Below are 57,671 nucleotides of genomic sequence, written 5' to 3' on the forward strand. Positions count from 1 at the left end.
GAACTTCGCGCTGATGCCGCACCGGTCAGTGCTCGACAACGTGGCGATGCCGATGGAGATCCGGCAAGTTGCCAAAAATGAACGGATGCGCCAGGCCGCCGCCATCCTCGATATTGTTGAACTAGGCGCCTGGGGCTCCAAATTTGCCCATGAGCTTTCGGGCGGGATGCAGCAACGTGTCGGTCTGGCACGGGCTTTGGCGGCCAACCCTGACGTTTTGTTGATGGACGAGCCTTTCTCAGCGCTTGACCCCCTCATTCGGCGACAGTTGCAGGATGAGTTCATCCGTCTGAGCAAAATTCTGAAGAAGACGACGATTTTCATCACCCATGATCTCGACGAGGCCGTGCGCATCGGCGATCGCATCGCGATCATGCGCGATGGCAAGATGGTGCAAATTGGCACGGCGGAAGACATTGTGATGCATCCCGCGGATGACTACGTAGCCGATTTTGTCGCTGGAATTTCCCGCCTGAAAGTCGTGCATGCCCATGCAGTAATGCAACCGGTTGACGTGCATGTTGCTGCAAATGGACCTGTGGCGGCCGATGCTCCGCGCGTGGATGAGGCAGAAACGCTCAGCAATCTGATCAACCTCGCGATAGACAATGACACCCCAATTGTCGTGCGCGCTGAGGGCAAGGACGTGGGTGTCATCACCCGCGCGGATCTGCTGCGCACTGTGATCGAAGGGACGGAAGTATCATGACCGACACAACCGATCTTGGGGTGAACCCGCTTGAAGATACCGAGAGCGAGGCGGCGCTGGCCTATGCCGAGGAGCGCCGCGAAAACATTCGCACCTTCGTGCGCACCAGCCCGGACTACTACATCCGGATGTTCGACAAGATCGGCGCATCAGCCAAGTTTACCGCAACATTCAATGCGATGGCAGGTCTTTTTGGTCCAATTTGGTTTGGGGCGCGTGGGCTGTGGAGTTGGGCACTGCCCTTCCTTATCCTCGAGGCTTTGGGTTTTGTACAAATTGCGCGCGGTTTGTTTGGTGATCTTGCCTCTGAAGCCACGGCGCGAATCCAATCCATCGAAGGCACATTGGAATTGCGCCGCGAGCAACTCGCCGCTGCGATAGCAGAACAATCGGATCGTGTGGACGCTTATCAACGCGCTGTAGACGCCTTGGAAGCAAGTATTGACGGGTTTAGAGATGAAGCCGCAGCTCTTGCAGAACAAGGGACCACTATAGCGCTCACAGGCGTTGCCATCTTGATCATTGTAAAACTGGTGCAGGCCTTTGTTGCCAACTGGGCGCTTGAGGCACGGTTTTCTGACTGGCTTTCAGACCGCAGCATCCGTTCCGGTCTGCCTGTTGCGCAAATCGTGTTCAGCGCAGTTTTCATGTTCCTTATCGTTGCGACGGCTATGGTGCATTACAGTTTCCCAGGTCATTATTCTCTTCTTACGGCCTTTCCGACCGATCCTAATATACGCCTGACCGGTATCACCTGGGTTGAAGACTTCATTGCATTCTGCGTTCGCAACAGCGAAGCGTTCTTTGACGGGTTAACCTTTGGCATCCGCACGCTCCTTGATGCTTTGGAAGTTATCCTTGTCCAAACCCCCTGGATCGTGATCGCCAGCCTGATCATCCTTTTGACCTGGCTCACGGCGGGCGTGCGTACTGCAATTTATTCAGGCGCTTTTCTCGCCTATATGGGCCTGCTGGGTTTTTGGGAGGCGGCGATGACGACACTGGCATTGCTGGGAACAGCCGCGTGCCTGTCGATTGTGATCGGGATCCCATTGGGGATGTTCGCCGCACGACGTCCACGGTTTTATGCCTTTATCCAGCCCATTATGGACTTCATGCAGACGATGCCAGCCTTCGTCTTCATGGTCCCTGTCATTGCGTTCTTCGGGGTCGGCAAACCTGCGGCCGTGGTCGTGACCATGATTTTTGGCGGAACTCCGGTGGTGCGTCTTACCGTTCTTGGCCTGCGCGGCGTGCCTGAAAGTGTGCGCGAAGCGGCGATCAGTTTCGGGGCCAACAAATGGTATCTTCTAACCAAGGTTGATCTGCCCCTGGCCAGCCCCTCGATCCGCGCCGGAATAAACCAGACTATCATGCTCTCACTGGCGATGGTTGTTGTGGCTTCTCTGATCGGCGCGAAGGGTCTGGGTGAGGACGTCTTGGAAGCGTTGCAATATGCCAATGTCGGCCAGGGCATCCTCGCCGGGTTCTCAATTCTCTTCTGCGCCATGATCCTGGATCGTATCGTACAGGGTCAACGCAAGTGACACCGCTGGTCTTTGTTCATGGTTTCATGGGCGGCAGCGATCAGTGGCAAAAGCAAGATACGCTTGGGGTGGGTCGGGACTTAATCCGCGTCGACCTTCCAGGTTTTGGTAAAAACGCGCATCTGCCGCCCGTAAACTCAATTGCGGACTTCGCGAACTGGGTTTTGAGTGAGATCACCGTTGAGCGGTTCGACCTGCTGGGTCACTCGATGGGCGGCATGATCGTACAAGAAATGGTGCGTCGCGCACCAGAGCGCGTCGAACGATTGATATTGTATGGCACGGGTGCCGTCGGTGTGTTGCCCGGTCGCTTCGAGCCAATAGAAACATCCATGCATCGCGCCAAAGACGAAGGTGCGAATGCCACAGCACGCCGAATTGCAGCCACATGGTTTCTGCAGCGGGAAAAGGCAGAGCCTTATCCCGAATGCGCGGCCATTGCCGAAGCCAGTACACTTCCGGCCATCCTGGCAGGGCTTGAGGCGATGCAAAACTGGTCCGGAGTGGACCACCTGCCACAGATTGCCTGCCCCACATTGATTGTCTGGGGTGATAGTGACCGCACCTACGCGTGGCCGCAAATTGAACAGCTGTGGCAGGACATTCCGACATCCAATCTCGCTGTCATTCCAAACGCCGCGCATGCCGTCCACATGGAACGTCCTCGGCTCTTCAACCAATTGATTGAAGGGTTTCTGGCACACGCTTAAGCCTATAAGCCTCGCAGCGAGAGCGGCCATGTCACGTCGACACATGCTTGCGTCAGGCTGGCTCAAGACGAATCGAAAACGCTCCGTAGCTTGATGCAAAACCCGGAACAGGCGCGCTCAAATGCGCTCCGACCGTTGGAAATACCCTTAAAAATTTGATGTTAGACCAAAAAGTTTAGTTTTTGCGTGACATCCCGGGCAACTTTAGCGACGCTTTTGGAACAAACGACGCGCAGAAGCGCGCGATTGATTAGGGAGACCTCATGATGCACATGAAATTTATCGGTGGCATGGTTGCTGCCGCGACGATTGCCTTTGGTGGCGCCGCCATCGCGCAAGACAAATTTATCTCAATCGGCACCGGCGGTGTGACGGGCGTTTACTATCCGACCGGCGGTGCAATCTGCCGTCTGGTGAACCGCGACCGCAAAGAGCACGGCATCCGCTGTGCGGTGGAATCCACAGGCGGTTCTGTCTACAACATCAACACGATCAAGGCCGGTGAGCTGGAATTCGGCGTGGCCCAGTCCGACTGGCAGTATCACGCATTCAACGGAACGTCGAAATTCGAAGACAATCCGTTCCCGGACGTCCGGGCGATGTTCTCAGTCCACCCAGAACCCTTTACGCTTCTGGTGCGTGGGGACAGTGGCATTGAGTCTTTTGAAGGCTTGAAAGGCAAGCGTGTCAATGTCGGCAACCCCGGTTCTGGTCAACGCGCCACGATGGAAGTGGTGATGGAAGCTTTTGGCATGGGCATAGACGACTTTGCCCTGGCAACCGAGTACAAGGGCTCGGAGATGGCCAAACAGATCTGCGACAACAACATCGACGCAATGATCTATACCATTGGTCATCCGGCTGCTGCGATTAAGGAAGCCACGACCACCTGCGATGTGAAACTCGTCTCAGTCACTGGTGATGCTATCGACGCGTTGGTTGCAGATAACCCATACTACCGTGTCGCAACAATTCCGGCGGGCATGTATGCCGGTACGGATACGGACACCACGACATTCGGTGTGGGTGCAACTTTTGTGACATCTGCCGAAGTCCCAGAGGACGTGGCCTATGTGGTCGCCAAGGCTGTGATGGCCAATCTGGAAGATTTCCGTGGCCTGCACCCGGCATTTGCCAATCTCGACGCCAAGCAGATGATCAGCGACGGCCTGTCAGCTCCGCTGCATCCAGGTGCCGAGAAAGCCTACAAAGAGCTGGGCTTGATGGAATAAGAGACATCGCAAAGATGTCCTAAAATCAGCGCCAGCGTATCCTCCGATGCGCTGGCGTTTTTGCTTAAAAAATAAGACCAAGAGGGACCAGAGGGATGACAGACGCAGCGAATAAATCTGCCGAAGATATGGTCGCAGAGGCCGATACCGGCGCCCGCAATGCCGGACCGTTTGCTAAAAAGCTTATCTTTGCGCTCTGTATCACATGGTCCCTGTTTCATCTCTATATTGCATCGAAGGTCCCGGGCGTCTTGGCGCAGGTCACAGGTGTCAGTGAGTTTGCCAATATCGTCGCGCAAGCACGCTACATTCACCTCGCCTTTGCCATCAGCCTTGCCACACTAGCGTTCCCGATTTTCGGTCACAGAGATCGCATACCGATCTATGACTGGATTCTGATGGTTCTCGGCATTGCCTCCTGTCTCTATCTGGTTGTTTTCCGCTTCGAGATTGCTGACCGGCCCGGGCTCTGGACCACGACCGACATCGTGATGTCCGGCATTGGCATGTGCGTGCTGATGGTTGCGGTGTTCCGATCTCTTGGCCTGCCTCTTGTCATCATTGCATCCGCTTTTCTCGCCTTGGCTTTCTTTGGCGGATATTCGGAATGGGTTGGCAGCGTGACCAACTACGGCGGCGCATCTTTTGCCAAGGCGATGGGCCATTACTGGATGCAAACCGAAGGCGTCTTTGGCGTGGCTTTGGGTGTCTCCACGACAATGATTTTCCTCTTCGTGCTTTTTGGCGCCCTGCTTGAAAAGGCAGGGGGCGGCAACTGGTTCATCAAGGTGGCCATTGCCCTGCTGGGCGCACTTCGCGGCGGCCCGGCCAAAGCTGCGGTTTTGTCTTCCATGATGACCGGCATGATCTCTGGCTCCTCTATCGCCAACACAGTTACGACGGGCACGTTCACCATCCCTTTGATGAAACGTATTGGCTTTGCCCCGGAAAAGGCGGGCGCGGTCGAAGTGGCTTCTTCGACAAATGGTCAGCTTACGCCGCCCGTGATGGGGGCTGCTGCCTTCCTGATGGTTGAGTATGTGAACATTCCCTACATAGAAGTCATCAAACACGCCTTCCTTCCGGCCGTGATCTCGTACATTGCGCTGCTGTACATCGTGCATCTGGAAAGCCTGAAGATGAACCTGCAGGGCCTGAAAAAGCCCGGACGTCATATTGGTGTGATCCTGATCCTTGTTCTCTTCCTCACCGGCTTTTTGGCTATGGCGGCTATCACCTTCTTGGTGGTCGGTTTTCGCGCAATGCTGGAACCGATGATGCCGGGCGCGACGGTTTACCCTGCCCTTGTACTTCTCTTGGTGGCCTATCTGGCGCTGGTTTACGTGGCATCGAAATTCCCAGACGTGGTCGTGGATGACCCCAACAGCCAAGTTGTAGAGGCCCCTCGCCTGACGCCAACATTTCTAGGTGGTGCATACTACGCGTTACCGATCTTCGTGCTGGTCTGGAACCTGATGGTGCGAACTGAAGATCTGGATCGTTTGTCTCCTGCCCTCTCGGCGTTTTGGGCGACGATTGTCATGATCATCGTGGCTTTAACCCACCGCCCCTTGAAAGCAATGTTCCGCGGTGGTGCGGACAACTTCTCTACTCAAACACTGACCAGTTGGTGGGATTTTGTGGCAGGCCTCGAAAGTGGCGCACGCAACATGATCGGGATTGGTGTCGCCACGGGTGCCGCAGGTATCATTGTCGGTACGATCTCCTTGACCGGCGCGCACCAGATTATTGGCCAGGTCATTGAGACCATTGCAGGTGGTAACCTGATGATCCTCTTGGTGCTTGTGGCGGTTCTGTCGCTTATCCTTGGGATGGGCCTGCCGACCACGGCGAACTACATCGTGGTCTCGTCGCTTATGGCTCCGGTGATCGTGTCCGTGGGCGCGCAATCTGGTCTGATTGTTCCGCTGATCGCTGTGCACCTCTTTGTGTTCTATTTTGGGATCCTGGCAGATGATACGCCGCCCGTTGGGCTCGCCGCCTATGCGGCGGCGGCCATATCACGCGGGGACCCGATCAAAACCGGCATCGTGGGCTTCAGCTATGACATCCGAACGGCACTCTTGCCCTTTATGTTCATCTTCAACACAGACTTGCTGCTGATTGATGTGGGACCAGCGAAGGCGGTGCTGGTGTTCTTTGTCTCGCTCATCGCCATGCTTGTCTTTGCCGCAGTGACCCAGGGCTACTTCATTGCAAAGTCGCGCAAATGGGAATCCGTGGTCATGATGCTTGTTGTCTTCATGCTCTTCCGGCCAGACTTCTTCTTGGACCAATGGCAGGAGAAATATCGTGAAACCACCGGTCCCGCCGCTCTTGCTGCGCTGGAAGACCTCCCAGTGGGCGGCTCGGCACGCTTGCGCGTGTCCGCCCCTGATTTCGACACAGGCGTGGTCGGCACCATAACACTTGCCTACACTGCCGAAGCGGAAGGCACTGCGCTTGAAAGGCTCGATGCGGTGGGTCTTACGGTGATCGAAGACGGTGACATCCTGACATTGGAAGAACCCTTCCCCGGCACGAAGTATTTCGATCAGTTGGGCAATGACTACGACTTCTACGGTGATGCACCTGCCCAAATCGAGGCCGTCGCGGTCGAAAACGAGCGCATGCCGAAGGAAATCTTCTTCATTCCTGCTCTTTTGTTGCTTCTGGTGATTGTCGCCATTCAACGCCCGCGCGCTACGCAACCCGCATTTTGAGGAGGAAAAGACATGTTCAAGAAGGTTCTTATTCCGGTTGACCTCAACGTGGCCGGAGACGCGCAAAGACTGTTGTCGCGGGCCAAACCCCTGGTGGAGCCTTGGGGCAGCGAACTTCACGTGGTAACTGTGATCCCACATGTGGGGATGGCCATCGTCGGCTCGTATTTCGACGAAAATTTCGAGTCCGAAAGCCGAAAGGAAGCAGCCAAACAATTGGCCTCAGAAGTATCGGCCGCTGGATTCGAAGCGCAGCAAGATGTGCTAACTGGTAAAATCTATGATTGCGTTATTGCCAAAGCCAATGCGATCGATGCCGATTTGATTATCATCGGAGCCCATCAACCCGAGCTGCGCGAATACCTCCTGGGGTCCAACGCAGCACGCGTGGTGCGGCACTCTAAACAATCCGTTTTGGTGGTTCGCGGTGACTAGGCGCGTTGACATAAAATTAGAAAATGGCCGCGTTGCTTGCAGAAAAGCTTAATTGCTCGAATTTTGAACCCATCCTTTGGAATTTCCAAAGGAACACAGAAGTTTTTCTTTGAGGAAATAAGCTAAAGGGTAGCCCGGTGCGGTTTTCGTCTGCTAAGCTCCTTTGCAAGACGGCTCAATGTGTGGCCGCCTTTTAGGGGAAACCAAAAAAGGGCTTACAGCCTGAAAAAATCAACGCAACGCTTGAACGTTGCGGCACATAAAAATCCAACACCAGGGAGAATAGAACATGTCTGATATGAAGAAAAATGATCCGCGTTATGGGTCTTTGTCTCATGGGGACGAGCAACAGCTTTTTGAAATGATCAAACGTGGCGCAAGCCGGCGCGATGTCCTGAAATACTTCATGGCGTCCGGAGCAACGCTTGCTGCCTCAGGTGTACTCTTCGGCAGCGCAACCAAGGCCTTTGCCGAAACACCGAAAATGGGCGGACGTCTGATCATGGCCGGGGACCAGCATGGCCCCAATGATACACTTGATCCGGCTCTTTTCACGTCGGCAGTCGATTACTTCCGGGGTCGGATGTATTACGGCTCGCTCACGCGTTTGACGGACGAGCTTGGTTATGAGCCTGAATTGGCAGAGGAAGTTTTGTCCAACGACGACGCCACTGAGTGGACTTTCAAGCTTCGCAAAGGCGTCGAATTCCACGATGGCAAATCGCTCACAGCGGATGACGTGATTTACACTATGAACCGTCATCTTGGCGAAGAGTCAGTCTCTAAGGCCGCGTCGCTTGTGACGATGGTCGACCGTTGGGAAAAAGTGAACGACCACGAGGTGAAAGCCGTTCTCAACTCACCCAATGCAGACCTGCCCATTGCGCTTGGCACGTTCCATTTCAAAATCCTGCAAGAGGGCACAACTGACTTCTCGACCGCTGTGGGCACTGGCCCCTACAAGGTCAAGGAATTCGCGCCCGGCGTCCGCACCATCGGCACCCGGTTTGAAAACTTCTGGGGCGAAGGTGGCTACCTCGATGAGCTGGAGCACTACGGCATCGGCGACTCTACGTCCCGTCTCAACGCGTTCCTTGCCGGCGACGTCGACGCAATGGTCAACCTGCCACCAAAAGCGATTGATCAGGTGCAGGGCACGGACGGCAAAGATATCTGGTCGCTCCAGGCTGGTGCCTATGTCAACATCACACCGCGTCTGGACATGGAGCAATCGTCCAACCAGCACATGTGGCAAGCGATGCAGCTTCTGCAGGACCGTCAGCGCCTGCTGAAAGGTGTCCTCAAAGGTCAGGGCTCTCTCGGCAACGACCAACCGATCAACGCAGCCTATTTCGACCACTGCCCCGACATCCCGCAACGGGAACTCGACCCAGAGAAAGCCAAGTGGCACTGGGAGCAGTCGGGCATCGGTTCAACGCCAGTTCCGGTCGTGGCGGCCGAAGTGGCACCGGGTGCAGTTGAGCAATGTCTCTTCATGCAGCGCGAAGGTCAGAAAATTGGCGCAAACTTCGACGTCAAGAAGGTGACAACCGACGGATACTGGGGCGCTGTGTGGCTCAAGGAGCCGATCTGCGTGGCCTCCTGGAACATGCGTCCAACCGCCAACATCATGATGACGCTGGCCTTTGAAGGCTCGGCAGCCTGGAACGAAACTCGTTGGAACAACGACAATTTCAACCAGCTTCTGGTGGATGTGCGTGGCGAAACCGATCCGGATGCACGGCGTCAGAAATATTGCGACCTGCAAACCATGATCCACGAGGAAAATGGCATGTCGCTTCCGGTGCACCGCAACTACGTGGATGCCGCCGCCAGCTATGTGAAAGGCCGCTCAAACGTGCCTCTCAACAACTTTGGCGGCGCGGAATCGCCTGTCACTTTGTGGCGCGACGCCTAAGCGCGCCCGTTGGTTTGTGACCCTGCTTTTGATGGCAGGGTCACATCTTTCCCTCACAAAACAAAGGGCATGTAATGCTGTCTTTGATCCTGAAGCGGCTTGGTATTGGTGTGATCACCGTGCTCGCCGTATCCGTGATCATTTTCTTCGGAACGAAAATCCTACCGGGTGATGCGGCGCAGATTCGCCTTGGGCAAGAAGCCACCGAGGCGAACGTGGCCGCAATGCGCGAACGCCTTGGGCTCGACAAATCCTATGTGCAGCAATACCTGAGCTGGCTTGGCAATTTCGTGCGCGGAGATCTTGGGGTGTCGCTGGCCAGTGATACCCCAATCATGAATCTCATTTCAGACCGCTATCAGAACACGCTCTATGTTGCGGTTCTGACAGCCGCCATCGGTGTGCCGATTTCCCTCACGCTGGGCATTCTGGCGGCGATGTTTCCCGGCACGCTCTATGACCGCATCCTGACTTTTGTCTCGGTCTCGCTTGTGGCCGCGCCAGAGTTCTTCACCGCGACCATATTGGTTCTGCTGATGGTCTTTGTCCTGGGCATCGGCAACGCCGTGGTGGTCGGATCCGCAGACGGTAAGAATATCTTCCAACTTATCGCGCATTTTGCTCTGCCCATCACGACGCTCAGTTTCGTCATTGCCTCGCAACTCATCCGCATGAGCCGTGCGGCGGTGCTCAACGTCATGAGTTCACCCTATATCGAGATGGCCATCCTCAAAGGCGTGCCGCGCCGTCGCATCATCCTGCGCCATGCTCTGCTTAACGCCATCGGACCGATTGTGAACGTGGTCGCGCTAAACCTTGCTTATCTTGTCACGGGTGTCGTCGTTGTTGAGGTCTATTTTGGCTATCCCGGTCTTGCCACGCTGATCGTGCAAGCGGTGCAAACCCGTGACTTCGTCCTGATCCAGGGCCTCGGCATGATCTTCTGCATGACCTACGTGCTGCTGATGCTCATCGCAGATATCGCAGCCATTACATCCAATCCCAGATTGAGGCACCCGAAATGAGTATCCCTGACCATCATACGCATTACGTCGCGCCTTTTGACGCCGATATCAGCTTCGATGAACTGCCCGACGCCCCACCTAGCCAGGCTTATTGGCCGTCCATCACCGGCTGGATCGGCATTGTGATCACTTCATTCTGGCTCTTCATCGCAATTCTCGGTCCATGGCTCGCCCCTTATGGAGAAAACGACCTGCCCTTCCCGGATGACTACAGCGAATTCCAAGAACCCAAAGAGGGCGCCTTTCTAGGCACCGATGTAGAAGATCGGGATGTTGCATCGCGCGTGATGTATGGAGCGGGACGCACCATTGGCATTGCTGTGGCGGCAACCTCACTTGCCTATTTCATTGGCGTTGTTCTAGGCATTGGGGCGGCGGTGTCCGGGCCAAGGGTCGATATGGTACTCAGCCGGATAAACGATGCCTTTCTCAGTCTACCCACCATCATGTTAGGCCTTGTCGTGGTGGCCGCGGTTGGGTCTTCGATTACGGTGCTCGTCCTCACGGCAGGATTTATCTATGCCTCCGTGGTCTACCGGTTGGCCCGCGCCATTGGTATGGAGATCATGGTCATGGACTATGTCGAGGCGGCTCGGGTACGCGGTGAGGGACGTTGGTGGATCATCACCCGCGAAATCTGGCCCAATGCGCGCATGCCGCTGATCACCGATTTTGGGTTGCGCCTGATCTACGTGATCCTCTTCATCTCATCCCTCAGCTTCCTGGGGCTTGGCATCCAACCGCCGCAATCAGACTGGGGCAGCATGGTGCGTGAAAACCTCGGAGCGTTGCAGTACGGCACATCTCAACTTTCGGTCATCGCCCCAGCTTTGGCCATTGCCACACTGACCGTGTCGATCAACCTGATCGTCGACGACATCTCTGCCCATGGTGGCGGCAAGCTGTCAAAGAGGATGTAGTGGGCATGGCGAAAGACACCCAGACACCCGAAGTGATCTTTGAGGCCGAAGATCTCTGCATCAGTGCCGTGCGAGAGGATGGCACCGATCTTCCCATCGTCAAGGATGTCAGCTTTCAGGTGCACAAAGGCGAAGTTGTCGCTCTGATCGGCGAAAGCGGGTCGGGAAAGACAACGATTTCACTTTCCGCTCTGGGCTATTGCAAGCCTGGGCTGACATTTGCTTCGGGCGAAGCGCGGCTTTTGGGCCGGAATATCGCAGGGCTCAGCACGGATGAATTGCGCCCTTCGCGCGGGATCAACGTGGCCTATCTTGCGCAAAGTGCAGCCGCCACGTTTAACCCTTCGATCCGTATCAACGAACAAGTCACTGAGGCCCCTGTTCTGCACGGCACGAAGACGCAGGAGGAGGCCAACAAAAAGGCGCTCGACCTTTATCGCGCGCTTGATCTGCCTGATCCCGAAACCATCGGAGCGCGCTATCCGCACCAGGTCTCCGGTGGCCAGCTTCAACGTCTCATGGCCGCAATGGCGCTCTGCGGCGACCCGGACCTTCTGGTGCTGGATGAGCCGACAACGGCGCTTGATGTGACCACGCAGATCGAGGTGCTGAAAGCCTTCAAGAAGGTGATCAAGGATGAAGGCGCTGCAGCCATTTACGTCACACATGATCTCGCCGTGGTGGCGCAAATCGCAGACTACATCGTTGTGCTCTACAACGGCGAAGTGAAGGAGGCCGGGCCGACAGATGTCATCATCAATGACCCGCAGCATCCTTATACCAAACGCCTGATGGCCGCGATAAACCCGCTGCCGGAAGAAAGCGACGCCGTGGAACCGCATGGACATGCCGCCGCCATCGAAGTGCGCAACATGGATGCAGGCTATGGACGGCTCAGCAATGGCGAACCTGCCGCGATGATCCTGCGGGACATCAACGTCACGATCCCCAAGCGCAAGACAATTGGTGTCATTGGCGAGTCTGGCTGTGGTAAGTCCACTCTGGCACGGGTCATGGCTGGGCTTTTGCCACAACACAGCGGTGAAGTTTTACTGGACGGTGTGGCTTTGTCCCCTCGGCTAGAGGATCGCGGCAAAGAAGAACTGCGCAAGGTGCAATTCGTCTATCAAATGGCCGACACGGCGCTCAATCCACGCCAGCGGATCAAAGATATTCTGGGCCGGCCCTTGACCTTTTACCAAGGGCTGCGTGGCAAAGCGCGGACCAAACGCGTGCTGGAGCTTCTCGAAATGGTCGAGTTGCCGCCGCCTTTTGCCGACCGGTATCCGCATGAGCTTTCGGGGGGCAGAAACAACGCGTCAACCTGGCAAGGGCGTTGGCAGCAGAACCCGAGGTGGTCCTTTGTGATGAGGTGACGTCCGCGCTCGACACTATCGTGGCGGCAAATGTGATAAATCTTCTAACGCGGCTGCAAGATGAAACTGGCGTGTCGTTTGTGTTCATCAGCCATGATTTGTCCACGGTCGCATCTTTTTCGGATGAGGTTGTCGTGCTCTATGCAGGGCGTGTTGCCGAGATCGGCAAGGTGAGCGAAATCCTGTCGCCGCCCTTCCATCCATACACAAGGCTGCTCATTTCCTCTGTGCCCGAGCCGCGCATTGGCTGGCTGGAAGAGACCACAGAATCGCAAGCACAGAAAGCCGGGCTGGCCAGCGGCGTCGAACTTCGCCAAACTGGATGTCCTTTTGTGTCGCGCTGTCCCGTGGCCATTTCAGGCATCTGCGATACGCAGGACCCACCAAAGCAACATGGCGCAGACGGCCATAGGATCGAATGCCATAGACCGCTAGATGAGCTGATGTAACTTCGAGAGGCGCAAGAAACGCTCTCAAATGAGACACAGCCACCAACCCCACCCCGGACGCTTTCAATGAAGTTTGTTCCATACGTACAGCGTTTCGCGATAAACCTGACCCACAGAGTGTTGCGAAACGTCGCGCGACACCCGATCGTTACATGCCTTTCGCCTTTCGCGGACGTCTCAGGTTAAAGGCCCGACGCGTTAAGACAGCTCTTTCGGACCATTTCCAGATAGACGCCTTTGATCAATGCGTCCGCATCCAGATTGTGCGGGGCCATCTTTTGGCAGGCCAAGTTGCGACACAGAAGTGCGATGCAGTCCATTCTCTGCCGAAAAAGATCGACATTTTGAAGCATTTCAGGAGTCATGCTGGCTTGTGATCCGTCACAGGAAAAAAGTCACCGATCATCTCATCAAAGCTGGCCGCGACCTTGGCCAGGTCTGCAAGTTCCGTTGCCAGGTTGGACAATACGTCTTTCACACAAATTTCACGGGACTGAGACATGTCACTCGTCTTCAAATGCGGCCAACAACGCGTTCGATACAGGCTTTCAAAGCCTCTGGTGAAAACGGCTTCTTGATGTAATTGTTCATCCCCAGTTTGAGACCACGATCTATAACACCCGGGTCCGCCGTTCCGGTCACAAGAATGAAACCGATCCTTTGTGTGGGTTTGAACCTGCGCAGCCCTTCCAAAAGTTGCAAACCATCTGCACCCGGCATGTTGTAATCAGAAATAACAAGATGCACTGGTTTAGCCGCCAGACGTTTGAAGGCGGACTCTCCGTCGGTGCAATAGTCAATGTTCTTGATGCCCATGGCCTCAAGCGCCATGATGATCAGCCCACGGCTAACTGACATATCGTCCACAACCATCACCGTCAGTTTTTCAGTGATACTCATATCGGACTCCTTTTTGCGACCTTTGGCAGAGCGTCAACCCGCCGATATTGTGTCGTGCCTGTTGGTTCAAAATGCGCATCATCAACCGAATGCACACGTTCAGAATGTCCGATAAACAAATGCCCGTCGGGTGCCAAAATTGCACCAAACCTTGACCACAGACGCGCTTGGGTCTCTGTGTCAAAATAAATCACGACGTTGCGGCAAAAAATGACGTCAAACAAACCCCGCATAGGCCAGTCGCGCAGCAGGTTCAGCTCGCCAAAGGTAACGAGTTCCCGCAGTTTTTCAGTCACATGCCATGCGGTTTCTACGTCATTTGACCTCTGAAAATACTTCTTGAGAAACACGTCGGGCACATGACCTTCCGCAAGATTTGGGTAGGTTCCGGTTTGGGCTGTTTGAATGACTTTGGCATCGATATCCGTTGCCAAAATGCGAAAGTCATGACGTGCCGCATCTGGGAAGGCCTCTAAAACCTGCATCGCAATCGAATAGGGTTCTTCTCCGGTTGAACACCCCGCAGACCAAAGCCGCACTCGACCGCCGTGCCGCGCACGCTCGACGAGCGGCGGCAAAACATCTTTGGCCAGCGCCTGAAAATGGTGATCCTCACGGAAGAAACGCGTGACGTTGGTGGTCAACAGCGAGGTTAGAAAACGTCTTTCCTCATGGTTTTCGCGCGCACTGATAAAACGGGTGTAGGACGAAAAATCCGTCATATCCAAATCGCGCAACCGCCGCGCCAAACGCGACACAACAAGGTTGCGCTTATTGTCGCCCAGAACGATTCCCGTTTCGTCGCGCACCAACTCGGCCAGACGCTTAAACGTAACCTCATCGATTGCAAGCGGCTGCAAGGGAGCAGAATTGGCCATGGGCTGCGTCATCGAACATCTTGTACTGATGAGGGCAGAAGACGGGTCAGGTTCAAACGGCGTATCATACGTCCGTCAATGACCAGCACACCTGATACATAAATGCGAACCACTTCATCGATGATGTCGGGTATCGGATGCATATCGCTTTCTTTTACGGAAAGGATGTCAGAGACAACATCTGCCAGGAGACCGACCGTCTGTGAGCCGATTACCGTAATGATAATCACATGCCTTGCACCGGGTTCGGTCGCGCCGAGACCCAGGCGCTCTGATAAATCCACCACGGGCACCACCGCCCCCCGCAGGTTGATCACGCCTTTCATGTAAGGCTGCGCATGCGGGAGGATCGTCGTTTCAGTCCATCCGCGTATTTCGCGTACGGATGTTAAATCAAAGCAAAAATCCTGATCTGCGACGCGAAATGCAACAACTTCATGCCGCTCTTCGGTTCGGTCTTCTAGGAGGGCGTCTTGCATAAGGTTATCCAATCATTTGCAGCTCAGCATCGCCTGACGCCGGTGCGGCATTGTCTGCGATGATGTTTTCGGGATCGATAATCAGAGCGATGCGCCCGTCCCCCAGGATGGTCGCCGCTGAAATGCCGTCAACCTGTCCATAGTTGGTCTCAAGGCTCTTGATGACCACTTGACGTTGATCCTGAATCTCGTCGACGACCAGCGCACATCTTTGGCCACTGTCGCTTTCCACGAGAAGAATGACACCGCCATCCATATCGCTCATTTCGCTGCGAAACCCGAACAAATGGCCAAGATCAATGATTGGAACCAGCGCCTGGCGGTTACGAAGAATCCTATCCTTCGCGCCGATGGTGTGAATTTCGACAGACCTAGGCTGAAGCGTTTCCTGTATGGCCGATATTGGCACAATCAGTGTTTGATCAGCGACCTTGATCACCATGCCTTCGAGGACCGCAAGGGTCAGAGGCAGGCTGATGGAAAAGCACGTGCCCTGCCCCGGTGTCGACTGGATTGCCACCCGACCACCCAGGCCAATAATCTCATTTCGAGCGACATCCAATCCCACACCGCGACCGGACAATTCGGACACTTCGTCTTTGGACGAAAACCCCGGCAAAAACAGCAGGTTGTCAATTTCGGTCGGGCTGAGCTCAGCTTCATTTCCAATCAAACCGCGTTCAACCGCAAGGCTGCGAACTTTGTTTCGATTGACCCCGGCGCCATCGTCAGAGATTTCGATCACAACACGCCCGGACCGATGCGCCGCTGACAGTGTCACTGTCCCTTCTTCGGGCTTGCCATTTGCGACGCGATCCTCTGGGTGCTCTAGCCCATGGTCGATCGCATTCCGGATCATGTGGGTCAGAGGATCCACCAATCGCTCCACCACAGTTTTGTCAACTTCGGTATAGTCACCTACCGTTTCAAAGCGCACACGCTTGGAGGTCGCTGCAGCAGCTTCGCGCACAATGCGAGACATGCGCTGAAACATCGGCTTCACAGGCTGGGCGCGAATGGCCATCACGCCTTCCTGAATCTCGCTTGCGAGTTGTTTCAGCCCGTCTAGCCCTTCTGAGACGTCGCTTTCGGCTGGCGGATCAAAGTCGATGATGGATTGCGAGAGCATGGCCTCTTTGATGACAAGCTCACCTACCAGGTTGATCAACTTGTCCACCTTGTCGAGGTCCACACGGATCGTGCCCCCCGTCTTTGGTCTTTCTGACTTGGGCTTGGGCGTCTCCTTAGCCGTTTTGGGTATGTTGTCAGCAAGCACAGGTTCCAGGTCTTGAGCTCCTGTCACGTCGCTCAACGATGGCAATTCGACAGCCATTGAGGCAGGCACCTCTTCATCAGCTGCTCCAAAAGCTGTCACATTCAGAATGCACGCATCCTCAACGAACTCGAAGGCTTCGCGTACGGTGCTCTCAGATACGTCAGTCACAAGACGCAAAGTCCAGCTGATGACACAGATGTTTGGGTCAAGCGCATTCAGCGGCGCGATTTGGTCCAGATCTGCCCTCACCTGTAACTGGCCCAACCGTTCAAGCGCTTGAAACAAAAACAACGGCTCGTTTCCAGACGTAAACAGCTCCGGTTTTGTGGTGAAATTGATTTCGAAACCTTGTTCTGCAAGGGCGCCTGTCAGCTCTGGCGCGCCCAGATCAAAATCCATGGCAATTGGTTCGAAATCCGGCATGATGTCTTCTTCGGGCCCCGGGGTCACTCCCGTTGCCGCGTTGAGGCGCGCGTGCAGAGCATCCGCAGCTTGCACGTCAAGCGCACTGCCGTCCCGCGAGGCTGCGACCAAGTCGGAGAGGTGATCCCCACATTGTCGGAAGAGTTCCAGTAAATTCGCATCCGCATCGACAGTGCCTGAACGGACCGTGTCGAGAGATGTCTCAAAATGATGCGCAAACACAACCAGGTCTTCGAGGCCAAAGGCACCTGCACCACCTTTGATGGAGTGCACGGCCCGAAAGATCGCATGCATGGTTTCGCTGTCATGCAAATCATCAGCCATCTGGTCAAAGCCATCTTGCATGGCCTCCAGAAGCTCTTCGCATTCATCAAAGAATGACGCTTTGAAGTCTTCCGTCTTAGAGCCCGTCATGCAGACCCTCCAGACGCCGCCACGCGTTCAATGGCCCAAACTAGTTTTTCTTCATCAAAGGGTTTGACGATCCAGCCTGTTGCCCCCGCGGACCGCGCGCGTGCTTTCAATTCAGGCGCTGTTTCCGTGGTTAGTACCAAAATTGGGATAACCCGGTCGGTTTGTCTGGATCGTGCGGCTTCGATAAAGCCAAAGCCATCCATCACCGGCATATTTACATCGGTGATCACGACATCTGGATGAAAGCTCTCCAGATGGCGCAGGCCATCCTCGCCGTCCTCGGCCAGATCCACCTCGTACCCCGCGTCGCGCAAAGTTGCGCCCAATAGGTTGCGCATGGTTCTGGAGTCGTCGATCGCCAACACGCGCAATGTCATGCTGCCTCTCCGTCGTCCGCCAGCAACCCTAGCGCCGTGATATCTACACCCAGGGTTGCACAACAGGCCAAGAGTTCAGAACTTGCCTTCAGCGCCAATCTGTAGCCATCGGCCTGCCATTGCTTTTGCGCGGACACCAGGGCTTGCACCCCTAAGGCACCGCAAAACGACACGTTTGATCCGTCAATGCAGACATCTCCACCTTTGCGTGATCTGAGGTCTTCCATAAAAACCCCAACGGAGGCACCGTCAAAACGCGCCTGCAATCTTAGGTCCATTGTCATTTTCAAACCTCTGTTCTGACGCAATTTAACTTTCCGAAACGGTCGGAATTCTGTCGTCTTTGGAAGTGTGTTTTGCAGCGCGGTCATCGACATGCCAGCGGCTCTGCTATCTTCTTCCAACTCACGTCATGCGCTTCCATGCAACCTCGCAAATTTCAATCCTTGATGAGGCAGCGCTGGCTTGGGAAGCGGCAGCAGTTCATCAAAAGTGTTGCTTGGTTAGCGGCTAAATGGAAACAAACACTTAATCGCAAATGGCATTCTTACGTCAGTACCAGCAATGCTTTTTGCCGAACATTATCGCTTTCTTAAGACACCGCACGATATGTCAAGATCGCTGCTGAACCGCATTCCCTGTCTATCGCAAAGTCTTTTCCAATGACCCTGGCCACCCCGCGCGCATTCTCTGTTTTACTTGTTGAACACCTTTCTAAGCCAACATTGAATGTGCCGATTTCTGCCCTGTCCCAGCCTGGTCTTGCTTTTTGGGATGTGTGCATGACCTGACAGACGCCTATCGAATGACAGAACAACACCAGCCCGATCTTGTTGTCATAGATGAGAAGTTTCTCGTTCAGAATGACTTCCCGATGTATGCCGCCCTGTTGGACATGCTTGGGGTGCACAGCCTTGTTTTGAGGGATACGACAACCAACGCAGTTTCCAATGGATGTGCTGATAGGCCAACCATCAAGGCCGCTGGCGGGCTCGGACCCTATCTGCGAGCCAAATTTAGTCTCGCCGATACAACTCTAGGTCTTACGGAATCTGACGCAAGGGGAGTGTGCGACGAAACAGTTTGGAGACCCGTTGTTATCGGAGCTTCAACTGGCGGTATAGAAGCTTTGCTTTCGGTTCTTTCAAAATATCCGGCGTCTTGCCCTCCAACACTCATCGTGCAGCATATCAACGGCAACTTCCTGAATGGTCTTGCGCAACGTTTAAACCGCCATTGTGATGCGTCTGTGACGCCAGCAACCCAAAACGCGAAGATTGCGCCTGGTCATATCTATCTTGCTCCAGGCAATTCTGAGCACCTTATGATCACGCCTTCTAGCCAAAGGTGCCGACTGCATGCTGCGCCGCCGGAATGTGGTCACCGACCGTCCGTCGATGCTCTTTTCAAATCGGCACTCGATCTTGCTCCGGAATTGGTCGCAGTTTTGCTGACTGGCATGGGTAAAGATGGGGCCAATGGGATGGCGCTGATCAAGGCGGCCGGCGGATGGACTATCGCACAAGACCGTCAAAGCTGTGCTGTCTACGGCATGCCGCGCGCCGCGCAAGAGTTGGGTGGGGTTTGCGAAACACTCCCGCTCAGGAAAATTGGGGATGCCATCCTGCGCGCAGCAGCCAAGCCCAAGAGAGCCTTGTCCCGTGTCGCTCGTTGAAACGAAAAAACACATAGTTCAGGGACAGTTTTATGTCTCAGAAATCCCAGGCGAAGTGATTTCGACCATTCTCGGATCGTGTGTGGCCGCCTGCTTACATGATCCAAAGACGCGTTTGGGCGGGATGAATCACTTTTTATTGCCGGGCAGCGATCCAAACACCAACCGCAATATCAAATACGGGGCGCATTCCATGGAACAACTGATTAATGCCTTGTTGCGTCGCGGCGCCGCGCGCAATCGTCTCGAAGTTCAATTGTTTGGGGGTGCAAATGTCGTCAAAGGTCTCAGCAGCATCGGCGATCAAAACGCAGCATTCGCACGCGACTTTGTCCAGAATGAAGGCTTTTGCCTGACTTATGCTGATCTTGGAGGCGTCAATGGCAGACGCCTGCAATTTTCACCAACAACCGGCCGGGCAGTCTCGGTGCGTTTTGATTCAGTTCCTATAGACATCGATCATCATATATCCAAATCACGACAACCCAACGCAGTCACAAGCGGCGTTGAGTTATTCTAAAGCAATTTTAGAAAACTTCGCTTTGGCGCTAACATTTGCGTAAGTGTTTTGTGCCATTTCCTTCGATCATCCAAAACTGTGCCCGAAGGATGCGAAATGCTTGGCAAGAAGACCCTGAAATTTCACCTTGTTGTACTGATCATAGGTTCTGTTTTCATGTCCGTCATGGCTGTGGCCGCAGCCCTAACAATCAGCACCAGAAGCGCTCTTTTGCATGAAATTCATACCAGTCAGGATGTAGGCCTCAATGTATTGGCATTTGATTTGCGAACCAACTACGCATCGGCGGGATTTGCGCCTCAAGAAAATGAAACCGGTCTGGTCAATCATGTCGAATGGAACGTGGTTCCAGCTTTCACCAATCACTCGATTGTAGACAATTCAACTGAACAGACATTTGGGGCCCTGTCGGTACTCAAAAGATCAAAGAACACGGACACCTTTTCTCGCGTCTCGACAACCTTGAGGACAACTTCAGGAGAACGCTTTCTAGGATCCCAGTTGCCCCAAGACCTTGGTGAGCTCTTACTGAAAGGTGAAACGCTCAGAACAGAGGTCTCACTCGCCGATACACGCTATCTGGCTAAGTATCTGCCCATTCACGACGCCAACGGTCTTGTTGTGGGGGCGCTCGAAGTGAATTTTCCCAAATCAGCACTTACGAAAATGCTGTGGGATCGGGTTGTACTTAGCGCCCTTGTCTCACTCACGGTGATTGGCGTCTCTGTTGTGCTGACACTTCTGATCGTGCCGCGTATTTTGCGGCCGATTTCGGATATCGACCAGGCGATCCGAGCAATTGCGGAAGGTGCCTACGAAACCGAGGTGCCGCACACGCAACGCGTCGATCAGATCGGGAATATTGCTCAGTCGATAAACGAGTTTGGGGCTGACCTTGCAACCTCCGCAGCCATGCGCGACAAGCAGGCCCTTCAACAACGAGAGGAAACACAGCGCGCAGAAAAACTGGCGGCAGAACAGACACGAGTCGTCTCAGATATCTCACAAGGGCTAGAGCGTTTGGCGACGGGTGACCTGTCACAGAAAATCGAAAACCCGACGGATAATCCATTTCCAGTCGAGTATGAGGGATTGCGCGTATCTTATAATCAAGTCGTGGATGAGTTCGGACAGATGGTCGTTGCACTCAATGAAGTCGCGGGCGGGGTCAGTTCGGGTGCCGCAGAAATCGACCAGGCCGCTGGTAATCTTGCATCCCGCGCCGAGACTCAGGCGGCCACACTTGAACAGTCCGCAGCGGCTTTGAATGAACTTACGGAAAGCGTTCATCAGACAAGTGAGCGGGCCTCGCAAGCCGAAATTGCCGGGCGCAACAGTCGCGAGGCTGCGGAAAGTGGCGCCCAGATCGTCAGAGATGCGGTCAATGCTGTGCACGCAATTGAAAAAAGCAGTGACAATGTGAGCCGCATCATTGGCGTTATTGACGATATCGCATTCCAAACCAATCTGCTGGCCTTGAACGCGGGCGTGGAAGCAGCCAGAGCCGGGGATGCAGGCAAAGGCTTTGCCGTTGTGGCTTCTGAGGTGCGCTCGCTTGCGCAGAAAGCTTCTGAGTCTGCGCGGGAAATCAAAGCTTTGATCACTGAGAGTTCGTCTCATGTCGAAACTGGGAGTAAACTGGTCAACTCTACCGGTGAGAAGCTTGAAAACATTCTGAACATGACGGTCGAGTTACAGGGGTATGTTTCAGAAATCGCCAGTGCCGCGCGAGAGCAAGCCACAGGCATATCCGAGATCAACAGCGGCGTCGGTCAGCTTGATACTGTTACACAACAAAACGCCGCGATAGCGCAGGAAACCAATGCAGCCGCCGTCGCGCTCAGCGAAAAATCCAATGCTTTGGTTGGAAACCTGCAACGTTTCAAGACATCGGACACACAGCAACAGGCGCATGGTCCAGTCGCCTTTATATCCAGCCAAGCGCCGGAACAGCACGCCTCGGTGCAAAACTGGCTCAGCAGTTTACAGTCGGATGACGACGATGGTGCTGTCGAAAGTGACAGACCAGCCACGGGCACCTTCGATGGATTTTGACCCCGCGAAAGAGCCGACAAACACTCTGGGTGTTGGAAAGACGAACGATAATCGCGCAGAGGCAACCTGGTACCCCAACCGTCAGTTTGAACGATATGATGTGCATCTTGATGCCAGGCTGACCTCCGCGGCGTGTGAATTCAGCGTACGCGTCAGAAACCTGTCTGGTGGCGGTGCCTGCCTGGACGTCACCAGTTTCATTATAGCGCAGGTGCCCGAAAACGCGTTTGCGCTTACAATCGATGGGTTTGGGCATCTTCCCTGCAGGACAAGTTGGAAATCTGCCAATCAATGCGGGGTGGAATTTCTTGTCAATCACACGAAGAAATCCGAACTGGACGCGCAATTGGCAAAAAAACTTGCAAATCCCAACTGACTTTGTCTTTGTGAGCCTTCGGGTAGAAACGTGCGATGCGATAAGGAGCAACGGATCTTCATGATCTTAAGCCCATGACGCTAGTGTTTAGGCCGCCGAATATCTGACATCCGTCAAAACACTGTTTCCAGAATACGCGGCATTCCCCATAGCAACTGCCTGTCATATTTGTGCTACACTCCTTTTGGGGTAGCACTGGGTACGATATGAAAAAGGCCATTATTCTGGGGGCGTTTGCTCTTTTTCCGCATTCGGGCCAGGCGCAACTGATCGATACGGTTTGTGAAGACACAGCACGGCTTGAAAAACAGTTATTTGGAACAGACGGCGCAGAGGTTCTTGGGTATGGCCTAAGAGGACCGGACTCGTTTATCGAAATCTGGGTCGAACCAAAGAGCCGAAACTGGACGCTGGTTCAGACATACACCAACGGCACGTCCTGCATCATGGCGATGGGCGAGCATTGGGAAGTTCCGCAAACCAACGAAGACCCCGCCTGATCCAATCACGGCTCAGCGCGCGGTAACATCCCCACCCACTGCAAAAGACAGCTCTCTGGCAGCGTGCTTGACGGCGGTGCTTAACTCCGCCGTGCTTGGAACATCGACCCGGCTTGTCGGACCAGATACTGAGATGCCCGCGACGGCCTCTTGCGTCATGTCGAAGACCGGCGCTGCAATACATCGCATGCCCAGATTGCGCTCTTCCCCATCAATCGAATATCCCCTCGCCCGCGTCTCAGCCAGATCGGCGCGCAATGCGTCAAACGAAGTGATCGTATGCGGTGTAAACGGCTCAAGCGTGCGTCCTTGCAACGTGCGCGCCAGCCGGCCGTCATCCATCTCTGCCAAAAGCGCCTTGCCTATGCCAGAAGAATGCATCGGGGACAGGGTCCCAGGGGGAAAAAAGGCGCGGATGCTGGCATGGGTCTCAACCTGGCTGAGGAACAGCACATCTGCGCCTTTCTGAATTCCGAGGTTGGCTGTTTCTCCCGTCCGCTCCATCAGCTTGCGCAAAATGGGCCGAGCGCGTTCTACCAGGCTGGTACGACGCAAAAAACGGGCACCGATCACAAAAGCCCGTGCGCCGATATACCAAACCTGAGACTCTGCGTCGAACTCGACAAGTCCTCGCCCTTCCAGGGTTGTCAGGATCCGGTAGAGCGTCGCGGGCGATTGCCCGGTATCCGCAGCAAGCGTTGACAATGCCTTACCCTGGTCCTCACTCAGAAACTCGAACACCTCCATCGCACGGTCCAGCGACTTGATGGTGTTCTGTTCTGTCTTGTCATCCCAACCTCTGGGACGCCCGCGTGCGCGCCGGGGATTCGGGTTGGTATTTTGCGGATCACTCATCATATTTCCATTTTATGAAAATGTATTTCACAATATGAAAAATACAAATTCTTGTTTTTAAGTCATTTTTTCCAACATACCAAAAATGAAAAACTATTTCAAAAAAATTTTCAACTGCAAATTGGTCAGGTAAGTTGACCACACATTGCTTGAGGAGGCGACAATGAGTTTTCAGAATCCCGTATTCATTCCCGGACCAACGAATATTCCCGAACGCCTGCGCAAAGCATGCGATATGCCGACGATCGACCACCGGTCATCTCTCTTTGCGGACATTCTGCACCCCGCCCGCGAAGGCGTGCGTAAAGTCCTGAAAAGCTCAAACGCCGAAGTTTTCATCCTGCCGTCCACCGGCACGGGCGGCTGGGAAACGGCCATCACCAACACTCTGAGCCCAGGCGACACCGTATTGGCCGCGCGCAACGGCATGTTTTCACATCGCTGGATTGATATGTGCACACGCCATGGCCTGAACGTTCATGTCGTCGAAACCCCGTGGGGCCAGGGTATCCCGGCTGATCGGTTCGAAGAGGTTCTGACAAAAGACACGGGCCACAAGATCAAAGTGGTCCTCGCCACGCACAACGAAACCGCCACAGGTGTGCGCTCTGACATCGCGGCCATTCGCGAGGCGCTTGATGCCGCAAACCATCCCGCTCTGCTCTATGTGGATGGCGTGTCTTCTATCGGATCCATGGATTTCCGCTTTGATGAGTGGGGCGTCGATATCGCTGTCACCGGGTCACAGAAAGGGTTCATGCTGCCTGCCGGTCTGGCCATTGTCGGTTTTAGCCCCAAGGCCATGTCGGCGGTTGAGACCGCCACATTGCCGCGCACCTTCTTTGACATTCGCGACATGCAGACCAGTTATAGCAACAACGGCTACCCCTACACGCCGGTTGTCGGTCTGATGCAGGGGTTGAATGAGGCATGTACCATGCTGCTCGACGAAGGCCTTGAGAATGTGTTTGCGCGTCATCACCGCATCGCCGGTGGTGTGAGAGCTGCGGTGGCTGCTTGGAACATGCCGCTTTGCGCAGCCTCCCCCGAAGTCTACTCCGACACGGTGAGTGCCATCCGCACCCCCGATAGCTTCAACGCGACCGACATCGTCTCCCATGCGGCAGACACATATGGCGTGGCCTTTGGTGTGGGTCTTGGAGAGGTTGCGGGCAAAGTGTTCCGCATTGGGCATCTTGGCAGTCTGACGGATGTCATGACGCTGAGCGGGATCGGAACGGCTGAGATGTGCATGAAGGATCTCGGGCTCGACATCGAACTTGGGTCGGGCGTGTCCGCAGCACAGGAACATTTCCGCGCAAAATCCGAATTGCAGCACAAGGATGCAGCATGATGAAGGACGCTCTGGATTTCTACGTTCCCACATTCGAAGACATGTTGGCTGCACATGAACGGATCGCACCCTATATCCATCGCACTCCGGTTCTGACGTCGTCTTATCTCAACGAGTTGACTGGCGCGCAACTGTTCTTCAAATGCGAAAACTTTCAAAAGGCCGGGGCGTTCAAGGTGCGCGGCGCCGGCAACGCGGTCTTTGGATTGTCCGAAGACGACGCGGCCAAAGGGGTCTGCACGCATTCGTCGGGCAACCATGCCCTCTCGCTCAGTTATGCCGCCGGTCGGCGCGGGATTCCCTGCAACGTGGTGATGCCCCGTACGGCCCCGCAAGCCAAGAAAGACGCGGTGCGCGGTTATGGTGGGACGATCACGGAGTGTGAACCGTCAACCACAAGCCGCGAGAAAGTTTTCGCGGAAGTGCAGGCCAAAACCGGAGGCAACTTCGTGCATCCCTATAACGATCCGCGTGTGATTGCCGGACAAGGCACCTGTTCGCGCGAGTTGATGGAACAAACCGATGGCCTGGACATCGTTGTGGCACCAATCGGCGGCGGTGGGATGATCTCCGGGACATGCCTCACGCTGAGCAATATTGCACCCGAGACACAAATTATTGCCGCCGAACCGGAACAGGCCGACGATGCCTATCGCAGCTTCAAGGCCGGGCACATCATTGCGGATGACGCACCCGACACGATTGCAGACGGGTTGAAAGTACCGCTCAAAGAGTTGACCTGGCATTTCGTGTCCAACCACGTGACGGACATTCTGACCGCCTCAGAAGACGAAATCGTGGATGCGATGAAACTGACGTGGAAGCGGATGAAAATTGTCATGGAGGCCAGCTGCGCCGTCCCCCTGGCGACAATCATCAAGAACAAAGAGCGCTTCGCAGGCAAACGCGTCGGCGTGGTCATCACCGGCGGCAATGTCGATCTCGACCTGTTGCCTTGGCTGAATTCGTGAGCGCCAAACACCCAACCCAATCAGGCCAGATACGACTGGCGCACTTTGATAATTCGGGAGAGACCCAATGAAAGATAATCTGACCCTCGACCAATACGAAGTTGGCTTTGACATCCCTGCCCTGCCAGGGATGGCTGAAACCGAAATTCAAACACCTTGCCTTGTCCTCGATCTCGACGCGCTGGAGCGCAACGTCAAGAAAATGGGCGACTATGCCAAGGCGCATGGCATGCGCCATCGCGTGCACGGCAAGATGCACAAATCCGTGGATGTGGCCAAGTTGCAGGTTGAAATGGGCGGGGCCTGTGGCGTGTGCTGTCAAAAGGTGAGCGAGGCCGAGGTCTTTGCCCGCGGCGGCATTAAGGACGTGCTGGTCTCAAATCAGGTCCGCGATCCGGCCAAGATTGATCGTTTGGCCCGCATGCCAAAACTGGGCGCACGCACAATTTGCTGTGTCGACGATCTGGAAAATATCGCCGATTTGTCCGCTGCTGCGACCAAGCATGGCACCGAGATCGAATGTCTGGTGGAAATCGACTGCGGTGCAGGTCGGTGTGGTGTGACCACCACGCCCGAGGTTGTTGAGATCGCCAAGGCGATTGACGCGGCTCCCGGTCTGAAATTCGCAGGCATCCAGGCCTATCAGGGCGCGATGCAACACATGGACAACTACGAAGATCGCAAAGCCAAGATCGACATTGCCGTGGCGCAGGTCAAAGACGCGGTCGACACGCTCAAAGCCGATGGGTTGGAGTGTGACATCGTTGGCGGTGGTGGCACCGGGTCATATTATTTCGAAAGCACGTCAGGTGTTTACAACGAGTTGCAGTGCGGCTCCTACGCCTTCATGGATGCCGATTATGGCCGTATCCTCGACAAAGACGGCAAGCGGATTGACCAGGGCGAGTGGGAAAACGCGCTCTTCATCCTGACGTCTGTCATGAGCCATGCCAAAGCCGACAAAGCCATCGTGGATGCAGGGCTCAAGGCGCAATCCGTCGACAGTGGCCTGCCCTTCATCTTCGGGCGCGATGACGTTGAGTACGTGAAATGCTCAGACGAACATGGCGTTGTCGCCGACCCGAGCGGCGCGCTCAAGGTCAATGACAAGCTCAAGCTCGTGCCCGGCCACTGCGACCCAACCTGCAATGTCCACGATTGGTATGTTGGCGTACGCGGCGGTCAGGTTGAAACCGTCTGGCCTGTCTCGGCACGCGGCCGCGCATACTAATCGCATCAATTAGACTAACGACCCGGGGCCGGCGGTGCTGACCCCGGTTTTTTGCAAGGAAAGACCATGATCATAGTACCCGAACGCGAAATCGCGGACCTCATGACACGCGAAGCTGCCTTTGATGCGGTGGAAAAGATTTTCGGCGCAATGGCCGCTGGCGACGCCTACAACTTCCCCGTAGTGCGCGAAGCGATCGGCCACGAAGACGCGCTTTATGGCTTCAAAGGCGGGTTTGATCGCGCAGGCCTCACCCTTGGCCTCAAGGCGGGCGGGTACTGGCCCAACAATCTGGAAACCAAGAACCTGATCAACCACCAGTCCACAGTATTCCTGTTTGATCCCGATACAGGACGCGCCAAGGCGATGGTGGGTGGCAATCTTTTGACCGCGCTGCGCACCGCCGCTGCCTCATCTGTCTCAATCAAGCATCTTGCACGGCAAGACGCCAAGGTCATCGGTATGGTGGGTGCAGGCCATCAGGCCACATTCCAGCTGCGTCAGGCCTTGGAACAACGCAGCTTTGAGAAAGTCATTGGCTGGAACTACCACCCTGACATGCTGCCCAATATTGAGAAGGTCGCGACCGAGGCGGGGCTGCCCTTTGAGGCCGTTGAACTGAGCGGTATGGCAGAGGCGGATGTGATCATCTCGATCACCTCTTCCTTCAACGCCAGCCTCATGGCCGATCACGTGAGCCCGGGCACGCATGTGGCCTGCATGGGCACCGACACCATTGGCAAGCAAGAGGTGGAACCGGCTCTATTGCAAAAGGCGACGGTGTTCACCGACGAAGTCGCGCAATCCATAAGCATTGGTGAAGCACAGCACGCGGTGGGTCAGGGCCTGATCTCCGAAGGAGACGTGCACCAGATCGGCGCCGTGATCAACGGCACCCATCCAGGACGCGAAAGCGCTGATCAGATCACGCTTTTCGATGGCACTGGCGTGGGTCTTCAGGATCTCGCGGTCGCTGCAAGCGTTGTGGATCTGGCCGTCGCGCAGGGCAAAGCCATCGAAGTCGATTTCTAGCGGCGAGGGAGGAGCGGCAGCGTCTTTTTTACGGGAGAAGACGCTGCCAAGGTCACAAAGCGCGCTAGGTCCTGTGGCACCCTAAAAGGTGTCACAGGTTTTTTTATGCAAGTTGTCTGGTTCAAACGCGATCTGAGGGTCGAGGACCACCGCGCCCTGGCTCAGGCGGCCAAGGCAGGCCCTGTCCTGCCCCTCTACATCGTTGAGCCAGCGCTCTGGCAAGAGCCCGACATGTCCGCACGGCACTGGGCGTTTATCACCGAATGTCTCACCGAGCTTCGGGCGTCTCTTGCTCAGTTGGGTCAGCCTTTGGTGATCCGGATCGGTGAGGTGGTGGATGTCTTGCAGACACTGCACGACACGCATGGTGTATCCGCCCTTTGGTCACATGAAGAAACCGGGAATGACTGGACCTTTCAAAGGGATAAGAGGGTCGCCGCATGGTGCAGAGCGCAAGGATTGCCCTGGCACGAGCTGCGCAATCATGGGGTTGTCCGCAGGCTTGGCTCTCGCAATGGATGGGCCAAAAACTGGGACAGCTTCATGAGCGAGCCGATGACTGCACCGCCCCACCTCGAGCCGGTTTCAGTAGATCATGGGCATATCCCTTCTGATAGCGACCTTGGCCTTACCCCCGATCCTTGCCCGGAGCGGCAAACAGGCGGGCGACGTGCCGCGCTCTCAACACTCCAAAGCTTTCTGACAAAGCGTGGCGAGACCTACCGCGGCGACATGTCCTCTCCGTCGAAAGGTGCCAAATCCTGCTCCCGCCTCTCGCCGCATCTGGCCTGGGGTACGCTGTCCATGCGGGAAGCGGCGCAAGCCACATGGGCGCGGCAGGTCCAACTGAAAACCATAGGCGGACCTCAGACGAAGCAATGGCGCGGCTCAATGAACTCTTTCAATGGCCGCCTGCACTGGCACTGTCACTTCATGCAAAAGCTGGAAGATGCGCCCAGTCTGGAGAGCCGCAATCTGCACCCAGCCTATGATGGCCTTCGCCCCTCTACGCCCGACGCGACGCGCCTTGAAGCGTGGCAAAAGGGCGAAACCGGCCTGCCGTTCCTTGATGCCTGCATGCGGTGCCTGGCCGCCACCGGCTGGCTCAATTTCCGAATGCGCGCCATGGTGATGGCCACGGCCAGCTATCACCTCTGGCTCGATTGGCGCGCACCCGGCCTGCATCTGGCACGGATGTTCACCGACTATGAACCGGGCATTCACTGGCCCCAGGTGCAAATGCAGTCGGGCACCACGGGCATCAACACGGTGCGGATCTATAACCCCGTCAAACAAGGGTTTGATCAGGATCCGGATGGCAGCTTTACCCGCCGCTGGGTTCCGGAACTGGCCCACATTTCCAACGCGTATCTACACGAGCCTCGGAAAGCCGAGAATGCGGATATGGTTCTGGGCAAGCGTTATCCACATCCCGTCGTAGATCACCTCACGGCTGCCCGAGAGGCGCGGGACAAGGTTTGGGCCATCCGACGTGGAGCGGAGTACAAAACCAAGGCAGACGCTATTCAAACCAAACATGGCAGCCGCAAAAGCGGTATCCCCAATCGCGGACAACGCGGGCGGAAGAAAACGAGCACCAGCCAGCTCAGCCTGCCTCTTGGGGATGGTCTCTCATGAAAACGCGCAAGAAATCCGACTTGCCTCAGAAACCCTGTGCCACATGCGGGCGTCCATTCAACTGGCGCAAGAAATGGGCCAGGGTCTGGGATGAGGTGCGCTATTGCTCGGAAAGGTGTCGGCGGTCTAAGCCGCCCGGTAACGCGCTATAAGAGGCGTCAGATCGACTCGCGCGCGCAGACGCTCGGCCAGCAAGTAACAGCCCAATACCTTGCGCTGAAACAAAAGTGTGTCGGTGGGTGGCGCATGAATAGACACCTGTTCTTCGGCCAGAACAAGCCCCGCGCGCCGCAATCGCGCCAAAAGACCGCAGGTGCCAAAATCAAGCACGCCCCCCTGCCGCAGCGGCTCTGCGGCAAGATCGAACAGCTGTAAAATATGCGCCTGATCCGAGGCAGACATATCCGCCCCCACAAGCCCGATCTCAACCATCTTGGCAAAGGCCGCCTCGTTGTCAGACGCAACCGCCGCCTGAAACAAAGCCAGGTAGTCGGCAGACAGCGCCCGGCTGAACTGTCGTGTCGCACCAAAGTCGAACAGAATGATTTGGCCGGTCTTCGGCACATACCGGTAGTTGGCGAAATTCGGGTCGGTCTGCATATCGCGCAACTCAAACGCCTCGCGCAGGGTCAAGGCGATCAGTTCCGTCGCCACACGGTCCCGCACATCCTGATCGGCGTTTTCCAGCGTTTCAATAGCCTCGCCTTCGAGATAATCCATCACAAGAATATCTTTTGTGCTCAGATCTTTATGCACAGATGGCAGTTTGAACACTGTATGGTCCTGCAGATGCACGGCGAACCGTTCGAGCGCTTCGGCCTCGCGGATGTAATCCGTTTCCTCGCGCAGCTGTTCCGTCCCGTCCGCAAGCAATCGGTCAAGATCAAAACCCTTTGGCAGCATTCCCGACGCGCGCAAAATCATCCCCAAATTGCGCATGTCGCTATCGATGCTGTCGCGCACACCGGGATACTGCACCTTGATCGCCAGGTCGCACCCGTCTTTGGTCTGCGCGCGGTGCACCTGTCCTATTGAGGCCGCTGCAATGGGATGAACATCGAAGCGCTTGAAGGTTTTTAGAAAGTCCCGTCCCCAGTTGGCCATGAGCACTTTCTTGAGTTGTGATGGCGGCATGAAATGCGCCTCACCCCGTAGACGCCCCATGATCTGCGCCAACTCTGGCGGCAGCATATCGGCGGTTTCCATCGACAAGAGCTGCCCGGCCTTCATCGCCGCGCCACGCATCCGCGCCAGTTGCTCCGCGACACGTGAGATATTGCTCGGCGTCAACAGAAGATCAGAAATCCTCGGCTTGCGCCCGCGCAACAGCTCGAACCCACCTTTGGCCGCCACATTGCCTGCCACGGCTGTGGTCACACCGCCAAGTCGCGCCAGACGATTGAAACGGCCGATGGGAATGGCAATGCCGCGCTGTTCAGGAGACATCTTTGTCATGCGTCCGGAACCTTTGCGCCTTGTGTTTTGCGCCGCAAAATCGGGCTTAAAACGCGGATCAGCAAGGGGCGAAAAACCAAAAACCCGCGATAGCCGCGTTCCATCACCCAAAGCACACCCGGAACATGCGCCAGGCGTGCAAGCCACCGCCACCCCGGCGCCCGTGCCCACATCTCGGCAAAACCAGCGGCACCGGAGAAAACCTCGCCGTCACTGCGACGCACATGAAACCGTTTCATCGCCTGTGTCCGATCCAACCCATGCGCGAGATTGGCATCAGGCTTCGACACGTCTTCAAAATGAACGGTCCCGTGTGTCGTGCGATTTTGAAAATAATCAATTTCGGCACGGCATAGCGGGCAGCTCCCGTCAAAATACACGGTCAGATCACACGCGGATTGTTTCCGTGCCTCAGCCACTGTCCTGTCCGATATCTGGTGTGCGTTTCAAAATACGTTGTAGCGTGCGACGATGCATTTTCAAAAGTCGCGCGGTCTTTGTGATATTGCCATCGGTCCGTTCCAAAAACCGCTCGATATGCACGCGCTTGGCCTCTTCGGGGGAAATCGGGTTTTCCGGTGCTGGCGGCAATACCCCATCCGCCACCAAAAGCGCGTCAATGATCTCATCGGCATCCGCAGGTTTGGCCAGATAATCTGTGGCACCCAGTTTGACCGCAGCCACAGCCGTAGGTGTGTTGCCATACCCGGTCAAAATGACCGCCCGCGCATCTTGCGAATAGGCTTTGAGCACCTCGATCACTTCCAATCCAGAGCCATCATCAAGATGTAGATCAATCACGGCAAAGGTGGGCGCACAGGCTTTGATGGCCTCTGTCGCCTCACGCAAACCCGATGCCGTGATCGTGTCGAAACCACGGTTGCGCATCACCTTGGATAACTGCTCACGAAACACGTCGTCGTTTTCGACAATGAGAAGTGTTTCACCCTGAAATTTACGTGCCATAGCATCCTTCGTAAGTACTTACGAAGCGGGCGTTAAATTGGATTTGGGAAAGTCATCGCCTGCGTCAAAACGCGCAGGTTGAAACGGCGACTTATACCGTCGCGCCGCCGTTGCGCTCGGCGTGCCAGGCCTGTGTCAGGCGCGGGGTTTCCTCGTTAGGTACCAACGCCAAAGCGTGGCCCTCAACGCCGACGGTGAGCACGATCGTCCGTGCATTCGCCAAGGGCACCATCAGGCATTGCGGCTCATCAAGGTTCAGACGCCGTGCATGTCCCCGCGCGCTTTGGCCGGTCTGGAAATTGCGATGAAACTCTTGCAGAAGCTCGACCTCGCCTTGCGATCCAGTTGTGGCATAGTTTGTCAAATCCGAGTTGGTCTTCACAAAAGCCTTGGCAACACCTTGTATTGCATCAAGAAACCCAACCTCTTCCACAACGGGCAGCAACCTGAAATCTGCGATACCAGCCGCATCTGCAAGACTCTGGCAAGAGCAAGACATGTTAAAGCTTGTCCCAGCTGGAAGGCGCCGTGGGCGCAAAATGCGCGCCTCCTGACTTGTTTCAAAAGCCTGCGTCAGGATCTGAGCAAATTGCTGCGCCATATCCTGGCTGTCTTCGGCCTGCACCATCGGGGTTTCATCAATATCATGATCAAATCGAATAGCGGCCAAACGGCGGTTGGACACGCTGAGCCGCATGGTCCCAAAGACCTGGCATTCGATGATAATTTCGCGTGGCAGGATCGTTTCATCAATTTCACGCAGCACTGCACAGAGAAGATCATGTTTGCCTGTGCCAGCGGCTATTGGCGCGCCATAGATCAACCGCTCTGGCCGCGCCAAGCGCCTGAGGGCCCGGTCTAGTCCGGGCCTTTCCTTGGGTATGATCTCTGCATTTGCCACCTGGGTCGCCATCACTGTACTGCCGAGATTTTTTGCAAAGCACGATGCGCTGCAGAAAAGAGTTTCGGTGCTGCATCTGGATCATCGGTCACCAAACACAAAAACTCTGACTGAGAGCTGTCAGAGCGCACAAACACCATGGTCTCACCCTTGGCGAGAATAGCAGCCTCATTGAGCGTTGCGCATTCACCTTTTTCAAGTCCCGGTACATCCCATGTGGCGTCCAATAACTCAAAGCAGCTGGCAGCGTGGTCGCACAGCGCGTCCAGGTATTCCCGGCGAATCCCCTGACGGTGGCTGGCGCGCAGGATCAGACGCGCGGAGGTGTCGCCAAAGGCCGCCACGGAACATCCCGCGACCGACTTGCGTCCTGCGTCCAATACCTGCTCAATATTCATTCCCACCACTCCATCATCAGCAGACCCTCTGCCTTTGGGTATGCCCTACACGTTCAGGCACCGGCATTTTTCACTTCAAGATAGTCCAACTCGACCTCGCCCGCAGGTGGACGCGCCCGAGACGCACCATCCTTGGATTTGGCCCGAGACACGCGCTTGGGGATGATCCGCTCGGCGTCTTCCACCGGCTCGATCTCGGTCAGCCCGTCCTCATCGGCCTCAGACGCTTCTTGTGTCTCACCGGACATGTCACGCGCCATCAGATCCTCGATCAGATATTCGCAAAACGCTGCGGCCCCGCTTTGAATCCAGGCATCCTTGTCCTCAGCTTCGGTGGCATCAAGCAACGATAGAGGAAACACAGCGTCAAACTGTCCTTCGGTTTCCTTGCCAACCCGCGACAAGAGCCGCATCCGATCACGATCCGACGTGATCTTGTCAAACTGGGTGATCGCCAAAAGGTTATGACCTTTGGTACGCTCAGTAAGCTCTTCCCAAGTGGCCGCCTCCGACTGGCGCCAGGCCTGCGTCGCGTGTGTGCACCAGATAACGGAATCCACTTCATCAAACACAGCCATAAGCACGGAACGATCCATGTTTGGGTCTGAAATGCCAGGCAAATCAAAGAGATCACAGATCTCAAGAATATCTGACTTAAGCCATAGGCGAATGTATTTGGTGTCTTCCAGGGACGTGTCGGCGATATCACCCATTGGCAGGTCTTCTTGCACATCGTCATGCGTCACGCGCGCCGCGGCGGGTTCTCCATAGGCGATCCAAACCGGCGGAACACTGGTCGCCGTGATGCGCACCGGCAAGGAGGCTTGTGACAACAGCATGTTGAGCAACGTGCTTTTGCCTGCGCTGAACTCCCCCATCAGGGCAATGCGCGGCTTACGCTCTGTGCTCGCCTCGGTCTCGCTCATGTTGGTCATGGCTGTCATTTGAGTTTATCCTTCCCTAGTCCGCATATCCGCGCAGAACGGACAGAACATCATCCAGGATTTCCGTTTGTGTCGCGTGGGTACTGCGGCCAAGCCGACTCTGCACTTTGGCGTCCGAAGTCGTGCCCGTGCCGATGTCCGACAGAATGTCTTTCTGATCTTCCAGGAAAAGACGCAGTGTATTGAGGATTTGATCTCGCACCTCTTGCGTTTGTACCGTTTTCAGCTGCGCCATGAAGTCTTGGGTCTCATCGGCAATCAACTGGCGGAACTTACGGGCAAAGGTCTCATAGCCGCGAAGACGTTGCCACCAAGACACCCACCAGCCATCGTGAAAATCAAGCGCGATGGTTTGACCCAAAGAGATCGGTGCCGGAGTGCCCGGCACAGACGGCGCGGCCAGTTGAATACCCGCCACAGCGTCGCCAAAGGCGGAACTGTAGACTTCCGCGATATCCGCCAGAGCGGCTTCAAAGTGCTGTTCTGCAATGGATTGCGCGCGCTTGCCAAAAACCGAATAGGCCGACCGCATCAAGAGCCGCAGACCCGTAGGATCATATTTCCAGCCGTCCTGTGGCCCTTGTTGCTCAAGATGCGCGATCAGCGACTGGGTGGCACGTTCGATGAATTGATCATGCGCCCGGTCAGCGCGCGCATAGTAATCTTCGGTCGCCTGAATAAGATCTCGTTGCAGCGCTTGAGCGTGCTGGTCTGCAATCCGGTCAAACGCAAACAAAGCCTCTTCGGGCGTCATGGACGCCCCTTTGGCATCACCTAGCTGCACTTTGGACTTGGCCTGCTGACCAGTCGCCAGGCTCACAGCGGTGCTGGTGATTTTGTTCAGGAACGGATTGGCAATGTCCATGACAATACGCTCAGACAGCGCCCGGAAAAGCGATGGCAACCCTGACAGTTCCCAAACAATCTCAAAGGGTTCTGTTTCGCTGCACTTGATCTCGCGATCTGTCTCCGCCCATTTCAAAAGCGCTTTGATGCGCTCTTGCGGCATTTTCTGTACGTCACCAGACAGCACAGCGTTGGCCCAATAGGCACTGCCAAAGATGATGTCGATGTTCTCCGGCGCACGTTTCTGGCGCAGGGTCTGACGAATGCTGCGCTCAATTTCCGGCACCTGCTGCGCAGGGGCTTGAAGCTCATCCACGCGGTTGACGAAAATCACGATATTGCGCGACTTGAGGTTCGAGATGAGCCGGATCAGGCCCATGTCGACCGAACTCAATGCCTGGTTGGCAGACAGGACAACCACACAGAGCTTGCTATCGCGAATGGCCTGTACCGTGATCTGCTCACGCATCATGAAAGTGTCATTCACACCGGGCGTATCCCGAAGGCACAGGTTGCTCGGCACGGTGGTGCTATTGAGATAAAGGTCAGCAGATCGCAGGATCTCGGCAAAGCGGCCCTGCTCTTCCTGATCGGCACTGACCTCTTCATCGCCGTCAAAATCATCGCCCAGGCAGATGTACTTCTCCAGCAGGTTTTTATCGAAATAGCCGTAGTCATGCTCTTGACCGATCAAGAGTTCAAACTTCTTGCCCAACCGATGCCGGGCTTTCTGGCGTACGATTTCAATCTGCTCACTGATCTTCTGCAGCTCACTCTCGGCGCCGGCCCGGCTGGCCAACTCGCCCATACGACCGCCTTTGTTGAGCAGGCGTTCCCATTCATCGTCGGTCATGAATTTGAAGCATGCCCCGTTTTCAGACCGGGACTCACCTGGCTTGAGGTGCAGCGACGTCACAACAGACGTCCACGGATTTACATCCGATGGCAAAAGATCGGACCACCCGGCCATGGCATTGACCAACGCGGTCTTGCCTGCCTTGACCTGGCCCAGCACGGTGATGGTCGGCTCGAACTCTGCCAACTCCTTGCGCAACCGCGCCACGGCCTTGGCGCTGTTCGTGCCTGTCAGCGCGGCAAGTGTTTGCAGGGCTTCGTCAACGCGTTTCGTGTCTTCTGCGAAATGCTCCAAAAGCTCGAGCCCCGCACTCAACGTGGCGGGGCGCGGGGCCTTGCGCAGCTCGGTCGTTTCGGTTTTTCGAACTTCTACATTCATTGTTTTATCCGCGGCAGGGATCGCATCTGTCCCACAAAATTCTGTCAAGCGGGTGGCATTACGGAGGTCATCCTTTGTCACGCTTGCGCGTGTGCCGTTATTTCCTTTTTCAGTTGCAACATAAGCGTCACGGCATCCGCCGCGGCGTCTTCGTCTTTCTCAAGCTGGAAGAGCAGAAGCATGTTTTCGCCCTCCTGCGCTTCTTCCAGCAGCTCGCTCAGCGATGGGTCGTTTCCCGCCGCCTCTGAGAGCATGTCCGACATGTCACGTACCGTCTCAAGACAGCTTTCGAGCACCTCGTTGCAGTCACCCTCTTCAAGGCCCGAGACATCCTGCAACATGTCTTCGGCCCCCTTGGTCAACCGGATCAGGGACTTTTGCAGCGCATCGCGTTTGTTCAATGCCGCATCTGGCGGGGCCTTATCCGTCGGCTTGGGCATGCTTTTCGCAACCGGCGTTCCTGCGAGCGGAACAGCAGCCTGCTCTGGTTCAACATCCAGTTGCTCCAGGAGCACCTTCACACGGTCCACATCTTCGCCGCGACCCAGCGACACCTGTCGCGTGATCGCGTCATAAAGCGCCTCGCCGCCGCTGAGTTTCCACATGTCGGACTTTTGCGCATTGGGCTCACTGCGCGCTGAAATCGCCTGTAGCGTTGCAATGGGGTAAAGGCCGAAAAACTCTTCTGAAACAAATTCTTCTAGTTCCGCAATGCGGTCTGTCAGGCGACCTTTCATCATCTGGCGATCAGCCATGGTCAGGGCCAAAAATCCGTGATCCTTGATATGCTCCGGAAGGTCAGACCAGATCGCCTGCTCCGCTTCCTCAAAAAGCTCAGAACACCAGATCAGAATAGTCGAGGACCGCGCAGCATAATCAAGCAGCGCCTGTTGTTTCGTCTCAGCCTCGGGCAGCCGGATTTCAGCAAAGGATTGCACCAAAAGACGTTCGTCAGGGATCTCAAGCCGGACGCGATAAGGACCGTCCATGTCCGGTGCCGTTTCAACGACCCCGGCCTCACGATGCACCGTTTCTTCGTCTTGCATGAAACACGTCGCAGACTCAGGGCCATAGACCAGCTCGACCACCTCAGGTCCGTCGAAAGACGGCACACAGACCCCATTCAGCATCATATTGATCAGCCCGGTCTTGCCACTGCCCGGCAGTCCGACAAAGGAAATCTGAATCGGTTTGCGCAGCTGTGACAACAACTGCGCGCCCAGTGTTTTGTACCGGCCTGAGACCTCCTCGTGGTCAAGGACGTCCTCCAGCTGCCGGGACAGATGATCTATGGTCTGTGCCGTCGTCACATCTTTACCTTCCTGGAAACACACACAACTTGCGACGCACCGCCCGATTTACGCGACAGGACAGTGACAGAGGACGGGCGCGACGCCTGGTCGGCCTGAACAATCTTGGTCACGGCGGCAATCGGATCCGGCACAGCGGCGTGATCCTCTTCCGCGCCTTTCACTTTGATCAGGCACAGCGAGACATTGTCCTGATCAGGGTCATCCAAGGCTTCGATTTCGCGCAACAGCGCGGCGCTGATCTCGGTGCTGGGACGTGTTTGATAGGCGGCGAGCACATCTTCGATCCGCTCGGGGCTGAGATACTCCAGGCCATCGCTTGCCGCGATGACGATATCGCCTGACTGAAGCGACACAGGCGCACCCGAGCAGTCAATCTTGGGGATCTCATTGCCTGCCAGAACGGATGTCAGCGCGCTACGGTCCGGGTGGTTTCTGGCCTCATCCAGATTGATCAGGCCCTTAGTCTGCATCTCGTCGATTTGAGGCGCCATAGAATGATCTTCGTTCAGCCGCTCAAGCCGCCCTTCGCGATACAAAAAGAGCGGCGAGTCTCCGACCGATACCCAATAAAGCCGTTCGCCAAAAATCACCGGGACCAAAGCGGTTGCTCCCATGACGGACACATCAGGCGATGCATTGGCCATGTGCTCGATGCACATGTTGGTGTCCTGAATGGCCGCGCACAGCTTGTCGCGGATATTCTCCTCCATGGCCTTTGGATCGCTGATCAGCATTTTCAGCTCGCTGAACATCTCTGTCACAACGATCTGGCTGGCGACGTCACCGGCGGCGTGCCCGCCCATCCCATCGGCCAACACAGCAAACCCATGCGGTGCGCCCACAGGAAAATCCACCGCGACAGAGTCTTCCTGGCGGTCACGACGCCCCAGGCTCATGGCCGAGGCGGCGTCATAGTGGATCTTATTGGGCTGAGGCATGTTTGACGTCCTCGTCGCGGTCCCAAGAGAATTTCGCGCCACAGAAGGCCACAAAACGCAGCGTGGTTTCGCCAATCCGCACCGTGTCATCTGACTGAAGCTCTTCTGTGCTCAGCACAGGGCGATTGTTCACCCGCACCAAATTAGCTTTGCCGCCATGGCCAATGAAAAATGTCTGCTGCTCATTGTCATAGGCAATCGCGGCATGGTTCTCGCGCGAGATTGAGTTGTCACCGAAATTCAGGCGCACAGTCTGATCTTCGCCGCGTCCGATTTGTGTGACGCCATCAAAGATGGTGAAGGCGGCACCGCGGCCTGGCCCGTCAACAACCACTAACCATCCAACCGGGAAGCTTGCAGAGGCGTCTGTCGGTTTTGCCGTGCCACCAGCCTTTTCAAAAGGATCCTCGCTGGCGGCAGCAGGTGCGGTGAACCCAAGGATACGGGTTTTCACGCGCCCCGACCGTCCACCAGCACCACGGCCAGCCGCGGGAAGCGGCACAGCGAATGGGGCGTCCGAGACCTCTGCGGCCGCCTCTTGGGCGACAGGCTCCGGGGCGACTTCTGCGTCTTCGACCGATGCGATGTTGGCCGTCTCATCACTGGCCTCTTCGGCCATCAAGGCTTCTGTCACAGCTTCCACTTCCGGAGCCATTTCGGATGCGTCTTCCAAAGCTATCGCTGCTTCATCCTGACCAACCTCAACGGCGTCCGCCTCGACGTCTTGGACCTCAAGAGCCTCACCGGCTTCAGCATCATCCGACATTTCAACTTCTGTAGTGTCAGCCTCCAGATCGTCCTCAATTTCGGTCTCAGCAGCAGCGTCGATCTCAGCATCTTCCATGTCCAACATCTCGTCAGACATCTCTACCGCGATCCTGTCGTCTTCGGCCTCGGCTGTGTCTTCAATGACGTCTTCCGCCACCTGCATCTCAGCCTCTGCCTCAAACTCATCATCCGCACCCGGCTCGGCTTCGATCCGCAAAGTTTCCAGATCGGCAACTGCGGCTTCCAAAGCATCAGGCAGGCTTGGTTCTTCGGCTTCCGCTTCGTCCGTGACATCCGCATCTTGCTTCACTTCAAACCCTTCCAGGTTCAGTGCAGCCGGCATGTCCACCTCGTCGCTTTCTGTATCGGCAAACATGTCATGCAGGCCGCCAACATCACCTTTGATCTCTGCCCCTTCCGGTGTCTCTGCCCCGACCCAGCCTTCGTCGTCGTCATAGCTTTGAATCGGCTCAAGGCTTTTGAGATCAAAATCCATCTCATCCGCCGATCCATTCATCTCAGGGTCAGACATGTCTTCCGCCATTGCCTCGCTGACAGAAGGAATATCCAGCACAGGCCGTTCAGCCGCCTCAGTGGTCGGCGCATCGTCACCGGCACGGGCCGCACGCTTTTCTTCAATAATATCACGCAAAAATTTCATTTTTTGTTCCTTTAGTTCTGAAGAACAACAGAGTCGCCAGACTCTTTTCCGGGCAGAATTTTGTTAAAGAACCGACCCATCGCGCCCTTGCGCGCAGGCTTGGGATCGTTCGGGTCTCGGCCTTCTGCATCGGCATGTTGTTCCATGCTCGGGTCTTGGGATGAGGTGCCTGCTTTATCTTTCGACTTACGTTTCTTGCGGAGCGGGGTTCCATCCTGTTCGGCCAGAAACGCATCAACGTCTTCAATAGGATTGCCAAAAATGTCGACGGGCTGCGACTTTGACTTGGGCTCTTCGATCTTGGATGCCGCCTCACGCTCGACATCCTCTTTGGTCTTCAACAGATGCGACACACCTGGGGTGAACTTGCTGTTCGTGTCGGACACAAGCTCGGAAATCTTGGATATGATCTCGGGCGCATCTAGGGGGATCGCCGTTGGATCTGGCGGAGGGGCCGCCGCCAGTGTTTTCTGTTTCGGGCTGCTCTCCGTCTCGGCTGGAACCGCAGCTTTCACCCTTGGATCCGGCGCAGATAAAGGCGCATCCTTGACCGGCGCATGCAGCGGTTTGGAGTCTTCCACGACCGGAGCCGACGCTTGCGGTTGCACATGGATTTCGGGCTGCGTCTGCGCGACCGGGGCGGGTTGTACAGATTGCACAGGCTGTATGGATGGTTGAGCCTGGACCTGTGGCTGAACGTGAGCCGCAAGAGCCGCATTCAAATGCCCAAGCCACTGCGCCGCACTCGCAATACGATCCTGGGGATACACATTGAGCGCCTGATTGATCAGGTTCAGGAACCCTTGATCCAGGTCCCAGTCCACGCCGCGCAACGGCTCAAAGGGATCTGGGTTTCCTGCCTCAATGGACTGACGACGTATTTCCGCATCGGGTGGGGTATAGCCGGTGACGAGGTAATGGAAGGTGGCACCTAGCGCATAGATATCGCTGACCACATGGTGCTCGGCGGCCTGATCGTAAAACTCAAATGGTGAGTACCCGTCCTTCACCGCCAAGAGCTTGCTGCTCGCTGACTGATCCTGGCTTTCAATTTCCAGAGAAGATCCGAAGTCAATCAGCGTGACCCTGTTGCGGGCATCAATGATGAAATTGTCCGGAGCCAGGTCGCGATGCAGGATGCCTTGCTCGTGGGTGTACTGAACCGCGTCGAGTGCTTCGCTCACAACCTGCAAGAGGGTCGCGCCATCAAGACGTTCAGGCGTTTCTTCAACGATGGTGCACAGATCCTCGCCATTCACGAAATCCATGCCAAGGAAAGCCGTGCCGTTTTCCTCAAACACCTGATGCACACGCACAATGCCAGGGTGTTCGAGAGCCGCCAGCCGGTAGGCCTCATGCTTGAACTGATCGAGGACGGTCTCGAACCGTTTGGCGAATTGCTCGGTCTTGGGACAAACACGAAGGGCAGCGCGGGTGCACAAATCCTGGGGGAAGCATTCCTTGATGACCACACGGCGCTTCAGGCTGTCACGCGCAAGATAGGTAATCCCGAACCCCCCTGCGAAAGCGGACGTTCAATGACGTACTGCCCCCTCAGGAGTTTCGTGCCGCTGGGCAATTCAATACCACTGCGCTGCGGTTCAAGATTCATCGTCTTCCCCGTTACCTTGGCCCAATGGGAAAGGGTGGTCTTCGAATCAACCCAATCCCGCTCTCTATATGGGCGTTGGAAATGTGGAGAACTCGTGGCCAAACTTGGCTAACCCTGTGGCCCGACGTGGGGTAAAGCCAAGAATTGAATGCAATTGCCACGCATTGCGGCAAGAGAGTCGCCGCTTAGCGCAAAGAGGCGCGCAGAACGATTTCGGTTTCTAACAGGCGTGATCGTCCGGGGCTGGTGCCTTCGACCATCGCCACCAATTCATCCGCTGCGGCCTGGCCCATCTCACGATGTGGCACGGCAACCGTGGTGAGTGTGGGCTGAACGATACGCGCCAGTTCCATGTCATCGAACCCTGTGAGCGACACGTCACCAGGCACATCAATGCCCACGGTCTTGGCCGATTGCAGCGCGCCGACCGCCAAAAGATCGTTGCCGCAGATCACTGCCGTCGCACGTGGCGTTCGGGCCATGAGGCGGGCAAAAGCAGCTTCCCCTGCTTCAATCGTATAGGCGGTCTCAATCACGGCCAGCGCGTCGGGCGACACGCCTTTTTCGGCCATGGCTGTTTTTACGCCATCCAGACGTTTCTGCGCCCTGTCATTGCCCGCACAAACGCCAGAGATCATCGCAATGCGACGATGCCCGCGGTCAATTGCGGCCTGCGTCACGGCCCGCATCGCTGCGTGATTGTCGAACCCGATTGACGGAACTGGTCCATCGGCATCAAATGCCCAGGCCACCAGGGCTGGCACGTTCTGCCGCGCCAGGTAATCATAGATCTGCCCTTCGCGCTCATAGCCAATCAGCAAGAGACCATCTGCGCCCCGCGCCACCAAGGTGCGGATCTGTTCCTTTTCGATGTCAGGCTTGTAGGCAGAGCTGGACACCAAGAGCGTATACCCCCGCGCATGAAGCGCTTCCTGAAATGCTTGCAGACCCTTGGCGAAAATGGCGTTGTCCAGCGTCGGCACAATCGCCCCGATGGTGTAACTGCGCTTGGCCGCCATGACCCGCGCCGCGAAATTCGGTGTGTAACCCAGCGCATCGACGGCCTTCATCACCTTGTCCCGCGTAGTCTCAATCACCTTGCCCGGCTCATTCAGACAACGCGACACCGTGGCGGTGGAGACACCTGCCATCTTGGCAACATCATCAAGCGTCGGCACAGGCTCATTCATTGATGTGGCACAGCCTTTCGCACAGCGTTCACAGGGCCTCATAGCATAAAACAGAAGTTTTGAAACCGCTTGATGTAAGCGCTTGCATAAATTATGTAAGCGCTTACACGGAGCTTGTGTGATTCTGCTCCAATGTCATTTGGGGCGTGTATGCGACAGGCCTTTTAACGAGAAATAAGGAACGGCCCTCCATGCCTCGCGAATATCTTAAAAAAGCAACGCTGACGTCCAAGTCTGATGCGTCCGAAGTTCATGCCACCGTGCAGGGCATCCTGTCCGACATCGAAGCGGGCGGGGACGCAAAGGCGTTGGAATATGCTGCGAAGTTTGACCAGTACGAAGGCAACACCCTTCTGACGCAGCAAGAGATTGACACGGCTTGTGAGCAGGTACCGGACAAGCTTAAGGCGGACATCCAGTTCGCTCATGACAATGTGCGGCGCTTTGCGGAAATGCAGAAGTCGACCGTGGCGGATGTCGAGATGGAAATCCTGCCGGGTTTTGTTGCGGGGCAAAAGGCCATTCCAGTGGACGCTGCCGGATGCTACGCGCCCGGTGGCCGCTATAGTCACATCGCCAGTGCCATCATGACCGTGACCACAGCCAAGGTCGCAGGCTGCCGTCATATCACCGCCTGCTCGCCCCCACGCCCCGGCGTCGGCATTGCCCCGGCGATTGTATACGCCGCCCATATCTGCGGTGCGGACAAGATCATGGCCATGGGCGGGGTTCAGGGCGTTGCGGCGATGACATATGGCCTCTTTGGCCTGCCCAAGGCCAACATCCTGGTGGGACCGGGAAACCAATTCGTGGCCGAAGCCAAGCGCATTCTGTTTGGCAAGGTTGGCATCGACATGATTGCCGGGCCTACGGACAGCCTTATCTTGGCTGATCACACAGCCGACGCTCATATCGTGGCCACTGATCTGGTGAGCCAGGCCGAACATGGCTACAACTCACCTGTCTGGCTGGTGACAGACCAACGTGACCTGGCCGAGAAGGTGATGGAGCTTGTGCCTGGCCTAATCAAAGACCTGCCCGAGCTTAACCGCGACAACGCTTTTGCCGCATGGCGCGACTATGCAGAAGTGATCATCTGTGCCGACCGCGAAGAAATGGCAGCTTGCTCCGATGACTACGCGCCAGAGCACTTGACGGTGCAGGCCGAAGACCTTGATTGGTGGCTCAACCGTCTGACCTGCTACGGCTCTCTGTTTCTCGGTGAAGAAACCACCGTATCCTACGGCGACAAAGCCACCGGCACCAACCACGTGCTGCCCACATCAGGGGCTGCGAGCTATACCGGTGGTCTAAGCGTGCACAAATACATGAAGATCGTCACCTGGCAGCGCGCCACACGCGAAGGATCCAAATCCGTGGCCGAAGCCACCGCGCGCATCTCGCGTCTGGAGGGGATGGAAGGACATGCCCGTGCGGCGGATGTGCGTCTGGCCAAATATTTCCCCAAAGAAAACTTCGATCTAAGTGCCGATGGGTGATCCCGAACAAGACCCACGGGATCTGTTTGATCTGACAGGCCATGTGGCTTGCGTGACCGGCGCAAGCTCGGGATTGGGGCGTCGCGCCGCTGTGACCTTGGCCGCTGCCGGGGCTTACGTGGTTGGCGTGGCACGGCGCAAAGAGGCGCTGGAGGATCTTAAAGCGGAAGTTGGCGTCGGCATTGAAACGGTCGTCGCAGATGTGTCGAACAGGGATGATCTCGACACCGTCGTGGCGAAGATCGCAGCGCCCTTTGGTGCACCTGACATTCTTATTCATGCAGCCGGAATCAACACCCGAGAAGCTGCCGATGATGTCACGGCGGAAGGATGGGACCAAACGCTGGCGCTGAACCTCTCGACCCCCTTCTTCTTGAGCCAAGCCTTTGTGCCGAAAATGAAATCCAAGGGTTGGGGCCGCATCGTCAACTTCGCCTCGCTGCAGACCACGCGCGCCTTTCCCGGCGGCATCGCCTATGGCGCATCCAAAGGCGGTATCGCCCAGCTCACCCGTGCCATGGCCGAGGCGTGGTCATCGCATGGCATCATGGCCAATGCGATTGGCCCCGGATTTTTCCCAACCGAATTGACCCAAGCCGTATTCGGTGATGCCGACCGGGCCGCGCGCAACGCTGCGCAAACCTGTGTTGCCCGCAACGGAGAGCTGCGCGACATCGACGGGCCGCTACTTTTCTTGTGCTCAGAGGCCTCTGGCTATGTCACCGGACAGGTTCTCATGGTCGACGGGGGGTTCACCGCGAAATGAAGGCGCTTGTTTATGACGGTGTGGAGCAGATGGGCTACCGGGACGTTGCTGATGCCGCGCCACGTGACGGAGAGCATCTCATCCGTGTCGCCGCCGTGGGCATTTGCGGCTCTGACATGCATGCCTATCTGGGTCACGATGATCGCCGTCCGGCCCCTCTGATACTCGGGCATGAGGCGGCAGGCGTGATCGTTGGAGGCCCGCGTGCAGGAGATCGCGTCACCATCAACCCACTGGTCACGTGCGGCACATGCCCGGCCTGCACATCGGGTCGCGAAAACCTGTGTCCAACCCGGCAGATCATCTCCATGCCACCGCGCGAAGGGGCCTTTGCCGAGCTTGTCGCGATGCCGGAGCAGAACCTTGTCACAGTGCCGGAGGACACAGCGCTTGATAAGGCCGCTTTGGCTGAGCCACTGGCGGTGAGTTGGCACGCCGCACGTCTGGCGCTGGAGGCCCTGCATCCGTCTCAGGATCGGCGCGCTTTGGTTATCGGCGGCGGGGCGATTGGTCTCGCCGCAGCGCTGGCGCTCGAGGCCATGGGTGTTGATGACATCACCCTTTCGGAGCCGAACGATGCGCGGCGCAATTTCTTGCAGGATACGTGCAACCAAAAGGCCATCGCACAAGCCGAGGGCACGTTTCCCATCATCATCGACGCCGTGGGCTATGCCGCAACCCGTGCGGCCGCGTCTGCGATGGCAGAACCCGGCGGTGTGATCGCGCATGTCGGTCTGGGCGAGGATGCCGGGGGTCTCGATGTCCGACGCATGACCCTGCAGGAGATCACCTTTATCGGCACCTATACCTACACAGCCCAAGATTTCCGCGACACGGCGCAGGCCATTTTTGACAGCCGCCTTGGTCCGCTCGACTGGTTTGACAAACGCACTCTATCCGATGGTTATCAAGCCTTTCAGGATCTGCGCGCAGGCCACGTCGCACATCCGAAAATCGTACTCTATCCCGATCAATAGCATGTAACGCCACACAGCGCCGAGGCGCTCCAACCGAAAGGCTAACTCAGATGAATATCGACAAGAAGATCGTTGATGATCTTGTCGCCAACGACATCTCCTTTGTCACCACTGTGCCCTGCAAGCAGCTCGCCGGTGTGATCGAAGAGGTCGAGAACCGCGACGGCATCTATCACATTCCTTCCAACAAGGAAGACGAGGGCATGGGCCTGTGCGCCGGGGCGCATATGGGTGGTAAACGCCCGGCCATCATCATGCAGAACACGGCGATTGGTGTGACGATCAACACGCTGGCAACGCTCATTCAGTATTACCACATGCCGCTTCCGATGATCATTTCCTATCGCGGCGAGTTGCGCGAACCGGTGGCCTGTCAGGTGGAAATGGCGGTGCACACCAAGGCGCTCTTGGCACAGCTCAACATCCCGACCTACCACTTCCACTGGCAGCGGGACGTCGAAGAGTTCGACAACATTCTGAAATACACCTTCATGTGCAACAAACCTGTGGCCATCTTGACCGATGCCAACTTCTGGGGAGGCTATGGCGACCAATGATCCGTTCTGAAATTCTCAAAGAAATCGCCCCGATCCTGCGCGACCAGCTTGTCGTCTGTAACATCGGCATTCCCTCCCAAGAGCTTCATGCGATTGATGACCAGCCGACGAATTTTTACATGCTGGGCACGATGGGGTTGTCGTCCTCGATCGGTCTTGGCCTTGCTTTGGCGCAGGACAAAACCGTGATCTCAATTGACGGGGATGGCTCGGTTCTGACCAACCTGTGCACCCTGCCCACGATCGCGAACAATGTGGCCGACAATTACATCCTGATGATCATCGACAACGGCTCTTATGGCTCAACCGGGGATCAGCCGACCTATACCGGCAAGAAAACCTCGCTAGCGGGTATGGCCCGCGCGGCGGGTTGCGAGAATGTGGTCGAGGTGCAGGACGTCGACACTGGCAAGGCTCTGCAAGAAGCCATTGATAGCAAGAAAATGACCGTGATGGTTGTCAAATGCGACAGCGGCAATGCCAAGATGCCGGTGATCACCATGGATCCCGTTGTGATCAAGCATCGGTTTATGGAAGCCGTGAAGGCCTGAGGCGGCCCTTGCCGGAACGAAAGAGCCCGCAGCGATATGGCTGCGGGTTTTCTTTTGCAGGTGCTTCTCAAGCCCTGCCGGGCTTTCGGCGCGAAGAAGCCCGTGAGGGCTGATAAGCGCGCGGGTCAGTGACCTGCGAGATGTGGGATGGCGGTCGCAGCGGCCTGAAGCTTGCCGACAAGCTCGCCGATTTGGTCTTCGGTAATGATAAAGGGCGGGGCGAGCAGGACATGATCGCCCAGTTGCCCATCGCGCGTGCCGCTCATGGGGTAACAGATGAGCCCCGCTTCGAAAGCCGCCTTTTTGAAGGTCGCAGCAGTTTTGAGGATCGGATCAAACGGTGTCTTGCTGTCACGATCTTCCACAAATTCCAGCCCTAGGAATAACCCCCTGCCCCGGATGTCACCGACATGAGGATGCTGACCAAAGGCCTCGCGCAGTGCTGTCATAAGCTGCTCTGATCGGGTGTTTACATTGGCAATAAGGTCGCGGTCGAACATGGCATTCACCACGGCCAAACCTGCCGCGCAGGCCGTGGGGTGGCCAAGATACGTATGGCCATGCTGGAAAAAACCCGATCCGGCCCCGATAGTGTCGTAAACCTGTTTGGTGCAGAGCATCGCACCAATGGGCTGATATCCAGCCCCTAACCCCTTGGCGATGCACAGGATATCGGGCGATATACCGTCCGCGTCACAGGCAAATAGGTGCCCTGTGCGACCCATACCGCACATCACCTCATCAAGGATCAAAAGCACGCCGTATGTGTCGCAAATCTCGCGGATGCGCTTGTAGTATCCTGTGATTGCAGGAACCGCGCCCATCGTTGCACCCACCACAGGTTCTGCGACGAACGCCATCACCTGATCAGCGCCCAGGCGCAGGATTTCATCCTCAAGCTCCTGTGCGGCGCGCAGGCCATAGTCCTCGGCGCTCTCTCCCTCGGCCCGGTCAACATACTCATAACAGGGCGCGATGTGGCTGACATCCACAAGGATCGGCTCGAACTGTGCCCGCCGCCATGCATTTCCGCCCGTGGCCAGTGCGCCCAAGGTGTTGCCATGGTAACTCTGCCGTCTCGCGATGAGATGCTTGCGTTGTGGCTCACCGTTTTCGATGTGAAACTGCCGGGCCAGTTTAAGCGCGGCTTCCACAGCTTCCGAGCCTCCAGATACAAAGTAAACCCGGTCGAGATCCCCCGGCGCATATTTGATCAGCAGATCAGCCAGTTCTTCGGCGGGGTCGCTGGTGAAAAATCCAGTATGCGCAAAAGCGAGCTTTGCAACCTGATCCTGAATGGCCTTGATGATCTCCGGATCACCGTGGCCAAGGCAAGACACAGCCGCCCCTCCAGAGCCGTCGAGATACTGTTTACCCGCCTCGTCGGTGAAGTAGCAGCCCTTGGCCGACACCGCCTTGACCGGCGGGGCGGTGATTTGACGAGGAAAGACATGGCTCATGAGGGTCATCCATCCGATGCTGTAAGAGATGTGTAATTTGAGCCTAAACCCGGTTGTTCCAGACTGCAAAAAGCAAATGAAACATAGTGCCACGGCTCACCTGTGGTCGTTCAACCAATGCAAAAAGAGATTGCTGTCAGGAAGCCCATATTCATATGTGACCTGCATCACCCTGCGCTTGCCGTCATGAGACGTCACCAACTGTGCTGAAGCCACACGTCACGCCCGATTTCATGCGGTAACGCTTTCGCGTGGTCCAGTCTATGTCACATCCTTAAAGACACATGGGCCATTGCCACGCAGGGCGCCTTGATGAGCCTAGCTCTCGATAGAAAACCGGCTATTCCATCTTCATGGCTTCGGTTTCGATGTTGATATCAACGATATCACCAACAAGTCCGTTATCGACAGCGTAGGTCATGCCAAATTCGCTGCGCTTTATCGATGCCGTCATGGACAGGCCCAAAACTTCGCGTTTGTGACCAAACGGGTATTCCCCGACTTTATTAAGCTTGACCGTTAAGGTTACAGGTTGGGTCTGTCCCAAAATGGTCAGATCCCCAGTCACGGTTCCCGAGTTCTCTGTCTCAGGCTCACCGCCCGTTGCGACGAAGGTGATTTGAGGATGTTCGCTGACATGCAAAAAATCTTTGTTGCGCACATGCCCGTCACGCGCCTCGTTAAATGTATTGACGCTGTCCGCCTGGATGGTGACATTCACATCCTTCAGCTCCTGCGTTTCGTCATCGTAAGAGAAGCTTCCCGTCACGTTTGGAAAAATGCCGAGCGTTTTTGCGTAGCCAATATGATCAACCTTAAAGTAAATGGCCGTATGGGTCGGATCGAGTTCATATTGGGCCATGTCGGCTTGCGCAGCAGAGGCGAGTGTGGCGAATACGGCAAAAGCAGCAACACGTTGCATGATATCTCCTATGGTCAAATGCAAATCGGTTCAGCGCAGGCTTGCCTTGAACAATTTGCTCCCTATGACAAAAGCTAGAACAGTGAGGCCGAGTGTAAACCTTTGCACCAAGCTTGTTTGTCACAATTTAGCGAGTTTTGCAGGATGACTGGCAAAGACTTCCACCTTGATCTGCCGACCTGTCGTCGCGGGGCTTTTGCCGTTCCTGGGGACATCAATACGCAAACAGGTGGTTATAGGTATGATCGCAAGCTGGTTGATGGGCTGCGTGCTTTGGGATGGGACATCACACTTCTGCAACTTGGGACCAGCTTTCCAAACCCCACATCTCAGGACATGCGCGATGCGGAAAAACAATTGGCCGCCCTGCCCGAAGACTGCCCTGTTATCATAGATGGTCTTGCACTGGGCGCGTTTGATCCCGCTGTGCTGGACGCCGTGAACGCCTCTATTGTCGCTTTAATCCATCACCCCTTGGCGCGCGAAAACGGGCATTCAGCTGAGCAGCGCGCGCATTTCTTGACATCGGAGCGTCAGAACCTCGCGCGCGCGGTGCATGTTTTAGTGCCAAGCCCGCACACCGCTAAGGTTTTGCATGCGGACTACGACGTTTCCACATCTCGCATCACCATTGCGCGGCCAGGCACAGATCGCCCTCTATCTACCGGCGTGAAAACCGACCCTCCTTTGATCCTGTCCGTGGGCATTCAGGTGTCACGCAAGGGCCATGACGTACTGTTAAAAGCCTTGGCGCGTCTCACTGCACATACGTGGACAGCCATCATAGCAGGAGGCGCTTTTGATCCCGATCATGCAGCAGAGCTTGCACGCCTGGTGAACGAGCTTGGCTTGAGCGATCGCGTGAAGATCGTGGGAGCTGTCTCGGACGAGACCCTGTCGCACCTATATGGGCAAGCCAGCCTCTTTGCCCTTGCAACGCGCTACGAGGGCTATGGCATCGTCTTTGATGAAGCGATGGTGCACGGCCTGCCGATTGTCACGTGCCGGGTGGGTGCTGTGCCGGATACGGTGGCCCCAGACGCCGGACGGCTTGTGCCACCCGATGATCCATTGGCGTTCGCTGCCGCACTCGAAGATCTTCTCGACAACGCGCATGAGCGGCGTGAAATGGCGTCCGCATCTGCGCGTGCCGGTGCGGCATTGCCGACATGGGACGACACAGTCAAAATCGTGGATGAAACACTCCTGCGTGTCGCATCGACCCAAGTGACAAAGGTCTGAAACCATGTCGGATCATGACCTTTCGGTGGCAATCAATCTGGCACAGGAGGCTGGCGCGCTTTTGCTTGAATACTGGCATGATCGCGCGGCCCTCTCGGTGTCAACCAAAAGGGCGGGTGATTTCGTGTCACGTGCGGATCATGCGGCAGAACACCATCTGCGCACGGGTCTTCTGAATGCCTTTCCTGAAGATAGCTGGCTTGGTGAGGAAACCGGGGCACGCGCGGCCGGCGCGCGTCGATGGGTCGTTGATCCGCTGGATGGCACCACCAACTTTCTGCGTGGCCTTGGGCATTGGGCTGTCTCCGTTGCGCTGGAAGACAACGGCGTTCTGACTGTTGGGGTGGTACACGATCCGCTGCGACGGGAAACGTTTTCCGCACGCATCGGCCAAGGCGCATATCTCAACGGAGTGCCAATGGCCGTGTCTCATACATCTCTTATGTCAAACGCGCTTTTTGGTACGGGCGTTCCGTTTGGAGGTATGGCGCATATTCCCGATCATGCCGCAGATATCGCAAATCTCATGCCACATTGTGCCGGTATGCGGCGGATGGGTGCCGCGGCTCTTGATCTGGCCTATGTGGCGGCTGGGCGGCTTGACGGGTTTTGGGAAAGACGACTGCAACCATGGGATATCGCAGCGGGATTACTCTTGCTGCGCGAAGCCGGTGCACAAGTCGAGGGCTGGAATGTGGCGGAGCGCCCTGAAGACAGCGGCACAGTGATTGCCGCCACGCCACGGCTGTTTCCCGCCTTCGCGACAATTCTGCGCACTGGATCACCAGAGACTTGACTCGGGCATTGCTGTGCTAAGTGGTCAAATCTATGATGAATTCCATGATCTGTCTCTCATTTCCCGCACGATCCCAGATTGTCAGCCGGAGCGTCTTTTAACATGACGGCAATGGCTCTTTGGTGTGTTGGTCAGGCACAGGCCGCAATACGCCCTGCAAGGCAAGGAGAGGGTCTTCTCGTTAAGACGCTCTTTTCCGGTATTAGCCGCGGTACGGAGCGGCTTGTCTTTCAAGAAAAGGTGCCCGAAACAGAATATGCGCGCATGCGCGGCCCGGCGCAGGAGGGAGACTTTCCGCATCCTGTAAAATACGGGTATTGTGCTGTCGGCCGTGTGATGGAAGGGCGTTTGGAGGGTCAGTTCGTTTTCGCGTTGCATCCGCATCAAACGATGTTTCGCGTGCCGGAAGGGATGCTGAACCACTTGCCCGAACGCCTGCCGCCAGAACGCGCCATACTTTCGGCCAATATGGAAACGGCGCTTAACATATTATGGGATGCCAAGGCTGGGCCCGGTGACAAAATTGTGATCGTCGGCACCGGCGTCGTCGGTGCACTAACAGGCTATCTTGCGGCAAAACTGCCTGGTGCGGAGGTGACACTTTTGGATATCAACCCAGATCGCTCGAAGATTGCGGCCCAGTTGGGCTGTGACTTTGCCACACCCGATGATGCTCCGGGCGACTGTGATGTTGTTGTGCATCTTTCCGCCTCAGCCGCCGGTCTGGAAACCGCCATCCGCAGTGCCGGTGACGAGGCCACGATTGTCGAAGCAAGCTGGTATGGAACCGGCACCACCCCCGTGCCCCTGGGCGGGGCGTTTCACAGCCGCCGATTGCGGTTGATCAGCTCTCAGGTTGGCAAGGTGCCGACCGCGCAGCGTACGCGCTGGAGCTACAAAAGGCGTATGGCAAAGGCGCTTGAGCTCCTGTGTGATCCCGCTCTTGACGTGCTGATCTCAGGCGAAACCGGATTTGATGATCTACCCGCGCAATATGGCGCGATCCTGTCTGACCCGGAGACGCTTTGCCACCGTGTCCGCTATTCTCCAACTTAAGGAAATCATATGTTCGCTGTTGAAGTTCGTGACCATATCATGATTGCGCATTCGCTTCCTTCCGAGGTCTTCGGACCAGCGCAGGGCATGCATGGCGCAACGTTTACCGTTGATGCGGCGTTTTTTACGGAAGAAATCGATGACCATGGCCTGGTTGTAGATATCGGCCTTGCAACCGAGGCACTGGCCGATACGCTTGCGCCTTTGCGCTACAAGAACCTGGATGAAATCCCTGAATTCAAAGGGAAGTTCACCACCACAGAGTTTCTGTGCCACCATATCTTTAGCCGTCTCGCAGATCAGGTTCGCACCGGCAAGCTCGCCGATCATGGAAGGGTCAAACGCCTGCGCATTTCGCTCCATGAAAGCCATGTCGCGCGCGCATGGTTTGAGGGAGATATCTAAGTATGGGTTTTTCCGCCGATTGGTTGGCCCTGCGCGAGCCTGCGGACCGGGCTGCGCGCGATGACCACCTGTTGCGGCAAGCGGCAAGCCTGGCCGGGGACAATCCGGTGATACTTGATCTGGGGTGCGGCACAGGCGCGACCGCACGCGCGCTCTCGGGGAGTCTACCAGACACGGCGCAGTGGCGCCTGCTCGACAACGACCCGATCTTGCTCGACAAGGCCAATGCTGAAGTTGGCACTTCTGCTGAGACATGCCTGATGAACCTCGCTGATGTAGAGGCGTTGCCGCTGGACGGGGTGACATTGGTTACCGCCTCGGCACTTTTGGACCTGGTATCAGAGGCATGGTTGAGCGCGTTCGCAAAGCGTCTCAATGTGCCGTTTTATGCGGCACTCAGCTATGATGGCCTGATGCGCTGGACCCCTGCAAATCAGACCGATGAAGCCATCACCACAGCTTTCAATCGCCACCAGCGCACTGACAAGGGGTTTGGCCCTGCCCTTGGTCCGGACGCGGCCCTCCGCGCCGTAGAGATTTTGCGCGATGCAGGTTGTGACGTTCAGACCGCCAACAGCCCTTGGAAGCTTGGGCCAGACATGGCAAAGCTGCAGAGTGAGCTTGTCGATGGTATTTCACAAGCTGCCTGTGAAGCTGGTGCGCGAAACACCGAGACGTGGAGCCGTTCACGGCGTGAAGGCGCTCAGAAAAGTCGCTGTGTCATCGGCCATGTCGACATCCTCGCCACGCCCGGTATCAAGTTCTAAGAGATGAGTGACATGCAGATAGAGATGACGCATAAAATCTGGAGCCACCTGCTGCATATCCGGCATGGCACCGTCTGCACATGCGGCGACAGCTGGAGCTGTGGAGAAAAGGCCGCGCTTGATCTCTATTCACCACTGGCCAGACGCGATCAGGGCCCTTTTGCGGTTGCTCAGATTGGTCAGTCCCTTGATGGCCGCGTGGCGACTGTGACCGGGGATGCGCGGGATGTGTCGGGACCAGACGGGCTTGCGCATCTGCACCGGATCAGGGCGCTTGTGGATGGGGTTATCATCGGCGTGCGCACCGCGCTTCACGACTCCCTCGCCTGACCGTTCGGCTTTGCGAAGGTAAGAACCCGGCGCGTGTGGTGATTGATCCGAATGGTCGTTTGCCTGACGATGCCGCGCTTTTACAAGATGACGGAACACGGCGCATCATCGTCCAAGCCGTTGACCGGCCAAGATCAGCGGGGGTCACGGTCGTTCGCTTACCCCTTCGGAATGATGTCATTGACCCGCGCGAAATTGTCTCGGCTTTGCGTGACGAAGGGTTGTCAACGCTTCTGGTCGAGGGCGGCGGTATTACCATTGCCAGGTTCCTTGAGGCCGGGCTTTTGGACCGTCTGCATGTCGGAATTGCGCCGCTTCTGATCGGAGGTGGCCCTCAGAGCCTCACGCTCTCAAAACCAAGCGAGTTGCTCGCCCATGCAATCCGGCCCGAAATGCGGGTATTTTCGCTTGGAACAGACGTGATGCTTGATTGCGCGATGCAATCCTGACGCATTTCGCGATAACCCTGACCCAAAGATAAACGCGACACATAGTTGGTGCACGCATTTCGTCATTCGCCTTGTTCAAGTTTCAGGCGATGTCGGCTTTGAGCGGACGCTCTCGTTCAGAGTCGGTCTGCCGGTCTTCTGGAATGTCAAAAAGGCCATTTGAAATCGACCAGCGGCTTAGTTTTGGCAACGTGGTCACGACAGCAATCGGAATGGCAAGGCTCAGCGCGATCAGCATGGGCGCGCCAAAGATAAGCGCCCAAGGCACCAGAACAGCAAGCCAGACCGTAAGCGCAAGACCGGCCAGTGTCTGTGGCCACAGCACACGGGCGGCCTCTGTCCACTCAAGCCTGTCGCGGTGCCGTTGCTGCGCGTCCCAGCCGACGCGGTGGTTGAAAAACAACCCCAGGACAAACACGCTGAGGCCAAAGGCGACAATGGGTGCCATCAGCATTGAGACAAGGATTTCGACAAGACCGCTAAGGCTTACAAGACGTCGACCTCCGTAAGCATCCGCACGCGTTTTGTTGACGAGGATCTGAGCCAAACCCATCATTTTCGGCATCAAATTGAGCACCAGCACAATCGCAAAAAGGCTCAAGCCAAACCAAAGCGGCGCGCCGACGACCTGCGCTGGCATGGCGGCCAGACCCGCACCCAGGAGAACAAAAAGCATCCAGGCGGGCGCTGCGAGATACATTTGGATAGCAAGGTACAACTGCACACGGCTGGTGAGTGTCAGGCCCGGCAACCCAAGCAGTTTGAAATACTGCATGTTGCCGTTGCACCAGCGAAGCTCCCGGCGAATGAAGTCCGCAAGGCTTGGTGGATTTTCTTCGTGGCTGTCGCTTTCCTCAGCCAGAACCCGGGTTTCAAACCCAGCGCGTCGCATCAAGGCCGCCTCAAGCTGGTCATGGCTCAGGACATAGCCCGAAAGCGGGCCCTTGCCGGGCAGTTTCGGAAGCATGCAATGTGCATGAAACGGCGCGGTTCGGATGAGGATATTGTGGCCCCAGTTTGGCCCACAATCCGCCTGCCACCATGCCGCGCCCAGAGTATAGGACCGCATGCCATGCCGCATACCAAACTGAAATGCGCGCGTGAAAAACGTCTTTGAAGGCAACCCTGTGACCAAGCTTTGTAGCATCCCGATTTCAGGCGATACCTGCATCACTCTGACAAGGCGCAAGACGGTTTCCGCTCCCATCACACTGTCCGCGTCAAGTGGCAGGAAAAAGTCATATTCCGCGCCACTGCGGTCCAGAAACTCAGCAATGTTACCGGCCTTGTACCCGGTATTTTCGCTGCGACGATGATAGTGAACCTTGATCTCGGGACGTGCCCGTCGCCATTGCGCAACGCCCGCCTCTTCACGAAGTGCGATGGCGGGATTGTCGGTGTCGCTCAGGACATAAAAATCAAAATGCTTCGCCCATGGCGTATGTGCCAACTCGTCTTGCAGCCCGCGCAAGCGGTGCAACGAAGGAGCAGGATCTTCGTTGCGCAACGGCATGACCACAGCAATCCGTGTCGCGATGGGTTCTTGGCCTGTAATCCTGCCAAGGGCAGGATTAACCACGACCGCTGCTTGATCTGAGTGTTTGAGATCAAGCCACAAACCAAGCAGGGCATTCCACATCCCAATCGAAAGCCAGGGCAAGGTCAATGCGTAGGCCACAAGCATCGCCCATTCGATCCAGATCAGACCGCCAAAGGACAAGAAAGTCGTCATCGCCCCAAAGAGCAGCGCCACAGTGATGACATTGGCCGTCAAAACCGCCAAGCGACGACGGCGGATTGCACGTGCATTTGTGTCGCCCGTGTCCACCAGCCGCAAATCAGGTGCGTTTTTCACCTGCGCGCCGTCAAGCGGCACAGTCTCTGCCATAGGCTCTGGTACAAACGGGACGTCCTTCACGGGTCTTCTCCTCGAAACTCACTCCGCTAAAATGTGTCGCACGCGGGGGACGTCCACAAAGAAATCTGTTTGTTACCAATGATAAAGCACTTGTGTGCGCCAATGAGCGGGGTTTTGCGCAAAAGATGTGCAATTTGGCCAGGTAACGCCTATCGCCAACCTCAGGGCCACACCTGAAGGTTGCAGGCGTTCAAATTGAACGAAACGCCCCTCTTCGGATCAGGACTGCGAACTCGGGCCGAATGTTTCGACGTGGATTAAGCCCTCAGGAATGCCGTGCTTTTCAAGACCGGTGCGCAGTTCAGTAACAAACGGACCGGGGCCGCAAAGCATGTATTGCGTCCCTGTTTCGGTCCCCAACGAGACCAGATCCTCCGCCGTGATCCGCCCACACTGGTCAAAGTCTTTTCCGGCCTGTTCGCCCGTACTCGGCTGGCTGAAAAAGATCCGCTTGCGCAGGTTTTTATGCTCCGTGACCAGGGTTTCAACTTCTTGACCAAGTGCTAAGTTACGTTTGTTGCGTGCGCCATGCACGTACCACACCGGGCGTTCGTTGCCCGCCAGGGCATGCAGGATCGAAACCATGGGGGTAAGCCCAACGCCTGCGCTCACCAAAACCAATGGCCCTTTGCCTTCTGGAATGACAAAATCTCCTGCGGGCGGCTGAGCGTCGATGATGTCCCCTTCGCGCAGGTGATCATGCAGAAAACGCGACATAACCCCATAATCTTCGCGTTTTATGGTGAGCCGGT

At 56.2% G+C, this 57,671-nt stretch carries 58 protein-coding genes (2 of these 58 only partly in view); 34 read left to right on the plus strand and 24 right to left on the minus strand.

Going from position 1 to position 57,671, the window contains the following annotated elements:
* From RZS32_RS01720 to RZS32_RS01770, 11 genes are all read left to right on the plus strand, one after another.
* Positions 1-709: the 3' portion of a quaternary amine ABC transporter ATP-binding protein gene (locus tag RZS32_RS01720; RefSeq protein WP_317055311.1), read on the plus strand. The gene continues 347 nt to the left of window position 1, outside the view; 709 of the gene's 1,056 nt are visible here — the last part of the coding sequence; the start codon falls outside the window, past its left edge; the stop codon is at positions 707-709.
* A complete protein-coding gene (locus RZS32_RS01725) occupies positions 706-2,256 on the plus strand; it encodes an ABC transporter permease subunit (protein WP_317055312.1) in 1,551 nt (516 codons plus the stop codon). The genes RZS32_RS01720 and RZS32_RS01725 overlap by 4 nt, the downstream gene beginning before the upstream one ends.
* A complete protein-coding gene (locus RZS32_RS01730; RefSeq protein WP_317055313.1) occupies positions 2,253-2,966 on the plus strand; it encodes an alpha/beta fold hydrolase in 714 nt (237 codons plus the stop codon). The genes RZS32_RS01725 and RZS32_RS01730 overlap by 4 nt, the downstream gene beginning before the upstream one ends.
* A gap of 266 nt (positions 2,967-3,232) precedes the next feature.
* Complete coding sequence (locus RZS32_RS01735; RefSeq protein WP_317057833.1) at positions 3,233-4,198, plus strand: TAXI family TRAP transporter solute-binding subunit; 966 nt, start codon at positions 3,233-3,235, stop codon at positions 4,196-4,198.
* A 95-nt stretch (positions 4,199-4,293) separates the two neighbouring features.
* Positions 4,294-6,921 (plus strand): TRAP transporter permease, encoded by a 2,628-nt coding sequence (locus RZS32_RS01740; protein ID WP_317055314.1) that lies wholly within the window; start codon positions 4,294-4,296, stop codon positions 6,919-6,921.
* A gap of 12 nt (positions 6,922-6,933) precedes the next feature.
* A complete protein-coding gene (locus RZS32_RS01745) occupies positions 6,934-7,356 on the plus strand; it encodes a universal stress protein (RefSeq protein WP_317055315.1) in 423 nt (140 codons plus the stop codon).
* 289 nt (positions 7,357-7,645) lie between these two features.
* The gene (locus tag RZS32_RS01750; protein ID WP_317055316.1) at positions 7,646-9,274 is read left to right on the plus strand and encodes an ABC transporter substrate-binding protein; all 1,629 of its coding nucleotides are present in this window, start codon (positions 7,646-7,648) and stop codon (positions 9,272-9,274) included.
* A 74-nt stretch (positions 9,275-9,348) separates the two neighbouring features.
* Positions 9,349-10,299 (plus strand): ABC transporter permease, encoded by a 951-nt coding sequence (locus tag RZS32_RS01755; protein WP_317055317.1) that lies wholly within the window; start codon positions 9,349-9,351, stop codon positions 10,297-10,299.
* Positions 10,296-11,219, plus strand: a complete 924-nt coding sequence (locus RZS32_RS01760) for an ABC transporter permease (protein ID WP_317055318.1) — start codon at positions 10,296-10,298, stop codon at positions 11,217-11,219. The genes RZS32_RS01755 and RZS32_RS01760 overlap by 4 nt, the downstream gene beginning before the upstream one ends.
* 5 nt (positions 11,220-11,224) lie before the next feature.
* On the plus strand, positions 11,225-12,595 hold the full coding sequence (locus RZS32_RS01765; protein WP_339106771.1) for an ABC transporter ATP-binding protein: 1,371 nt from the start codon (positions 11,225-11,227) through the stop codon (positions 12,593-12,595).
* A 32-nt stretch (positions 12,596-12,627) separates the two neighbouring features.
* On the plus strand, positions 12,628-13,044 hold the full coding sequence (locus tag RZS32_RS01770; RefSeq protein ID WP_339106772.1) for an oligopeptide/dipeptide ABC transporter ATP-binding protein: 417 nt from the start codon (positions 12,628-12,630) through the stop codon (positions 13,042-13,044).
* A gap of 361 nt (positions 13,045-13,405) precedes the next feature.
* On the opposite strand, the gene RZS32_RS01775 is transcribed toward RZS32_RS01770, so the two are convergent.
* The 7 genes from RZS32_RS01775 to RZS32_RS01805 are packed head-to-tail and all read right to left on the minus strand — an operon-like array spanning position 13,406 to position 18,075.
* Positions 13,406-13,546 carry a hypothetical protein gene (locus RZS32_RS01775; protein ID WP_339106773.1) on the minus strand — a complete coding sequence of 47 codons (141 nt, stop codon included), beginning with the start codon at positions 13,544-13,546 and terminating at the stop codon, positions 13,406-13,408.
* 11 nt (positions 13,547-13,557) lie between these two features.
* Complete coding sequence (locus tag RZS32_RS01780) at positions 13,558-13,944, minus strand: response regulator (RefSeq protein WP_317055322.1); 387 nt, start codon at positions 13,942-13,944, stop codon at positions 13,558-13,560.
* Entirely contained in the window at positions 13,941-14,834 is an 894-nt protein-coding gene (locus tag RZS32_RS01785; RefSeq protein WP_339106774.1) for a CheR family methyltransferase, read from the minus strand. Before RZS32_RS01785 ends, RZS32_RS01780 begins: the two co-directional genes overlap by 4 nt.
* Positions 14,831-15,301: a chemotaxis protein CheW gene (locus tag RZS32_RS01790; RefSeq protein ID WP_317055324.1), complete on the minus strand. Its 471-nt coding sequence runs from the start codon at positions 15,299-15,301 to the stop codon at positions 14,831-14,833. Before RZS32_RS01790 ends, RZS32_RS01785 begins: the two co-directional genes overlap by 4 nt.
* A gap of 4 nt (positions 15,302-15,305) precedes the next feature.
* On the minus strand, positions 15,306-17,414 hold the full coding sequence (locus RZS32_RS01795; RefSeq protein ID WP_317055325.1) for a chemotaxis protein CheA: 2,109 nt from the start codon (positions 17,412-17,414) through the stop codon (positions 15,306-15,308).
* Entirely contained in the window at positions 17,411-17,791 is a 381-nt protein-coding gene (locus RZS32_RS01800; RefSeq protein ID WP_317055326.1) for a response regulator, read from the minus strand. Before RZS32_RS01800 ends, RZS32_RS01795 begins: the two co-directional genes overlap by 4 nt.
* Positions 17,788-18,075, minus strand: coding sequence for an STAS domain-containing protein (locus tag RZS32_RS01805; RefSeq protein ID WP_339106775.1), 288 nt, complete (start codon positions 18,073-18,075; stop codon positions 17,788-17,790). Before RZS32_RS01805 ends, RZS32_RS01800 begins: the two co-directional genes overlap by 4 nt.
* 521 nt (positions 18,076-18,596) lie before the next feature.
* Here RZS32_RS01805 and RZS32_RS01810 point away from each other — a divergent pair.
* From RZS32_RS01810 to RZS32_RS01825, 5 genes are all read left to right on the plus strand, one after another.
* Positions 18,597-19,466, plus strand: a complete 870-nt coding sequence (locus RZS32_RS01810) for a CheB methylesterase domain-containing protein (protein WP_339106776.1) — start codon at positions 18,597-18,599, stop codon at positions 19,464-19,466.
* Positions 19,453-19,986 (plus strand): chemotaxis protein CheD, encoded by a 534-nt coding sequence (locus RZS32_RS01815; protein WP_317055329.1) that lies wholly within the window; start codon positions 19,453-19,455, stop codon positions 19,984-19,986. The genes RZS32_RS01810 and RZS32_RS01815 overlap by 14 nt, the downstream gene beginning before the upstream one ends.
* A gap of 96 nt (positions 19,987-20,082) precedes the next feature.
* Positions 20,083-22,041, plus strand: a complete 1,959-nt coding sequence (locus RZS32_RS01820; protein WP_317055330.1) for a methyl-accepting chemotaxis protein — start codon at positions 20,083-20,085, stop codon at positions 22,039-22,041.
* Positions 22,031-22,417: a PilZ domain-containing protein gene (locus RZS32_RS18955; RefSeq protein ID WP_317055331.1), complete on the plus strand. Its 387-nt coding sequence runs from the start codon at positions 22,031-22,033 to the stop codon at positions 22,415-22,417. Before RZS32_RS01820 ends, RZS32_RS18955 begins: the two co-directional genes overlap by 11 nt.
* Positions 22,418-22,623: 206 nt before the next feature.
* The gene (locus tag RZS32_RS01825) at positions 22,624-22,917 is read left to right on the plus strand and encodes a hypothetical protein (protein ID WP_317055332.1); all 294 of its coding nucleotides are present in this window, start codon (positions 22,624-22,626) and stop codon (positions 22,915-22,917) included.
* A 12-nt stretch (positions 22,918-22,929) separates the two neighbouring features.
* Here RZS32_RS01825 and bhcR read toward each other — a convergent pair whose 3' ends face one another.
* A complete protein-coding gene (gene bhcR, locus RZS32_RS01830) occupies positions 22,930-23,772 on the minus strand; it encodes an HTH-type transcriptional regulator BhcR (protein WP_317055333.1) in 843 nt (280 codons plus the stop codon).
* Positions 23,773-23,935: 163 nt separating this feature from the next.
* Here bhcR and bhcA point away from each other — a divergent pair, with 163 nt between their 5' ends.
* The 6 genes from bhcA to RZS32_RS01860 all read left to right on the plus strand — a co-directional run bounded on the left by bhcA (position 23,936) and on the right by RZS32_RS01860 (position 30,150).
* Positions 23,936-25,126 (plus strand): L-aspartate--glyoxylate aminotransferase BhcA, encoded by a 1,191-nt coding sequence (bhcA, locus tag RZS32_RS01835; RefSeq protein ID WP_317055334.1) that lies wholly within the window; start codon positions 23,936-23,938, stop codon positions 25,124-25,126.
* The gene (gene bhcB, locus RZS32_RS01840) at positions 25,126-26,097 is read left to right on the plus strand and encodes a beta-hydroxyaspartate dehydratase BhcB (protein ID WP_317055335.1); all 972 of its coding nucleotides are present in this window, start codon (positions 25,126-25,128) and stop codon (positions 26,095-26,097) included. Before bhcA ends, bhcB begins: the two co-directional genes overlap by 1 nt.
* A 67-nt stretch (positions 26,098-26,164) precedes the next feature.
* Positions 26,165-27,328, plus strand: a complete 1,164-nt coding sequence (bhcC, locus tag RZS32_RS01845) for a 3-hydroxy-D-aspartate aldolase BhcC (RefSeq protein WP_317055336.1) — start codon at positions 26,165-26,167, stop codon at positions 27,326-27,328.
* Positions 27,329-27,394: 66 nt separating this feature from the next.
* Positions 27,395-28,360 carry an iminosuccinate reductase BhcD gene (gene bhcD, locus RZS32_RS01850; RefSeq protein ID WP_317055337.1) on the plus strand — a complete coding sequence of 322 codons (966 nt, stop codon included), beginning with the start codon at positions 27,395-27,397 and terminating at the stop codon, positions 28,358-28,360.
* A 105-nt stretch (positions 28,361-28,465) separates the two neighbouring features.
* Positions 28,466-29,998 (plus strand): deoxyribodipyrimidine photo-lyase, encoded by a 1,533-nt coding sequence (locus tag RZS32_RS01855; protein ID WP_317055338.1) that lies wholly within the window; start codon positions 28,466-28,468, stop codon positions 29,996-29,998.
* Entirely contained in the window at positions 29,995-30,150 is a 156-nt protein-coding gene (locus tag RZS32_RS01860; protein ID WP_317055339.1) for a DUF2256 domain-containing protein, read from the plus strand. Before RZS32_RS01855 ends, RZS32_RS01860 begins: the two co-directional genes overlap by 4 nt.
* Here the strand turns inward: RZS32_RS01860 and RZS32_RS01865 are convergent.
* The 12 genes from RZS32_RS01865 to RZS32_RS01920 all read right to left on the minus strand — a co-directional run bounded on the left by RZS32_RS01865 (position 30,125) and on the right by RZS32_RS01920 (position 43,224).
* Entirely contained in the window at positions 30,125-31,453 is a 1,329-nt protein-coding gene (locus RZS32_RS01865) for an ABC1 kinase family protein (protein ID WP_317055340.1), read from the minus strand. The two genes, RZS32_RS01860 and RZS32_RS01865, sit on opposite strands and share 26 nt — an antisense overlap.
* Complete coding sequence (locus RZS32_RS01870; protein WP_317055341.1) at positions 31,450-31,872, minus strand: thiol-disulfide oxidoreductase DCC family protein; 423 nt, start codon at positions 31,870-31,872, stop codon at positions 31,450-31,452. Before RZS32_RS01870 ends, RZS32_RS01865 begins: the two co-directional genes overlap by 4 nt.
* Positions 31,865-32,419 (minus strand): response regulator transcription factor, encoded by a 555-nt coding sequence (locus RZS32_RS01875; RefSeq protein ID WP_317055342.1) that lies wholly within the window; start codon positions 32,417-32,419, stop codon positions 31,865-31,867. The genes RZS32_RS01870 and RZS32_RS01875 overlap by 8 nt, the downstream gene beginning before the upstream one ends.
* A gap of 91 nt (positions 32,420-32,510) precedes the next feature.
* Positions 32,511-33,332, minus strand: coding sequence for a hypothetical protein (locus RZS32_RS01880; protein WP_317055343.1), 822 nt, complete (start codon positions 33,330-33,332; stop codon positions 32,511-32,513).
* Positions 33,332-33,718 (minus strand): hypothetical protein, encoded by a 387-nt coding sequence (locus RZS32_RS01885; RefSeq protein ID WP_317055344.1) that lies wholly within the window; start codon positions 33,716-33,718, stop codon positions 33,332-33,334. Before RZS32_RS01885 ends, RZS32_RS01880 begins: the two co-directional genes overlap by 1 nt.
* A 53-nt stretch (positions 33,719-33,771) precedes the next feature.
* On the minus strand, positions 33,772-34,662 hold the full coding sequence (locus tag RZS32_RS01890; RefSeq protein ID WP_317055345.1) for a dynamin family protein: 891 nt from the start codon (positions 34,660-34,662) through the stop codon (positions 33,772-33,774).
* Between the two features lie 16 nt (positions 34,663-34,678).
* Positions 34,679-36,742, minus strand: a complete 2,064-nt coding sequence (locus RZS32_RS01895) for a dynamin family protein (protein ID WP_317055346.1) — start codon at positions 36,740-36,742, stop codon at positions 34,679-34,681.
* 77 nt (positions 36,743-36,819) lie between these two features.
* Positions 36,820-38,052, minus strand: coding sequence for a hypothetical protein (locus RZS32_RS01900; protein ID WP_317055347.1), 1,233 nt, complete (start codon positions 38,050-38,052; stop codon positions 36,820-36,822).
* Complete coding sequence (locus tag RZS32_RS01905) at positions 38,049-38,993, minus strand: PP2C family protein-serine/threonine phosphatase (protein WP_317055348.1); 945 nt, start codon at positions 38,991-38,993, stop codon at positions 38,049-38,051. The genes RZS32_RS01900 and RZS32_RS01905 overlap by 4 nt, the downstream gene beginning before the upstream one ends.
* Positions 38,977-40,422: an FHA domain-containing protein gene (locus RZS32_RS01910; RefSeq protein WP_317055349.1), complete on the minus strand. Its 1,446-nt coding sequence runs from the start codon at positions 40,420-40,422 to the stop codon at positions 38,977-38,979. Before RZS32_RS01910 ends, RZS32_RS01905 begins: the two co-directional genes overlap by 17 nt.
* Positions 40,423-40,433: 11 nt before the next feature.
* Complete coding sequence (locus RZS32_RS01915) at positions 40,434-41,864, minus strand: serine/threonine protein kinase (protein WP_339106777.1); 1,431 nt, start codon at positions 41,862-41,864, stop codon at positions 40,434-40,436.
* A 355-nt stretch (positions 41,865-42,219) separates the two neighbouring features.
* Positions 42,220-43,224 (minus strand): LacI family DNA-binding transcriptional regulator, encoded by a 1,005-nt coding sequence (locus tag RZS32_RS01920; RefSeq protein WP_317055351.1) that lies wholly within the window; start codon positions 43,222-43,224, stop codon positions 42,220-42,222.
* A 191-nt stretch (positions 43,225-43,415) separates the two neighbouring features.
* Between RZS32_RS01920 and hisD the strand changes: the two genes are divergently transcribed.
* The 5 genes from hisD to comE are packed head-to-tail and all read left to right on the plus strand — an operon-like array spanning position 43,416 to position 47,574.
* Entirely contained in the window at positions 43,416-44,723 is a 1,308-nt protein-coding gene (gene hisD, locus RZS32_RS01925; RefSeq protein ID WP_317055352.1) for a histidinol dehydrogenase, read from the plus strand.
* On the plus strand, positions 44,716-45,489 hold the full coding sequence (locus RZS32_RS01930) for an SDR family NAD(P)-dependent oxidoreductase (RefSeq protein WP_317055353.1): 774 nt from the start codon (positions 44,716-44,718) through the stop codon (positions 45,487-45,489). Before hisD ends, RZS32_RS01930 begins: the two co-directional genes overlap by 8 nt.
* Positions 45,486-46,466: a zinc-dependent alcohol dehydrogenase gene (locus RZS32_RS01935; protein WP_317055354.1), complete on the plus strand. Its 981-nt coding sequence runs from the start codon at positions 45,486-45,488 to the stop codon at positions 46,464-46,466. Before RZS32_RS01930 ends, RZS32_RS01935 begins: the two co-directional genes overlap by 4 nt.
* 50 nt (positions 46,467-46,516) lie before the next feature.
* Entirely contained in the window at positions 46,517-47,023 is a 507-nt protein-coding gene (gene comD / locus RZS32_RS01940; protein WP_317055355.1) for a sulfopyruvate decarboxylase subunit alpha, read from the plus strand.
* A complete protein-coding gene (gene comE / locus RZS32_RS01945) occupies positions 47,020-47,574 on the plus strand; it encodes a sulfopyruvate decarboxylase subunit beta (RefSeq protein WP_317055356.1) in 555 nt (184 codons plus the stop codon). The genes comD and comE overlap by 4 nt, the downstream gene beginning before the upstream one ends.
* A gap of 125 nt (positions 47,575-47,699) precedes the next feature.
* Here the strand turns inward: comE and RZS32_RS01950 are convergent, their stop codons facing one another.
* Positions 47,700-49,034 (minus strand): aspartate aminotransferase family protein, encoded by a 1,335-nt coding sequence (locus RZS32_RS01950; protein WP_317055357.1) that lies wholly within the window; start codon positions 49,032-49,034, stop codon positions 47,700-47,702.
* Between the two features lie 340 nt (positions 49,035-49,374).
* Complete coding sequence (locus RZS32_RS01955; RefSeq protein WP_317055358.1) at positions 49,375-49,956, minus strand: YceI family protein; 582 nt, start codon at positions 49,954-49,956, stop codon at positions 49,375-49,377.
* A 144-nt stretch (positions 49,957-50,100) separates the two neighbouring features.
* Between RZS32_RS01955 and RZS32_RS01960 the strand changes: the two genes are divergently transcribed.
* From RZS32_RS01960 to RZS32_RS01990, 7 genes are all read left to right on the plus strand, one after another.
* Positions 50,101-51,198, plus strand: coding sequence for a glycosyltransferase family 4 protein (locus tag RZS32_RS01960; protein ID WP_317055359.1), 1,098 nt, complete (start codon positions 50,101-50,103; stop codon positions 51,196-51,198).
* Positions 51,199-51,202: 4 nt separating this feature from the next.
* The gene (locus tag RZS32_RS01965; RefSeq protein WP_317055360.1) at positions 51,203-51,994 is read left to right on the plus strand and encodes an inositol monophosphatase family protein; all 792 of its coding nucleotides are present in this window, start codon (positions 51,203-51,205) and stop codon (positions 51,992-51,994) included.
* Between the two features lie 102 nt (positions 51,995-52,096).
* Positions 52,097-53,050, plus strand: a complete 954-nt coding sequence (locus RZS32_RS01970; RefSeq protein WP_317055361.1) for a zinc-dependent alcohol dehydrogenase — start codon at positions 52,097-52,099, stop codon at positions 53,048-53,050.
* 9 nt (positions 53,051-53,059) lie between these two features.
* Entirely contained in the window at positions 53,060-53,455 is a 396-nt protein-coding gene (locus tag RZS32_RS01975) for a 6-pyruvoyl trahydropterin synthase family protein (protein ID WP_317055362.1), read from the plus strand.
* 2 nt (positions 53,456-53,457) lie between these two features.
* On the plus strand, positions 53,458-54,222 hold the full coding sequence (locus RZS32_RS01980; protein WP_317055363.1) for a class I SAM-dependent methyltransferase: 765 nt from the start codon (positions 53,458-53,460) through the stop codon (positions 54,220-54,222).
* Positions 54,223-54,234: 12 nt separating this feature from the next.
* A complete protein-coding gene (locus RZS32_RS01985; RefSeq protein WP_339106779.1) occupies positions 54,235-54,552 on the plus strand; it encodes a dihydrofolate reductase family protein in 318 nt (105 codons plus the stop codon).
* 38 nt (positions 54,553-54,590) lie between these two features.
* A complete protein-coding gene (locus RZS32_RS01990) occupies positions 54,591-55,001 on the plus strand; it encodes a RibD family protein (RefSeq protein WP_317055365.1) in 411 nt (136 codons plus the stop codon).
* 82 nt (positions 55,002-55,083) lie between these two features.
* Here RZS32_RS01990 and mdoH read toward each other — a convergent pair whose 3' ends face one another.
* Together mdoH and RZS32_RS02000 are read right to left on the minus strand one after the other, a co-directional pair.
* A complete protein-coding gene (gene mdoH / locus RZS32_RS01995) occupies positions 55,084-56,919 on the minus strand; it encodes a glucans biosynthesis glucosyltransferase MdoH (protein ID WP_317055366.1) in 1,836 nt (611 codons plus the stop codon).
* Positions 56,920-57,138: 219 nt separating this feature from the next.
* Positions 57,139-57,671: the 3' portion of a pyridoxamine 5'-phosphate oxidase family protein gene (locus RZS32_RS02000; protein ID WP_317055367.1), read on the minus strand. 1,105 nt of this gene lie beyond the right edge of the window; the window shows 533 of its 1,638 coding nt (coding positions 1,106-1,638); the start codon falls outside the window, past its right edge — the gene reads right to left on this strand; its stop codon occupies positions 57,139-57,141.

This window comes from Roseovarius sp. W115 (assembly GCF_032842945.2).
Lineage (GTDB): Bacteria > Pseudomonadota > Alphaproteobacteria > Rhodobacterales > Rhodobacteraceae > Roseovarius > Roseovarius rhodophyticola.

Coding starts and splice junctions, on each gene's coding strand:
- RZS32_RS01725 (WP_317055312.1), top strand. CDS start 706: ATGACCGACACAACCGATCTTGGGGTGAACCCGCTTGAAGATACCGAG.
- RZS32_RS01735 (WP_317057833.1), top strand. CDS start 3,233: ATGCACATGAAATTTATCGGTGGCATGGTTGCTGCCGCGACGATTGCC.
- RZS32_RS01740 (WP_317055314.1), top strand. CDS start 4,294: ATGACAGACGCAGCGAATAAATCTGCCGAAGATATGGTCGCAGAGGCC.
- RZS32_RS01745 (WP_317055315.1), top strand. CDS start 6,934: ATGTTCAAGAAGGTTCTTATTCCGGTTGACCTCAACGTGGCCGGAGAC.
- RZS32_RS01750 (WP_317055316.1), top strand. CDS start 7,646: ATGTCTGATATGAAGAAAAATGATCCGCGTTATGGGTCTTTGTCTCAT.
- RZS32_RS01755 (WP_317055317.1), top strand. CDS start 9,349: ATGCTGTCTTTGATCCTGAAGCGGCTTGGTATTGGTGTGATCACCGTG.
- RZS32_RS01760 (WP_317055318.1), top strand. CDS start 10,296: ATGAGTATCCCTGACCATCATACGCATTACGTCGCGCCTTTTGACGCC.
- RZS32_RS01765 (WP_339106771.1), top strand. CDS start 11,225: ATGGCGAAAGACACCCAGACACCCGAAGTGATCTTTGAGGCCGAAGAT.
- RZS32_RS01775 (WP_339106773.1), bottom strand. CDS start 13,546: ATGTCTCAGTCCCGTGAAATTTGTGTGAAAGACGTATTGTCCAACCTG.
- RZS32_RS01780 (WP_317055322.1), bottom strand. CDS start 13,944: ATGAGTATCACTGAAAAACTGACGGTGATGGTTGTGGACGATATGTCA.
- RZS32_RS01785 (WP_339106774.1), bottom strand. CDS start 14,834: ATGACGCAGCCCATGGCCAATTCTGCTCCCTTGCAGCCGCTTGCAATC.
- RZS32_RS01790 (WP_317055324.1), bottom strand. CDS start 15,301: ATGCAAGACGCCCTCCTAGAAGACCGAACCGAAGAGCGGCATGAAGTT.
- RZS32_RS01795 (WP_317055325.1), bottom strand. CDS start 17,414: ATGACGGGCTCTAAGACGGAAGACTTCAAAGCGTCATTCTTTGATGAA.
- RZS32_RS01800 (WP_317055326.1), bottom strand. CDS start 17,791: ATGACATTGCGCGTGTTGGCGATCGACGACTCCAGAACCATGCGCAAC.
- RZS32_RS01805 (WP_339106775.1), bottom strand. CDS start 18,075: ATGACAATGGACCTAAGATTGCAGGCGCGTTTTGACGGTGCCTCCGTT.
- RZS32_RS01810 (WP_339106776.1), top strand. CDS start 18,597: ATGACAGAACAACACCAGCCCGATCTTGTTGTCATAGATGAGAAGTTT.
- RZS32_RS01820 (WP_317055330.1), top strand. CDS start 20,083: ATGCTTGGCAAGAAGACCCTGAAATTTCACCTTGTTGTACTGATCATA.
- RZS32_RS18955 (WP_317055331.1), top strand. CDS start 22,031: ATGGATTTTGACCCCGCGAAAGAGCCGACAAACACTCTGGGTGTTGGA.
- RZS32_RS01825 (WP_317055332.1), top strand. CDS start 22,624: ATGAAAAAGGCCATTATTCTGGGGGCGTTTGCTCTTTTTCCGCATTCG.
- bhcR (WP_317055333.1), bottom strand. CDS start 23,772: ATGAGTGATCCGCAAAATACCAACCCGAATCCCCGGCGCGCACGCGGG.
- bhcA (WP_317055334.1), top strand. CDS start 23,936: ATGAGTTTTCAGAATCCCGTATTCATTCCCGGACCAACGAATATTCCC.
- bhcB (WP_317055335.1), top strand. CDS start 25,126: ATGAAGGACGCTCTGGATTTCTACGTTCCCACATTCGAAGACATGTTG.
- bhcC (WP_317055336.1), top strand. CDS start 26,165: ATGAAAGATAATCTGACCCTCGACCAATACGAAGTTGGCTTTGACATC.
- bhcD (WP_317055337.1), top strand. CDS start 27,395: ATGATCATAGTACCCGAACGCGAAATCGCGGACCTCATGACACGCGAA.
- RZS32_RS01855 (WP_317055338.1), top strand. CDS start 28,466: ATGCAAGTTGTCTGGTTCAAACGCGATCTGAGGGTCGAGGACCACCGC.
- RZS32_RS01860 (WP_317055339.1), top strand. CDS start 29,995: ATGAAAACGCGCAAGAAATCCGACTTGCCTCAGAAACCCTGTGCCACA.
- RZS32_RS01865 (WP_317055340.1), bottom strand. CDS start 31,453: ATGACAAAGATGTCTCCTGAACAGCGCGGCATTGCCATTCCCATCGGC.
- RZS32_RS01875 (WP_317055342.1), bottom strand. CDS start 32,419: ATGGCACGTAAATTTCAGGGTGAAACACTTCTCATTGTCGAAAACGAC.
- RZS32_RS01880 (WP_317055343.1), bottom strand. CDS start 33,332: ATGGCGACCCAGGTGGCAAATGCAGAGATCATACCCAAGGAAAGGCCC.
- RZS32_RS01885 (WP_317055344.1), bottom strand. CDS start 33,718: ATGAATATTGAGCAGGTATTGGACGCAGGACGCAAGTCGGTCGCGGGA.
- RZS32_RS01890 (WP_317055345.1), bottom strand. CDS start 34,662: ATGACAGCCATGACCAACATGAGCGAGACCGAGGCGAGCACAGAGCGT.
- RZS32_RS01895 (WP_317055346.1), bottom strand. CDS start 36,742: ATGAATGTAGAAGTTCGAAAAACCGAAACGACCGAGCTGCGCAAGGCC.
- RZS32_RS01905 (WP_317055348.1), bottom strand. CDS start 38,993: ATGCCTCAGCCCAATAAGATCCACTATGACGCCGCCTCGGCCATGAGC.
- RZS32_RS01910 (WP_317055349.1), bottom strand. CDS start 40,422: ATGAAATTTTTGCGTGATATTATTGAAGAAAAGCGTGCGGCCCGTGCC.
- RZS32_RS01920 (WP_317055351.1), bottom strand. CDS start 43,224: ATGAATGAGCCTGTGCCGACGCTTGATGATGTTGCCAAGATGGCAGGT.
- hisD (WP_317055352.1), top strand. CDS start 43,416: ATGCCTCGCGAATATCTTAAAAAAGCAACGCTGACGTCCAAGTCTGAT.
- RZS32_RS01930 (WP_317055353.1), top strand. CDS start 44,716: ATGGGTGATCCCGAACAAGACCCACGGGATCTGTTTGATCTGACAGGC.
- RZS32_RS01935 (WP_317055354.1), top strand. CDS start 45,486: ATGAAGGCGCTTGTTTATGACGGTGTGGAGCAGATGGGCTACCGGGAC.
- comD (WP_317055355.1), top strand. CDS start 46,517: ATGAATATCGACAAGAAGATCGTTGATGATCTTGTCGCCAACGACATC.
- comE (WP_317055356.1), top strand. CDS start 47,020: ATGATCCGTTCTGAAATTCTCAAAGAAATCGCCCCGATCCTGCGCGAC.
- RZS32_RS01950 (WP_317055357.1), bottom strand. CDS start 49,034: ATGAGCCATGTCTTTCCTCGTCAAATCACCGCCCCGCCGGTCAAGGCG.
- RZS32_RS01955 (WP_317055358.1), bottom strand. CDS start 49,956: ATGCAACGTGTTGCTGCTTTTGCCGTATTCGCCACACTCGCCTCTGCT.
- RZS32_RS01960 (WP_317055359.1), top strand. CDS start 50,101: ATGACTGGCAAAGACTTCCACCTTGATCTGCCGACCTGTCGTCGCGGG.
- RZS32_RS01965 (WP_317055360.1), top strand. CDS start 51,203: ATGTCGGATCATGACCTTTCGGTGGCAATCAATCTGGCACAGGAGGCT.
- RZS32_RS01970 (WP_317055361.1), top strand. CDS start 52,097: ATGACGGCAATGGCTCTTTGGTGTGTTGGTCAGGCACAGGCCGCAATA.
- RZS32_RS01975 (WP_317055362.1), top strand. CDS start 53,060: ATGTTCGCTGTTGAAGTTCGTGACCATATCATGATTGCGCATTCGCTT.
- RZS32_RS01980 (WP_317055363.1), top strand. CDS start 53,458: ATGGGTTTTTCCGCCGATTGGTTGGCCCTGCGCGAGCCTGCGGACCGG.
- RZS32_RS01985 (WP_339106779.1), top strand. CDS start 54,235: ATGCAGATAGAGATGACGCATAAAATCTGGAGCCACCTGCTGCATATC.